At 63.5% G+C, this 56,260-nt stretch carries 53 protein-coding genes (1 of these 53 cut by a window edge); 26 read left to right on the forward strand and 27 right to left on the reverse strand.

Annotated features, from left to right (window positions below):
- Positions 1 to 955: 955 nt before the first annotated feature.
- From HY852_RS25530 to HY852_RS25550, 5 genes are all read right to left on the reverse strand, one after another.
- Positions 956 to 1,999 carry a patatin-like phospholipase family protein gene (locus HY852_RS25530; protein ID WP_291607694.1) on the reverse strand — a complete coding sequence of 348 codons (1,044 nt, stop codon included), beginning with the start codon at positions 1,997 to 1,999 and terminating at the stop codon, positions 956 to 958.
- Positions 2,000 to 2,070: 71 nt separating this feature from the next.
- Positions 2,071 to 2,670 carry a hypothetical protein gene (locus tag HY852_RS25535; protein ID WP_291607695.1) on the reverse strand — a complete coding sequence of 200 codons (600 nt, stop codon included), beginning with the start codon at positions 2,668 to 2,670 and terminating at the stop codon, positions 2,071 to 2,073.
- 333 nt (positions 2,671 to 3,003) lie between these two features.
- Complete coding sequence (locus HY852_RS25540; RefSeq protein WP_291607696.1) at positions 3,004 to 4,602, reverse strand: FAD-binding oxidoreductase; 1,599 nt, start codon at positions 4,600 to 4,602, stop codon at positions 3,004 to 3,006.
- Positions 4,603 to 4,763: 161 nt separating this feature from the next.
- Positions 4,764 to 6,671, reverse strand: coding sequence for an acyl-CoA synthetase (locus HY852_RS25545; RefSeq protein WP_291607697.1), 1,908 nt, complete (start codon positions 6,669 to 6,671; stop codon positions 4,764 to 4,766).
- A 209-nt stretch (positions 6,672 to 6,880) separates the two neighbouring features.
- Positions 6,881 to 8,674, reverse strand: a complete 1,794-nt coding sequence (locus HY852_RS25550; RefSeq protein WP_291607699.1) for a potassium/proton antiporter — start codon at positions 8,672 to 8,674, stop codon at positions 6,881 to 6,883.
- Between the two features lie 209 nt (positions 8,675 to 8,883).
- Between HY852_RS25550 and HY852_RS25555 the strand changes: the two genes are divergently transcribed.
- Positions 8,884 to 10,200 carry a mechanosensitive ion channel domain-containing protein gene (locus HY852_RS25555; protein WP_291607700.1) on the forward strand — a complete coding sequence of 439 codons (1,317 nt, stop codon included), beginning with the start codon at positions 8,884 to 8,886 and terminating at the stop codon, positions 10,198 to 10,200.
- Between the two features lie 155 nt (positions 10,201 to 10,355).
- A complete protein-coding gene (gene map, locus HY852_RS25560; RefSeq protein ID WP_291607701.1) occupies positions 10,356 to 11,183 on the forward strand; it encodes a type I methionyl aminopeptidase in 828 nt (275 codons plus the stop codon).
- A 1-nt stretch (position 11,184) separates the two neighbouring features.
- Here map and HY852_RS25565 read toward each other — a convergent pair whose 3' ends face one another.
- Both HY852_RS25565 and HY852_RS25570 read right to left on the reverse strand, forming a co-directional pair.
- Complete coding sequence (locus tag HY852_RS25565; protein WP_291607702.1) at positions 11,185 to 11,904, reverse strand: DNA-3-methyladenine glycosylase I; 720 nt, start codon at positions 11,902 to 11,904, stop codon at positions 11,185 to 11,187.
- A 136-nt stretch (positions 11,905 to 12,040) separates the two neighbouring features.
- The gene (locus HY852_RS25570) at positions 12,041 to 13,288 is read right to left on the reverse strand and encodes a glycosyltransferase family 87 protein (protein ID WP_291607703.1); all 1,248 of its coding nucleotides are present in this window, start codon (positions 13,286 to 13,288) and stop codon (positions 12,041 to 12,043) included.
- Between the two features lie 177 nt (positions 13,289 to 13,465).
- On the opposite strand from HY852_RS25570, the gene HY852_RS25575 reads away from it, so the two are divergent.
- The 6 genes from HY852_RS25575 (at position 13,466) to HY852_RS25600 (ending at position 19,340) form a co-directional block, all read left to right on the forward strand.
- Positions 13,466 to 14,899, forward strand: coding sequence for a UbiA family prenyltransferase (locus HY852_RS25575; RefSeq protein ID WP_291607704.1), 1,434 nt, complete (start codon positions 13,466 to 13,468; stop codon positions 14,897 to 14,899).
- A gap of 49 nt (positions 14,900 to 14,948) precedes the next feature.
- Positions 14,949 to 16,277 carry an FAD-binding oxidoreductase gene (locus tag HY852_RS25580; protein ID WP_291607706.1) on the forward strand — a complete coding sequence of 443 codons (1,329 nt, stop codon included), beginning with the start codon at positions 14,949 to 14,951 and terminating at the stop codon, positions 16,275 to 16,277.
- A gap of 9 nt (positions 16,278 to 16,286) precedes the next feature.
- Entirely contained in the window at positions 16,287 to 17,033 is a 747-nt protein-coding gene (locus HY852_RS25585; protein WP_291607707.1) for an SDR family oxidoreductase, read from the forward strand.
- 34 nt (positions 17,034 to 17,067) lie between these two features.
- Positions 17,068 to 18,180, forward strand: coding sequence for a glycoside hydrolase family 172 protein (locus tag HY852_RS25590; RefSeq protein ID WP_291607708.1), 1,113 nt, complete (start codon positions 17,068 to 17,070; stop codon positions 18,178 to 18,180).
- Between the two features lie 145 nt (positions 18,181 to 18,325).
- Positions 18,326 to 19,045, forward strand: coding sequence for a DNA repair protein RadC (radC, locus tag HY852_RS25595; RefSeq protein WP_291607750.1), 720 nt, complete (start codon positions 18,326 to 18,328; stop codon positions 19,043 to 19,045).
- Positions 19,046 to 19,166: 121 nt separating this feature from the next.
- Positions 19,167 to 19,340: a hypothetical protein gene (locus HY852_RS25600; RefSeq protein WP_291607709.1), complete on the forward strand. Its 174-nt coding sequence runs from the start codon at positions 19,167 to 19,169 to the stop codon at positions 19,338 to 19,340.
- Between the two features lie 221 nt (positions 19,341 to 19,561).
- Here HY852_RS25600 and HY852_RS25605 read toward each other — a convergent pair whose 3' ends face one another.
- Positions 19,562 to 20,425, reverse strand: coding sequence for a hypothetical protein (locus tag HY852_RS25605; RefSeq protein ID WP_291607710.1), 864 nt, complete (start codon positions 20,423 to 20,425; stop codon positions 19,562 to 19,564).
- A 102-nt stretch (positions 20,426 to 20,527) separates the two neighbouring features.
- On the opposite strand from HY852_RS25605, the gene HY852_RS25610 reads away from it, so the two are divergent.
- Positions 20,528 to 21,154 carry a TetR/AcrR family transcriptional regulator gene (locus HY852_RS25610; protein ID WP_291607711.1) on the forward strand — a complete coding sequence of 209 codons (627 nt, stop codon included), beginning with the start codon at positions 20,528 to 20,530 and terminating at the stop codon, positions 21,152 to 21,154.
- 111 nt (positions 21,155 to 21,265) lie between these two features.
- On the opposite strand, the gene HY852_RS25615 is transcribed toward HY852_RS25610, so the two are convergent.
- The 6 genes from HY852_RS25615 to HY852_RS25640 form a co-directional block, all read right to left on the reverse strand.
- On the reverse strand, positions 21,266 to 21,571 hold the full coding sequence (locus tag HY852_RS25615) for a glycine zipper domain-containing protein (protein ID WP_291607712.1): 306 nt from the start codon (positions 21,569 to 21,571) through the stop codon (positions 21,266 to 21,268).
- Positions 21,572 to 21,851: 280 nt separating this feature from the next.
- Positions 21,852 to 22,541 (reverse strand): protease inhibitor Inh/omp19 family protein, encoded by a 690-nt coding sequence (locus HY852_RS25620; protein ID WP_291607713.1) that lies wholly within the window; start codon positions 22,539 to 22,541, stop codon positions 21,852 to 21,854.
- The gene (locus HY852_RS25625; protein WP_291607714.1) at positions 22,538 to 23,530 is read right to left on the reverse strand and encodes a 2-hydroxyacid dehydrogenase; all 993 of its coding nucleotides are present in this window, start codon (positions 23,528 to 23,530) and stop codon (positions 22,538 to 22,540) included. The genes HY852_RS25620 and HY852_RS25625 overlap by 4 nt, the downstream gene beginning before the upstream one ends.
- Entirely contained in the window at positions 23,530 to 24,366 is an 837-nt protein-coding gene (locus HY852_RS25630; RefSeq protein ID WP_291607715.1) for an ABC transporter permease, read from the reverse strand. The genes HY852_RS25625 and HY852_RS25630 overlap by 1 nt, the downstream gene beginning before the upstream one ends.
- Positions 24,363 to 25,169: an ABC transporter ATP-binding protein gene (locus HY852_RS25635; RefSeq protein ID WP_291607716.1), complete on the reverse strand. Its 807-nt coding sequence runs from the start codon at positions 25,167 to 25,169 to the stop codon at positions 24,363 to 24,365. The genes HY852_RS25630 and HY852_RS25635 overlap by 4 nt, the downstream gene beginning before the upstream one ends.
- Positions 25,169 to 26,188 carry an ABC transporter substrate-binding protein gene (locus tag HY852_RS25640; protein ID WP_291607717.1) on the reverse strand — a complete coding sequence of 340 codons (1,020 nt, stop codon included), beginning with the start codon at positions 26,186 to 26,188 and terminating at the stop codon, positions 25,169 to 25,171. The genes HY852_RS25635 and HY852_RS25640 overlap by 1 nt, the downstream gene beginning before the upstream one ends.
- 130 nt (positions 26,189 to 26,318) lie before the next feature.
- Here HY852_RS25640 and HY852_RS25645 point away from each other — a divergent pair, with 130 nt between their 5' ends.
- The 5 genes from HY852_RS25645 (at position 26,319) to HY852_RS25665 (ending at position 31,905) form a co-directional block, all read left to right on the forward strand.
- Positions 26,319 to 27,131, forward strand: coding sequence for a creatininase family protein (locus tag HY852_RS25645; RefSeq protein WP_291607718.1), 813 nt, complete (start codon positions 26,319 to 26,321; stop codon positions 27,129 to 27,131).
- A 143-nt stretch (positions 27,132 to 27,274) separates the two neighbouring features.
- Complete coding sequence (locus HY852_RS25650; protein WP_291607720.1) at positions 27,275 to 27,553, forward strand: hypothetical protein; 279 nt, start codon at positions 27,275 to 27,277, stop codon at positions 27,551 to 27,553.
- 370 nt (positions 27,554 to 27,923) lie between these two features.
- Complete coding sequence (locus HY852_RS25655) at positions 27,924 to 29,912, forward strand: carbohydrate porin (protein WP_291607721.1); 1,989 nt, start codon at positions 27,924 to 27,926, stop codon at positions 29,910 to 29,912.
- Positions 29,913 to 30,095: 183 nt separating this feature from the next.
- Entirely contained in the window at positions 30,096 to 31,394 is a 1,299-nt protein-coding gene (locus HY852_RS25660; protein WP_291607722.1) for a hemolysin family protein, read from the forward strand.
- A gap of 160 nt (positions 31,395 to 31,554) precedes the next feature.
- Positions 31,555 to 31,905, forward strand: coding sequence for a DUF3147 family protein (locus HY852_RS25665; protein ID WP_291607723.1), 351 nt, complete (start codon positions 31,555 to 31,557; stop codon positions 31,903 to 31,905).
- 18 nt (positions 31,906 to 31,923) lie between these two features.
- Here the strand turns inward: HY852_RS25665 and HY852_RS25670 are convergent, their stop codons facing one another.
- The 3 genes from HY852_RS25670 to HY852_RS25680 all read right to left on the reverse strand — a co-directional run bounded on the left by HY852_RS25670 (position 31,924) and on the right by HY852_RS25680 (position 35,017).
- A complete protein-coding gene (locus HY852_RS25670; protein WP_291607724.1) occupies positions 31,924 to 32,160 on the reverse strand; it encodes a PilZ domain-containing protein in 237 nt (78 codons plus the stop codon).
- 113 nt (positions 32,161 to 32,273) lie between these two features.
- The gene (locus tag HY852_RS25675; protein ID WP_291607725.1) at positions 32,274 to 33,899 is read right to left on the reverse strand and encodes an FMN-binding glutamate synthase family protein; all 1,626 of its coding nucleotides are present in this window, start codon (positions 33,897 to 33,899) and stop codon (positions 32,274 to 32,276) included.
- 344 nt (positions 33,900 to 34,243) lie between these two features.
- On the reverse strand, positions 34,244 to 35,017 hold the full coding sequence (locus tag HY852_RS25680; RefSeq protein WP_291607726.1) for a ferredoxin--NADP reductase: 774 nt from the start codon (positions 35,015 to 35,017) through the stop codon (positions 34,244 to 34,246).
- A gap of 331 nt (positions 35,018 to 35,348) precedes the next feature.
- Between HY852_RS25680 and HY852_RS25685 the strand changes: the two genes are divergently transcribed.
- The 5 genes from HY852_RS25685 (at position 35,349) to HY852_RS25705 (ending at position 41,159) form a co-directional block, all read left to right on the forward strand.
- A complete protein-coding gene (locus HY852_RS25685) occupies positions 35,349 to 36,305 on the forward strand; it encodes a RimK-like protein (protein ID WP_291607728.1) in 957 nt (318 codons plus the stop codon).
- A 151-nt stretch (positions 36,306 to 36,456) separates the two neighbouring features.
- Positions 36,457 to 37,458: an NADP-dependent oxidoreductase gene (locus HY852_RS25690; protein ID WP_291607729.1), complete on the forward strand. Its 1,002-nt coding sequence runs from the start codon at positions 36,457 to 36,459 to the stop codon at positions 37,456 to 37,458.
- 97 nt (positions 37,459 to 37,555) lie between these two features.
- Positions 37,556 to 38,260: a cysteine rich repeat-containing protein gene (locus HY852_RS25695; RefSeq protein WP_291607730.1), complete on the forward strand. Its 705-nt coding sequence runs from the start codon at positions 37,556 to 37,558 to the stop codon at positions 38,258 to 38,260.
- A 149-nt stretch (positions 38,261 to 38,409) separates the two neighbouring features.
- Entirely contained in the window at positions 38,410 to 39,549 is a 1,140-nt protein-coding gene (locus HY852_RS25700) for an FAD-dependent monooxygenase (RefSeq protein ID WP_291607751.1), read from the forward strand.
- Positions 39,546 to 41,159 (forward strand): benzoate-CoA ligase family protein, encoded by a 1,614-nt coding sequence (locus HY852_RS25705; protein ID WP_291607731.1) that lies wholly within the window; start codon positions 39,546 to 39,548, stop codon positions 41,157 to 41,159. Before HY852_RS25700 ends, HY852_RS25705 begins: the two co-directional genes overlap by 4 nt.
- Before the next feature lie 121 nt (positions 41,160 to 41,280).
- On the opposite strand, the gene HY852_RS25710 is transcribed toward HY852_RS25705, so the two are convergent.
- Both HY852_RS25710 and maiA read right to left on the reverse strand, forming a co-directional pair.
- Complete coding sequence (locus HY852_RS25710) at positions 41,281 to 41,805, reverse strand: MarR family winged helix-turn-helix transcriptional regulator (RefSeq protein WP_291607732.1); 525 nt, start codon at positions 41,803 to 41,805, stop codon at positions 41,281 to 41,283.
- Entirely contained in the window at positions 41,795 to 42,427 is a 633-nt protein-coding gene (gene maiA, locus HY852_RS25715; RefSeq protein ID WP_291607734.1) for a maleylacetoacetate isomerase, read from the reverse strand. The genes HY852_RS25710 and maiA overlap by 11 nt, the downstream gene beginning before the upstream one ends.
- 109 nt (positions 42,428 to 42,536) lie before the next feature.
- On the opposite strand from maiA, the gene gtdA reads away from it, so the two are divergent.
- Positions 42,537 to 43,577, forward strand: coding sequence for a gentisate 1,2-dioxygenase (gene gtdA / locus HY852_RS25720; RefSeq protein WP_291607735.1), 1,041 nt, complete (start codon positions 42,537 to 42,539; stop codon positions 43,575 to 43,577).
- A gap of 103 nt (positions 43,578 to 43,680) precedes the next feature.
- On the opposite strand, the gene HY852_RS25725 is transcribed toward gtdA, so the two are convergent.
- The gene (locus HY852_RS25725; protein WP_291607736.1) at positions 43,681 to 44,484 is read right to left on the reverse strand and encodes an enoyl-CoA hydratase-related protein; all 804 of its coding nucleotides are present in this window, start codon (positions 44,482 to 44,484) and stop codon (positions 43,681 to 43,683) included.
- A gap of 86 nt (positions 44,485 to 44,570) precedes the next feature.
- Positions 44,571 to 45,221 carry an alpha/beta family hydrolase gene (locus tag HY852_RS25730; RefSeq protein WP_291607737.1) on the reverse strand — a complete coding sequence of 217 codons (651 nt, stop codon included), beginning with the start codon at positions 45,219 to 45,221 and terminating at the stop codon, positions 44,571 to 44,573.
- Positions 45,222 to 45,456: 235 nt separating this feature from the next.
- Between HY852_RS25730 and HY852_RS25735 the strand changes: the two genes are divergently transcribed.
- From HY852_RS25735 to HY852_RS25750, 4 genes are read left to right on the forward strand one after another with little or no spacing between them, the layout of a single operon-like run.
- Positions 45,457 to 46,635 carry an acyltransferase gene (locus HY852_RS25735; RefSeq protein ID WP_291607738.1) on the forward strand — a complete coding sequence of 393 codons (1,179 nt, stop codon included), beginning with the start codon at positions 45,457 to 45,459 and terminating at the stop codon, positions 46,633 to 46,635.
- Between the two features lie 12 nt (positions 46,636 to 46,647).
- Entirely contained in the window at positions 46,648 to 47,781 is a 1,134-nt protein-coding gene (locus tag HY852_RS25740; RefSeq protein ID WP_291607739.1) for an ABC transporter permease, read from the forward strand.
- Positions 47,778 to 48,506, forward strand: coding sequence for an ABC transporter ATP-binding protein (locus HY852_RS25745; RefSeq protein WP_291607740.1), 729 nt, complete (start codon positions 47,778 to 47,780; stop codon positions 48,504 to 48,506). The genes HY852_RS25740 and HY852_RS25745 overlap by 4 nt, the downstream gene beginning before the upstream one ends.
- A 16-nt stretch (positions 48,507 to 48,522) precedes the next feature.
- Positions 48,523 to 49,419 carry an alpha/beta hydrolase gene (locus HY852_RS25750; RefSeq protein ID WP_291607741.1) on the forward strand — a complete coding sequence of 299 codons (897 nt, stop codon included), beginning with the start codon at positions 48,523 to 48,525 and terminating at the stop codon, positions 49,417 to 49,419.
- 15 nt (positions 49,420 to 49,434) lie between these two features.
- Here the strand turns inward: HY852_RS25750 and HY852_RS25755 are convergent, their stop codons facing one another.
- The 3 genes from HY852_RS25755 to HY852_RS25765 all read right to left on the reverse strand — a co-directional run bounded on the left by HY852_RS25755 (position 49,435) and on the right by HY852_RS25765 (position 52,470).
- On the reverse strand, positions 49,435 to 50,223 hold the full coding sequence (locus HY852_RS25755) for an SDR family NAD(P)-dependent oxidoreductase (RefSeq protein ID WP_291607742.1): 789 nt from the start codon (positions 50,221 to 50,223) through the stop codon (positions 49,435 to 49,437).
- Between the two features lie 121 nt (positions 50,224 to 50,344).
- Positions 50,345 to 51,910, reverse strand: coding sequence for an AMP-binding protein (locus tag HY852_RS25760; RefSeq protein WP_291607743.1), 1,566 nt, complete (start codon positions 51,908 to 51,910; stop codon positions 50,345 to 50,347).
- Positions 51,911 to 52,071: 161 nt separating this feature from the next.
- Positions 52,072 to 52,470 (reverse strand): hypothetical protein, encoded by a 399-nt coding sequence (locus tag HY852_RS25765; RefSeq protein WP_291607744.1) that lies wholly within the window; start codon positions 52,468 to 52,470, stop codon positions 52,072 to 52,074.
- Between the two features lie 291 nt (positions 52,471 to 52,761).
- Here HY852_RS25765 and HY852_RS25770 point away from each other — a divergent pair, with 291 nt between their 5' ends.
- Both HY852_RS25770 and HY852_RS25775 read left to right on the forward strand, forming a co-directional pair.
- Positions 52,762 to 53,187 (forward strand): YeeE/YedE thiosulfate transporter family protein, encoded by a 426-nt coding sequence (locus HY852_RS25770; RefSeq protein WP_291607745.1) that lies wholly within the window; start codon positions 52,762 to 52,764, stop codon positions 53,185 to 53,187.
- Positions 53,188 to 53,196: 9 nt separating this feature from the next.
- A complete protein-coding gene (locus HY852_RS25775; RefSeq protein ID WP_291607746.1) occupies positions 53,197 to 53,655 on the forward strand; it encodes a YeeE/YedE family protein in 459 nt (152 codons plus the stop codon).
- A 36-nt stretch (positions 53,656 to 53,691) separates the two neighbouring features.
- Here the strand turns inward: HY852_RS25775 and HY852_RS25780 are convergent, their stop codons facing one another.
- The 3 genes from HY852_RS25780 to HY852_RS25790 form a co-directional block, all read right to left on the reverse strand.
- Positions 53,692 to 55,002, reverse strand: coding sequence for a methyl-accepting chemotaxis protein (locus HY852_RS25780; RefSeq protein WP_291607747.1), 1,311 nt, complete (start codon positions 55,000 to 55,002; stop codon positions 53,692 to 53,694).
- A complete protein-coding gene (locus HY852_RS25785) occupies positions 54,977 to 55,498 on the reverse strand; it encodes a PAS domain-containing protein (protein ID WP_291607752.1) in 522 nt (173 codons plus the stop codon). The genes HY852_RS25780 and HY852_RS25785 overlap by 26 nt, the downstream gene beginning before the upstream one ends.
- A gap of 325 nt (positions 55,499 to 55,823) precedes the next feature.
- Positions 55,824 to 56,260: the 3' portion of a class III extradiol dioxygenase family protein gene (locus tag HY852_RS25790; protein WP_291607748.1), read on the reverse strand. Its footprint extends 403 nt past the window's final position; the window shows 437 of its 840 coding nt (coding positions 404-840); the start codon falls outside the window, past its right edge; its stop codon occupies positions 55,824 to 55,826.

Genomic DNA, 56,260 nt, shown 5'->3' on the forward strand with positions numbered 1-56,260 from the left:
AGGTTGCGACGTTCCAACCCTCATGGTGAGGAGCGCCGAAGGCGCGTCTCGAACCATGAGGCCCGGACCCGGGCCTTCATCCTTCGAGACGCTTGCTTCGCAAGCTCCTCAGGATGAGGAGATACGGCTCGCGCCTCAAGGAGCGGCGCTTGCGCCGCGTCTCGAAGGATGAGGCCGATCTGCAGCAGCAGGGCCTCATGGTTCGAGACGGCGCTGCGCGCCTCCTCACCATGAGGGTAACAGCAGACGCGATTGCACCTTCCCGCGGCGCATTGCGCCCGAGGTTTGCTGTCCTCTTCACCCTCTTGAGAAACAGAGGGCGCAGGGAAGACCCGGTGCCCGCTGCACCCGCGGTCTCGTGTGCAAGTTGCGCAAAGAAGCCGCACACGAGCATACAGGTACAGCCGACGACACCCGGCCTTCCCTGCGCAGTGGCTTTACGGCTTATGCCGTGCTCTCCCCGGCGACGAATTCCTGTTTGTCACCGTCGCTCCGCGAATTGACGACGAAGGCTGAACCCGGTCGGGCAGCTTCGCCCCCGCGGAGCTTGACTGCAGCAACGGCAGCCAGGACCACACGGTTTTGCCGTACGCAGCCGCCTCCGCTGAAGCTTCGGAGCCACAAGGCCCCGTCAAGCTCCAGCAAAGACGTCACCAGCGCCGTTCGTCCTGCGCGCCGTTTGTCGCTCACGGGTTTCGGCTCAATCCTCCGCCCGCCCTGCAATCAGCTGTTCGCGCCGACGCTGCTGCGTCCACCGCATCCCAGCCCACGTTTCGTGACGACGCGTACGCCCCTCGTGTCGGGCGGGACGGGCGATCTATACGCCAAATCAGAATTCTGGAAAAGCGAAATATTTTCGCCGACAGGGCTTGACAGGTTTTGAAGTGATTTGCCCGTCGAGCCGGCCTGTCCCTATGGGAGACGTGCAACAGCCAACCGCTTTTGGCGCCAAAGCTCAGAGAAACATGTCCGCGAGGTCGAGCGTCGAGCTGCAGCCGACCTGTTCGAAATTCTTCTCCAGCCATGTCATCGCCGTCTGGCGCCCCGCGTCGCGCAGTTTGCACAACAGGCTCCACTCCGGGTGGAACTGGGTCGCTGTACCGAGCTGCGCCATGAGATGGTCGTCGCCTATCCAATGCATGTATATGCGGCTGTGCTTGCCGGCATCCAGTTCGCCGCCGTCGATCAGCCTTGTTGCAAACGCGACGGCGCGCATTTCCCTCATCAAGGACGAATTGAAACTGATCTCGTTGATCCGGTGCAGCACGTCCGCCGCACTCGCCGGCAGCGCCTCCCGCCTGATCGCGGTGACCTGCACGACGATGATGTCCCTGGCGCCCTTGCGATAGATCAGCGGAAAGAGCGCGGGATTTCCCAGATACCCGCCGTCCCAATAATGCTCCCCGTCGACTTCAACCGCCTGGAAATAGGGCGGCAGGCAAGCAGAGGCGAGCACGGACTCGACCTTGATCGACGGCGTCTGGAAGACCTTGATCTTGCCGGTGCGGACATTGGTGGCGTTGAGGAACAGTTGCGGCGCCTGCCCTGGTGCGTTGAGCCGCTCGAAATCGACCACCTTGAGCAGCAACGGCCTGAGCGGATTGTAATTGAACGGATTGAGCAGATTGGGCGGCAGGGTGTGGGTGAAGGCGTGAATGGCGGCGTGGAACGGATGATATTCCGGCGACAGTTTCAGCGCCTGGATCCATTGATTGAACGGCGAATAGAAGTCGTAGATCAGATCCGCGCGCGACACCTCGCGCCAGAAGTCGTGGAGGCTGTTGCGGGCGGCTTCCCGCCCGCCAATGGCCATGCCGGAGGCAAGAACCACGGCGTTCATGGCGCCGGCGCTTGTGGCGCTGATCGCCTCGATTTCGAGCCTGCCATCCTCCAGCAGGCAGTCGAGAACGCCCCAGACAAAGGCGCCATGCGCGCCGCCGCCCTGCAGGGCGAGATTGACGTTCTTGACCGGACCGGACGTCACCTGCGTATCGACCATTGATGTGGCGTTTGCGTTCTCGAGGTGCGGTGCGCCCGCGGGACTTGGGTAAACAACAGTGAGACGTCAGTTCATCGCGAGCCGCTACATGGCGTATGCGCGGCGAGAATGTCTCTCAGGACCTGTTTGTGAACGGCGGGATAGGTCGTGATCGATATGTGGCCCACGTCGGCGTTGCTCTTGAGGTCGACGTTCTTGATCTGCCCGCGAAAGCGTTCGCCCTGGTCGACCGGTCGCCCGGCGCCGTTCGAGAGATAGAAGTTCTGCAAGTGACGGACATTGGCCGGAACGGCGCTCTTGATCACCGGATCGAAGGTGACGATCAAGGCGACCCGCACTCGCTCCTGCTGCAGCTTTTCGGCAATGGCGATCGCGGCGCTCGCCCCGAAGGAATGCCCGACCAGGACGATCGAGCTCACTCGCCCGCTCTTGCAGTCATCGAGCGCCTCCTGCGCCACGGCCGGATATAAGGCGTGATTGGTGATGGTGTTGGGGACATTCTGCCGGCGCAGTTCTTCGGCAAGCTGATCGATCCCCGGCGACAGGACGTTGGTGAACCCGCGCAGCAGATAGACCTTCTGGCGCGGCGAAATCCGCTCCAGGGGAGCGGCGAAGCTTGACGAAGCGACGAGCAGGCAAGCCAGGACAGCAAACAGACGCAGGACGATCATCGCTTTCCCCAAAACGATCACGGATATTACCCCAAAGCGTGATGAGATTACGTTGGATTGTGCCGAGTCAAAAGTCCACCTCTCCCATTGGGAGAGGTCGGCGCGGAACGCCGGGTGAGGGGCGCGGTCTCTCGTGGGACCTGCCCCCCTCACCCGATTTGCCTCGCAAATCGACCTCTCCCCGATGGGGAGAGGTATCCGGACTCGCGACAATACCGATTGGACCAACAATCACCACGCTTCAGCCGCAGAGCCTAACCCGCGCTCTCGATTGAGCAAAAGCTCAGCCGAGATATCCCCGTGACCGTGAGAGGCCGCTTCGCGCGCGAGCGCTTATGGATCGATCAGGACGCCCGGGTTGAGCATGCCTTGTGGATCCAGTTCGCGCTTGGCTGCCCGCAGCGCGGCGGCGAAGAGCTCCGGCCGCTGTCGGTCGTACCAGGGCCTGTGATCGCGACCGACCGCATGATGATGGGTGATGGTGCCGCCCGCCGCGATCAGCGCGTCGCTTGCCGCATTCTTGATGGCCTGCCACTGCTCGAGAAGCGCGCCGTGTCGGCCGAGGGCGTGGAATGTGAAATAGGGCGCGGGGCCGTCGGGGTAGACGTGGGTGAAGCGGCAGGTGACCTCGCCCGCAACGCCGGTCGCTTCGACGATCGCACGCTCGGTCGCCGCCTTGACCTTGTCGTGAAACTCCTCGAACCGGTCCCAGGTGATCGCGGTCTCGAACGTATCGTTGATGAGCCCCGCCGGCGTCAGAAACTCGCGCGCATAGGGCATGCGAATGAACGCATTGCGCCAGATGCCCGCCGCGCCCTGCAGATGCGCCTCGCCGGCGTTGGCGGACTCCGGCGTTCCGCCATGGTCGGCGCAGCATTCCAGCGCGCGCGCCATCCAGGCCTCGACCGGATGATCGCCGGACTCGAACGCCAGCACCATGATGGCAACGCCGCCTTCGGCCGCGCCGGTATTGAACGCCTCCTGCGGGTCGAGGACGCGGCAGTTCGACGGATAGAGGCCGGCTTGCGCGACGGCACGCACGGCGCGTGCGGCGGCGAAAAGCGAGGGGAAGCGAACCGACGCGCCGGCCCGGTATGTCGGACGTGACTGCAATCGCATCCAGGCCCGCGAGATCACGCCCAGAATTCCTTCCGAACCGATGAACATGCGGTCGGGACTGGGGCCGGCACCCGAGCCGGGCAACCGGCGCGTTTCCAGGACGCCAGCCGGCGTCACCACGCGCAGGTTTTCGACGAAATCGTCGATGTGGGTGTAAAGCGTGGCGAAATGGCCGCCCGATCGCGTCGCGATCCAGCCGCCGAGGGTCGAATACTCGAAACTCTGCGGGAAATGCCGCAAGGTGAAGCCGTGCGGCTTGAGCTGGCTTTCCAGGGACGGACCGTAGATGCCGGCCTCGATCAAGGCGGCGCGCGAGGTCGGATCGACCTCGACAACCCTGGAGAGGTTGCGCAGGTCGAGGGTGACGGCGGCCTTGTGCCTGATGCCGTCAATGCGCGGCTCGACGCCGCCGCAGACGCTCGAACCCCCGCCGAACGGCGTCAGCGAAGCGCCAACAGCGCCGGCCCAATCCATGACGGCTGAAATCTCCGCCTCGCTGCGCGGATAGGCCACGACGTCGGGCGCACAATCATAATCGCCGAGCATGGCCCTGACGTAGTCGGGATAGGACTTGCCGTAGGTGTGCGCAGCGCGGTCGTAGCGCTCTGTCGTGCAGAAGGCGGCGAGCGAGGCGGGCGGCGTCACGCGCGGCTGCCGCAGGGCGACATCTTCAAGAGGCGGGACAGGGATCGTGTCGAATTCGTCAGCTGCAAATTTCGCGCGGTAACGACCGAGGACGAACGTCCGTTCCTCTGCGCTCATCCCCTCGCCTTCGCGCCCCCAGCCGTAATGCTTCAGCCTTGCGTCGGTCATGAGCGTTCCCCTTGTTCTTGGTTAGAGCTTTTCTCAGAAGATATTCCGAACGAGCCTTTCAGAAATTGTTGCGCCCGATCTGCCCGGGCGCATCGCGATTGTGCTGCTGGTTGCTTATCCTCTGACGGGATCACCTGGTTTCCTGCAGAGAGCGGGCGTCATCACACATAGACGATCTCGTGGCGCATCACGTACGGCGCGAGCAACGCCTGCACCTCACCCGCGATCGCCTCGCGCTGGTGCTCCGGCACGTGAGCGAGCGTGACGGTGGCAATGCTGCCGTGGCTGCCATGGGCCCCGACCCTGACCTTGCAGTCGATGCCTTTTTCCACGATTGGGGCGAGAACGTTGGTGAAGACGCGCGTCGCCGCATCCCAGCGCAGCTGGGGCTTGAAGACCTTGCCGACGCCGGTGAGCGGCATCGGATCGACCGGGATGATCTGCACCGGAACGGCCGCGCGCTCCGGCGTGCGTTCGCGGACGAAGGACTCCAATTCGCCCGGGGCGACGTGCGCACCCGGCTTCAATTGCACGTAGCCTACCGGCAACTCGCCGGCATAGGCGTCGGGCTGGCCGACCACGGCGGCAAAGCCGACGGCGGGATGCTGGAACATGATCTCCTCGACGGGCGCGGGATCGATGTTGTGGCCGCCGCGGATCACGAGGTCCTTGGCGCGGCCGGTGATCCAGAGGAAGCCGTCCTTGTCGAGCCGGCCGAGATCCCCCGAGTTGACCCAATGCCCGTCGACGAACGCGCCCTTGTTGTGCATCTCGTTGAGATAGCCACGGAACACACCGGGCCCGGCCATGATCACGACGCCGATCTCGTCGACGTCGCAGTCACGCTCGACACGACCGTTGGAGTCGAGCTTGACGATGCGAACGCGGGCATAGGGCACGGGCAGACCGACCGAGCCGAGACGGATGGGACGATCCGGAAACGCCATGGTGTGGACGCTCGAGGTCTCGGTCATGCCGTAGACTTCGAGAACCGGCAGCTTGTACTTTTCCTGGATCGCCTTGCCCACGGCCACGGGAATCGCCGATCCGCCGCCAGCGGCAAATTTCAGGCTCGACAGATCCGCGTTGCCGGGCGGCACCGCAAGCGCTGCGGCCAGAACGGTCGGCACGCTCGTCAGCCCCTCGGGCTTGAAGCGTTCGACCAGGCCCCAGATGTTCTTGACCGAAGCGGGGTTGCGCCAGCCGGCCGGCGACAGCACGATCAGGCAGCTGCCGGCCGACAGCGCCGCCAGAGCCTGGGTCAGCGAGCCGCCGACGTGGAATAACGGCATGCCGAACAGCAGATTGCCTCCGGCTTTGGATTTGAGCAGCAGGTTGACGGCCCAGGCCTGGTAGACCTGGTTTTCGTGGGTGTGGCAGACCAGCTTCGGGGTGCCGGTGGTGCCTCCGGTGTGAAAGTACGCCGCAACGTCCTGCGCGGCAATTTTCCGGCCGCTGACCAGCCTGTCGGACGGCTGGTCCTTGATGAGGTCGCTGAACGAATGGATTCCGTTTCCGGGATCGCCGCGGCCGTGGACCTGCACGATGGCTTTCAGGTTCTTCAGCCTGGGACGTATCTGCTCGATCTTCTGCCAGATGTCCGTGCCCGGCAGGGGCCCGAGGACGACAAGAATGCTGGTGTTGGCGGCTTCGAGAATTTCCGCGATCTGATGCGGCTCCAGAAGCGGGTTGACCGGATTGGCGATGCAGGCGGCTTCCGCTCCGAACAGCGTGATGAAGGCCTCCGGCAGAAGCGGCAGGAGGAAACTCACAACGTCGTTGCTGCCCGCGCCCAGGGCATGAAACATGTTGGCGGCCTGGGTGACGCGCGCAACGAAGTCACGGTAGGAGACGACGACGGGCGTATCCGCCGGGTCGGCATTGGGAAGGAACTGGATGGCGCGAGCATCGGGATTGTTGGCCGCGCCGAGCCTGATGGCATCATACGTGCTCTGGGCGGCGATGCGGTCCCTGTAGGGGACCTGTTCGAGGGCCCGAACCTCAGTGTCCGTGGCCAGACTCGGATATTCGCTGCCGATGATACGATCGAGCAGATGGATGCCCGTCATTCCCTGTTTCCTCCTTGTATGCTCCGCGCCCGGCGGGGTTTTTTGTTTCTCGAAAGCCGAGGCCGCGATCCCGCAACCTGCCTCTTTTCTGGCGCAGGGTGAAGGGGCGCTGACGGACAGAATTGTCGATTATTCTCTTTGCGTCCATACCGAACCGATTGCAGCAGGATGAGGCGGGGCGGGCGCGCGCGAGCTGACGGCGACGACGCTCAGATCCCCGCCACCGAGGTCCAGAGTTCGGATAGTTTGCGCTTGAAGGCCTGCATCCGCGTCAGCGGCTCGGGCTCCTCCGCTTCCTCGGGCAGGCGGAGCCCGACCAGGTTGACGCGGCCGCCGGAGATGCTGCGGGCAACCAGCACGATGCTGTCGAGCGCGAGTTCGGCCCCTTCGTTCGGCGCGCGATCGAGATGGATGTCGAAAAAATCGGCAAGCGTCAGTTGCGACTCGTCCTCATTGACCTTGACCCCGTAGATCTCGGCCAGTTCGGACAGTGTGTGCTCGCCGGAAACCATGAAGTCGCCCAGCAGATGCGGATCGGGCGCGGTGCTCGGCTGCATGTCGAGGAAAAAGCGGTCCAGCGCCTCGGCCTTTTCCGGCGGGGCCAGGAGATAGATGTAGTCGCCGGGCGCGATCGGATCGGCTTCCGGCGGCGAGAGAATGCGCTCGTCACGGATGACCAGCGTCGGCTTCGACCAGGACGGGATCAGGCCGCGGCGGAAATAGAGGCTCTTCGGACGGACCGCATAGCCGACGAGCTGCTTTTCGAGCTGGCCGGGCAGGTCGAGCTCGACCCGGCGCGGGCCGCGCTCGGCGCGCGGCAAGGCCACGTGCAGCCGGCGCGCCGCCGCGGACAGCGTCCAGCCCTGCAACAAAAGCGAAATGATCACCACGACAAAGGCGACGTCGAAATACAGATAGGCCTTCGACAGCCCTACCAGCATGGGAATGGAAGCAAGGAAGATCGCCACCGCGCCGCGCAGGCCGGTCCAGGCGATGAACACCTTCTCCCGCCAGTTGAAGCGAAACGGCGCAAGGCACAGGAACACCGCCACCGGCCGCGCGACCAGCATCAGGACCAGCGCCACCGCGATCGCCGGCATGATGCTGCTGCCCAGGCGATGCGGCGAGACCAGAAGGCCGAGCAGCACGAACATCACGATCTGCGCCAGCCAGGTCGCGGCGTCCAGGAAGGTCACCACCGAATTATGCGCGCGCGTCGGCCGGTTGCCGATGATGATGCCGGCGAGATAGACGGCGAGAAAGCCGGAACCGTGCGCGATCTGGGAGCCGCCGAAGATGACGAGCGCAGCCGTCGTCACGAACGGCGCGTGCAGGCCCTGGGGCAGCGCGACGTAGTTGAGCGCCAGCACCACCAGCCTGCCGCCGAGCACGCCGATGACGGCGCCGAGCACGGCTTCCCGGACGAATTCCATGACCACATGCCCGGGGGAGCTCTGGCCCAGCGAGATGAACTCGACCAGCATCAGGGTGAGGAAGATCGCGAACGGGTCGTTGGTGCCGGATTCGGCCTCCAGCGTCGCGCCGACGCGCGGACGCAGGCGCAGGCCCTGCGTATTTACCAGCAGGAATACCGCCGCGGCATCGGTGGATGCCACGACCGCGCCGACCAGCAGCGCCTCGGTCCAGTTGAGGTCGAGGACGTATTTGGCAAAGGGCGCGGTGATGACCGCGGTCAGCAGCACGCCGGCGGTGGCGAGCACCACCGACGGCGCGAGCACGGTACGGATGCTCTGGAAGCGCGTGCGCAATCCGCCGTCGAACAGGATCAGCGCCAGCGCCACCGAGCCGACCAGATAGGTCGTCCTTACGTCGTCGAATTGCAGCTGGCCAGGACCTGAGTCGCCGGCGAGCATGCCGATGATCAGGAAGACGAGCAGCAGCGGCGCGCCGAAGCGCAGCGCCAGCAGGCTCGACAGGATGCCAGCCATCACCAGAACGGCGCCGAGCAATATGGCTATGCTGACTGAATCGAGGGAAGCCATCCGTTTTCAGGGACAAGTGTTTGCAATGGCATCCTTATCGTCGCCACAGTTGGACGCCAACCCATTTCTTCCTTTTGCGGCGATGTGCCCCGTTTTGCCGCCTGAACCTGCCTCGGCAGTGGATCTAGCGATGGTCCGCCCGCCCGGTTTGTGGGATTCTGCCGCACGTTCGAATCAATTTGGCCTTTCCGGGCTTTTGAGATTTCCCGATGGATATGGACTTCAACGGCGTCATCGAATTTCTGCAGACGACCGCGCGGTCGGTCGGCGCGGAAGTCGCCTCGCCGTGGTTCTACCTGCAATTCGGCCTGATCCTGATCGCCGCAGGGCTTGCCTATGCCGCCCAGGCGGCGGTTCGCGCGCGCGTCGACATGACCTCGCTGGCGATGAGCTGGCCGCTGCCGCTCAGGCACTTCGTGCGCGTCATGGTCGGCAGCACGTCCACCGCGACGTTCACGGTGCTGGTGATCGCGGCGCGCATCATCATGATCAATGCGACCTGGCCGAGCCGGAGCTATCTGCTCATGGTCGCCGCAAAGCTTGGGTTCGCCTGGCTGGTCATTCGCCTCGTCACCTCGGTGCTGCGCAACGCCTTCATCGTCCGCGTGGTGTCGGTGTCCGCGTGGTTCATCGCCGCTCTCAGCATCATCGGCCAGCTCGATGCCACGGTCGACATGCTCGACTCCTTCGCGATCGTGCTCGGCGGACTGCGGCTGACGCCGCTTCTTGCGATCAAGGCGGGCGCGCTCCTGATCGTGGCGCTATGGCTCACCAACATCGCGTCCAATTTCATCGAGAGCCGAATCACCAGCGCGACCGACCTGACACCATCGATCCAGGTCCTGCTGGTCAAGATGATCCGCATGGGCCTTCTGGTCGTCGCAATCGTGATCGCCCTGAGCACGGTGGGCATCAACCTGTCGGCGCTCGCCGTGTTCTCCGGCGCCGTCGGCGTCGGTATCGGTATCGGCCTGCAGAAGATCGTCGCCAATTTCATCTCGGGCATCATCCTGCTCGCCGACAAGTCGGTGAAGCCCGGCGACCTCGTCACCATCGGCGACAGCTCGGGACGGATCAGCGCGATGAAGACGCGCTACATCTCGGTCGCCGCCGGCGACGGGCGCGAATTCCTGATCCCGAACGAAGATCTGGTGACGCAGAAGGTCGTCAACTGGACCTACACCGACAAGAACACGCTGGTGAAGATCCCCTTCGCCACCAACTACGATGCCGACCCGCGCGTGGTCTGCAAGCTGGCCGCCGAGATCGCCGCGGCGGCGCCGCGCGCGCTCAAGGGCAAGCCGCCGAACTGCATCCTGACCGAATTCGGCGAGGTCGCGATGAAGTTCTCGCTGACCTTCTGGATCGCCGATCCTGACGGCATGGACCACGTGAAGAGCGAGGTGATGCTGGCGCTGTGGGAGGCGTTCAAGCGCGAAGGGATCCGGGTTCCCTATCCGGTGCGAGAAATCCGTATCCGGGGCGGGGCGCTGCCGGTCGAAACCACGGTGGAGGTACCGAATTGAGCGCTTTTTTGCCAACCGGGCGGCCCGCCGTCGCTTGCGCGGCACGCCCCGATCATTAAATTAGGTCGATCACCAAGCGCGCCGCCGACATCGAGGTCTCGCCCGAAGGCTTGCCTGGAAGAAGCGCACCCCGGAAAGATCATCAAGAAACGCCCATGAGCTACGTCGAAGCCACCGATACCTCATCCTTGCGCAAGACCGGACAGATCAAGCTTCACGGCGCGGCCGGCTTTGCCGGCATGCGCAAGGCGGGCGCGTTGGTGGCCAAGTGCCTCGACGAGCTCACCGATATCGTCAAGCCCGGCGTGCCGACCTCGCGAATCGACGAGTTCGTCCGCGAATTCGCCTTCAGCCATGGCGCCTTTCCGGCGACGCTGATGTATCGCGGCTATCGCTATTCGACCTGCACCTCGATCAATCACGTGGTCTGCCACGGCATGCCGAGCGATCGCGCGCTGAAGGAAGGCGACATCGTCAATATCGACGTCACCTTCATCGTCGACGGCTGGTACGGCGATTCGAGCCGCATGTATGCGATCGGCCAGATCTCCCGCAAGTCCGAGCGGCTGATCGAGGTGACGTATGAGGCCATGATGCGCGGCATCGCCGCGGTGAAGCCGGGCGCCACCACCGGCGACATCGGCCACGCCATCCAGAGCTTCGTCGAGCCGCAGGGCATGAGCGTGGTGCGCGATTTCTGCGGACACGGCCTCGGGCGCATGTTCCACGACGAGCCGAACATCATCCACATCGGCCGGCCCGGCGAAGGCGTGATGCTCAAGCCCGGCATGTTCTTCACCATCGAGCCGATGATCAATCTCGGCAAGCCGCATGTGAAAATCCTGTCCGACGGCTGGACCGCCGTGACGCGCGACCGCTCGCTCTCGGCGCAGTTCGAGCATTCGGTCGGCGTCACCGCCACCGGCGTCGAGATCTTCACGCTGTCCGAGCGCAACCACGAGAAGCCGCCGGTCGCGACCTGATTCAATCGTCGCCGCGCAGGCGGGCGGCGATTTCGCTCGGGGCGTAGTTCTCGCCGATCGACATGGCGCAGATTCGCGAGAGGTGGGTGTAGGGCAGGCCGGTGTCCTCGTGCCAGGCGTTGAACTGCGCTTGGACCTTGGCGAGATCGCCTTTCGACTTCACCTCTTCGGCAATGTCGAGCCCGGCGTCGCGCAGGCAGGCGACGACATCCTTCGAGGTGACAAAACCGTCCCAGCCGAGGAAGCGCAGCAGCATCTGCCCGGTGTTGCCGCCCAGCCGGTTGCCGCGCTTCACCAGGAGGTTCAGAAGGCCGATCTCGTCGGATGACGGCCAGCCGGCGAGGAATTTGCCGAAGCTGCCGTGCTCCTTGGCGATCTCCTGCACGAAGCGGGCGTTGTGGCGTACCGACATGATCTTGGCACCGTTGCGCACGATGCGCGAATCGCTCGCCAGCTTTTCCCAGAACTCGTCGGGCTCGAAGGCCAGCTTTTTCGGTTGAAACCCGTGGAATGCCTGCTCGAATCCTGGCCATTTATTGTCGATCACGCTCCAGGCAAAGCCGGCGCAGAACACGCGCCTCGTCATCTCGGCGAGCACGCGGTCGTCCGTCAGCTTGATCAAGGCTTTCGCGCTTCCGACCGGCGGCAGCAGCTTTTCGAGCGCCTTGGCGCCGCCCTTGCGCTTTTCGGCCCGGCCCAGGATGGTCTTGAACGGTGTCACGCGGCGCCCCCTTCCCCGGCAGCGGTCGAGATCCAGCAACGAAGGTCGTGACGTTCACCTTCGGTGAAATCACACAAGACCCATTCTGAATAGCGCGGGCGCCAGGGCTGCGGCAAGATCAGCCCTGAGGCCGATCTCAAGCCTGCTCGGCCTTCATTGACAAGTGCGGCACTGTTTCGGACTTCGATTCGCGCAACATGGCCATGAAGATCAGCGCGATCAATGGAACGAGCGCAAATCCTCCGATCGAAAGCACATCCGTGCGTTCAAGCTCGGTGAGTGACGTTCCCACCTGAGTGGATCGTAGATTACCATAGGCACCGATGATCATCGGCGCGGCGTAGATAACGGCTCGCTCACCCTCGCGCGCGAATTTCTGCAACTCGGGCAGTAGCAGCGCCAGACCCATACCAAAGATCAGGAAGTCATAGTCGTAAGCGTAGGGACTGATCGAGACCGACACCATCGCAGTCAAGCCGAGGCACCAACGCGCGGGAAATCCCCGGTACAGTGCGATGGCGATGATCCCAAGCGCCGAGACGGCGACAGCGACCTGTGCCAGCAAGGCCACCGCGGCAGGTAGCTCCAGGCTTCGCAGGCCGGCATAGATCGAGATCATCCGGAACAGCGGATAGTATGCCCGCTGCAGGAATATCGAGGAATCGTGCACGCTCTGAAGAAATCCGGCCCAGATCTTGACGCCGAACACAGCCGTACAGAGCAGCGAACTGGCCAGGACGACCGCTGCAGCGGTCATGACCACAACCCAACGACGTGTCAGGAGTGAGTAGACAGCGAACGCGATAGCAAGGTGCGGTTTGACGACCATGAGGCCGAGCGCGAAGCCAGCCACTGTCGGCCGCTTATCGATGAACAGGCAGACCAATCCTAGCAGTCCAGCCGTGAGGAAGCCGTTTTGGCCGCAAGCCAGCGTGATCTCTATCGCCGGGAACAGAATGACCAGGGCGAGCGCAAAGTGGCTGAAGGCAATCGACCTCAGAACAACGATATAAAATCCAAGCGTTGCTCCTGTGAACAGGAAGTACGCCACGCTGGCCGGAACAAGCGCGAAGGGGGCGAGCAACAGGTCGAACTGCGGCGGATAGGTCCAGGGCATAAAGCTGTCGCCCCCACCTGCCTCTCTTTGCATGTCGAACAGTTTCAGGAACTGATAGACTTGGTCAACGTCACCCAGCCATACCCGCTGTGCAACGATGTAAAAGGCATCGAAATCCACCAGGCCCCGGTCGTGCCCCATGCCCCATCGGGCAAACCAGATGGTCCTTAACACAAGGCCAATTGCCAGCGCCGCGAGGATTACACGGGCATAAAGCGCACGCTTCGGCGCCGAGGACTCGATCGTTTCAAGGGTTTTTGCGAACATCACAGCGAGCTTCTTTGCGAAAACTTAAGATAGAGCCAATAGGTTAAGCGGTTGAAAAAGCCCTGAGCGGATCGCTGAGAATTGACGGTTTCGATGCTGATGGGATCGGCCAACACTTCCCACGTCCAGGATTCCGAAGGCCAGCGGAATCCGGGGACAGCAGGGACAAAAGCAGCAATGGATCCCGTGCTGCAGTGGTCGGCTACTCCTCTGGTGGTCGATCTCGAAGGTGCCCTCATACGGTCGAATCTTTGGCTGGAATTCATCTTTGCGCATCTGGCTCAGAATGGTTTCCCATTCGACCAGATTGCAAAGGCTCTCCGGGGCGGCAAGGCGACTCTCAAATCCCACATCGCAGCCACGACAACCGTCGACGTCGCCGAACTCCCCTACGATGAAGAAGTGTTAAGCCTGGTACGTGATTCCGTCGTACGCGGAATTCCGGTCTACCTCGTCTCCAGACACCATGAACGCCACGTTCGCGCCGTGGCCCAGCATCTCGGGCTATTCACCGGATGGCTGGCCTCGACCGGCGAGGCGGATCTCTCGCAAGCCGCCAAGGCGCGGCTTCTGACCGATACCTTCGGACAGCACGGCTTCGACTATGTTGGAACGAGCGGCGAGGACTATCCGATCTGGGTCGTCGCGCGCAAACGTTTCGCCACGCGGGAATCGCCTGCAACTCGCGCCAAGCTCGCTCAGCTCGATCGCGAAACGGTCTTCCTCAAATCAGGCACGAACGGTGCACGCGCCTGGGCAAAATTGCTCAGGGTGCATCAATGGGCGAAGAATGCACTGGTCTTCGTCCCATTGGTGACAGCTCACCGTTTCGACCTTCCGGCGCTCGGCAGCGCAATCGCGGCCTTTGTCGCCTTTTCGCTCGCCGCTTCCGCCATCTACATTCTGAACGATCTGGTCGATATCGAGGCCGATCGCAAGCATCCGACCAAGAAGAACCGTCCGCTGGCGGCTGGGACAGTGCCGATGGCAGCCGCGCTGTCTACGGCGGGTGTTCTCGTCGTAGCCTCGACCACGCTCGCCTTCTTTGTCACAGCCCAGTTGGCTGGCGTTCTGGTCTTTTACCTCTTGCTGACGACGGCATACTCCTTCTACCTGAAGCGCAAGATGTTGGTCGACGTGATTGCGCTGGCAGTCCTGTACACGGCTCGCGTCGTGGCTGGAGCGGCGGCCGTCGCAGTACCCTTGTCCGAGTGGCTGCTTGTCTTCTCCATTCTCATCTTCACGGGGCTGGCGCTGATGAAACGCTATATCGAGCTGGCCGCACGGCTCGACGCCGATCTGCCCGATCCATCAAACCGCGATTATCGCAAGTCGGATCTGAGCGTCGTCGCGGCGTTGGCCGCCGGAGCGGCCTTCAACGCGGTGACTGTATTTGCGCTTTATATTTCCTCGGACACGGTCCACCATCTCTATCGTCGTCCGGATGCGCTGTGGCTGATCTGCCCGATCCTGATGTATTGGCTGAGCAGGATACTGATGTTGGCTCACCGGCGTGCGATGGACGATGATCCGATCCTTTTTGCGCTCAAGGATCTCAACAGCCTGGTCGCGTTCGGCCTGATTGCCGAGATCCTTTACATCGCGACGTGAGCGTCGGGATATCTTTGCTCGTACATTGCTCGCTGAGGACTTGAGGACCGTGACGGCGATTTTGGGTTGGGGCCGCTATCCCATCGTTGACACCGAAATGATCCGGCCCCGCACGATGGATGCCGCCCAACGGGCGACAGTGCGGGGCGATCAAACAGTCGCCCGTGGCAATGGCCGGGCCTACGGAGATGCAGCCATTGGAGGTCGGCAGACGATCTCGATGACGCACCTCAACCGGCTGCGGTCGTTCGATGCCGAGAAAGGCGTGGTGACCGTCGAATCCGGGCTGCTTCTTTCCGACATCATCGACACGTTCCTGCCGCGCGGGCTCTTCCCGTATGTCGTTCCCGGCACCAGCTTGATCACCGTTGGTGGCGCCATTGCTGCCGACGTCCACGGCAAGAACCACCACCAGGAGGGCGGCTTCGGCGAATATGTCGAAAGCATCGTGTTGGCGGTGCCCACGGGCGAGACGATTCGTGCATCACGTGACGAACACCCGGATCTGTTTCACGCGACGATTGGCGGAATGGGATTGACCGGCACAATCCTGGAAGCGGCGATCAGGTTGCGTCCCGTCGAGACCGGCTGGATCCGCCAACGGACAATCGTGGCCAAAGATCTCGCTGCGGCCTTCTCCGCATTCGAGAGTAGCGACAGCGTCACCTACTCCGTTGCCTGGATCGACTGCCTGGCAAGAGGCGCTCAGCTTGGCCGCTCGCTGATATTCCTTGGCGAGCACGCCCGCTCTGCCGAACTGCACGGAAACGCACTCGCGAACCGTTTCCCGGTTGGCCGAACTCCACTGTCGGTGCCAATCAATGCGCCCGCCTTCGCGCTCAACCATTGGACGGTCGCGGCATTCAACGAACTCTACTTCCGGGCCGGCGCGCGCAAGGCGGCTTCTCCTGTCCTGGTCCCCGCTCATCCATACTTCTTTCCACTTGATGCCGTCGGCAACTGGAATCGAATTTACGGTCGGCGCGGCTTCATTCAGCACCAAAGCGTGATTCCCACGCAGAATGCGCAAGGCACCCTGGCCGAAATGCTGGGTCGCATCGCCAAGCGGGGCGGCTCGTCGTTTCTCGCCGTCCTGAAGAAGCTCGGCGCGGGAAGCGGCATCATATCCTTCCCGGTGCCCGGCTACACGCTGGCGCTCGACTTTCCGATGCGAGGCGATCTGTTTTCCTTCCTCGACGAATTGGATGAACTCGTCATCGCCGCTGGGGGCAGGCTTTACCTCGCCAAGGACGCGCGCCAGTCACGAACCACGTTCGAGGCAGGCTACCCCGACCTGTCTCGCTTTCGCGAAATCCGGCGATCGACCGACCCCGCGGGGAAAATCAAATCGCGCCTTTCCGAGCGCATTGGAATTTGAGGAAGACCGATGGCTGTTGCCCAACAAACCGTTCTGATCCTGGGAGGCACGTCGGACATCGCCAGGGCGACCGCACTCGTCTTCGCGCGGCATGATTGGGTTGTTCGTCTCGCCGGTCGCACGCTTTCCGAGCTTCAGCGCGAGGCTGACGATATTTCGGCGCGCACCAGCCGGAAGGTGACTGTTCACGCATTCGACGTGCTCAACACCAGTTCATTTGTCGAATTCGCCGATACCCTTCCCGAGCTCCCCGATCTCGTCATTTCAGTTGTCGGCCTTTTGGGCGAACAGTCTCGCTCCGAAGTTGATACCGAGCACGCCAAGGAAATCATTCGCTCGAATTATGAGGGCCCGGCGCTGATCCTCAGTCTGTTCGCGGAGCGGTTCGTCGCGCGCGGACACGGGGCGATCATCGGCATCTCTTCGGTTGCGGGCGACCGGGGGCGCGGCTCAAACTATTTCTACGGTTCCGCAAAGGCAGGCTTCAGCGCCTTTCTCTCGGGCTTACGCAATCGCCTGGCAATCAGCAGCAACATTCATGTGATGACGGTCAAGCCGGGTTTCGTAAGAACGAAGATGACGGAAGACATGAAGCTGCCGCCGCTCCTCACCGCCGCCCCTGCGGAGGTGGGCGAGGCGGTCTTCAAGGCTCTTGGTCGACGCAAGGACGTGATTTACGTGCGATCCATTTGGTGGCTGGTGATGCTGATCATCCGCCTGATGCCGGAACGGATCTTCAAGCGATTGAAATTGTAGAGAGCCGGGCAATATGACGTTTTCGGGATTGGGCATGCATCTGGGAAACCTGTCGCGTCTGTCGAACGCATTGTCGCGCTCGATCAGCCCCGAGAACTTCACCGGAGAAAAGGGCAAGGGCGGGATGTCGGTGGACGGCCCGGCGGCTGCCCAGGCGCGCGACCTGGGACAAGGTTGGAAGATATCGCCTTACGTGACGATCGCGCCGGGGACGACATTCACGCTGGCCGACATCGAGGGTCAGGGCGCTATACAACAGATCTGGATGACCATCGCGGCGCGCGGCCGTCTTCGCCACTGCATCCTCCGCGCCTATTGGGACGATCAGGTCCAGCCGAGCGTCGAATGTCCGGTGGGCGACTTCTTTGCCTGCGGATGGGAGGAGTTTGCCCAGGTCTCCTCCCTTGCGGTGTGCGTCAATCCGGGCCGCGGTTTCAATTGCTATTGGGAAATGCCCTTCCGCAAGCGCGCGCGTTTCACGCTCGAAAACCGCGGCGACGAGACGCAGACCGTCTACTATCAGATCAACTACACGCTCACGGACGTGCCGGAGGACTGCGCCTATTTCCATGCGCAGTTTCGGCGCACCAACCCGGTCCCTTACAAGCAGGTCCACACCATCCTGGATGGCGTTTCCGGGACGGGCCACTACGTCGGGACGTACATGGCCTGGGGTGTCAACAACAACGGTTGGTGGGGCGAAGGAGAGATCAAGTTCTACCTCGACGGCGATGGCGAATTCCCCACGATCTGCGGCACCGGAACCGAGGATTATTTCTGCGGCGCCTACAATTTCGATCCGCACGTACCCTGGCTTCTCGGACATCCAGGACAGACTGGCGGGCCGCAGCCTCGTTTTCTTGAATACAACACGCCCTATGCCGGGCTGCCGCAGGTCATACGGCCCGACGGCGTCTACCGATCGCAGCAGCGCTTCGGCATGTACCGCTGGCACATCCCCGATCCGGTGCGCTTCCAAAAAGACTTGCGCGTGACCATGCAGGCGCTTGGCTGGCGCTCTGGCCCAAGCGAGCCGAAATACCTGCCACTGCGGGACGACGTGGCCTCGGTCGCGTTCTGGTACCAGACGCTGCCCGCGGCTCCTTTTCCCGAGCTTCCTCCTTCCCACTACCTCGAGGTCGATTAGGTTTGGCCTGGAGCGCGTACGGATCTGGCCGTCAGCAGTCCCGCCTTCCATCGAACCGTCCAGCCGCGGCCGGAGCCCGCGGGCGTTGCCGTCGCCTCGATATTGGAGGTTGCAAACGCGCGCGGGCATGGCAATGCTGGCGGCGATGGCCGCCCGATCCGACGACAAGTCCAGCAAATCGGAAGCAGCAGATGCGCCGCATTACCACGGCCATCGCGAGCGGCTGCGCGAGCGCTTCTACGCGGCCGGCCCCGACGCGCTGAGCGACTACGAGCTGCTGGAGATGGCGCTGTTTCCGGCGCTCCCGCGACGCGACACCAAGCCACTGGCCAAGACCCTGATCAAGTCCTTCGGCTCGTTCGCCGAAGTCATTCACGCCCCCGTCGCGCGCCTGCGCGAGATCGACGGCATCGGCGAAGCCTCCATCAACCAGCTCAAGCTGATCGCCGCCGCCGCCAGCCGCGTGGCGAGGGGCGAAGTGCAGCAGCGCAGCGCGTTGTCGTCCTGGAACGAGGTCATCGACTACTGCCGCACCAGCATGGCCTTCGCCGACAAGGAGCAGTTTCGCCTGCTCTTCCTCGACAAGCGCAACCAGCTCATCGCGGACGAGGTGCAGCAGACCGGCACGGTCGACCACACTCCGGTCTATCCGCGCGAAGTGATCAAGCGCGCACTGGAATTGTCGGCGACCGCGCTGATCCTGGTGCACAACCACCCCTCCGGCGACCCCTCGCCGTCGCAGGCCGACATCCAGATGACGAAAGCGATCATCGAGATCGCGAAGCCGCTCGGCATCGCCGTGCACGACCACATCATTGTCGGCAAGAGCGGACACGCGAGTCTGAAGGGGATGCGGCTCATCTGACATCAGGCAGGCTTGCTGACCTTTCGTCGAGCTTCGCATTTACCATCTGTTAACTCTCCGCTTCGCGTTTCACGCGTTCCGTGAGACAAAAACTCATCATCGAAACGGAGGGGATCGATCGATGATCAATCAGATGGCAGTGCGCGTGTGGGACGGGTTCTTGTCGATGCTGAGCCCGGGTTTTCTGATCGACAGTCTCCTGGATTGGATCGAGAAACTGAGTGGGCCAATCGAGCCGGCGCAAGCCGACGGGATGGTTCGCAATGAGGTCCATTTCAAAGGGCTCCTCGATTGATTTGAGCGGGCGACGCAATCAACAGCGACCGAGACCAAAGCGCGATGAGATCAGAATAGGTCATCATCGCGCTTTGCTTTTGATCAAGCACGAGGCGATCATGCTACGGGCTTCGCCAAGGCGGGCATCGGAGAAGAGCTGAGCATACCCACCGTTCGATCGAGCTTGGCGCTCAGCTGCTACATAACGGCACGTCAAAGATCGCACGAAAGTGCGCCCGCTCACGGCGCCGCGGCCGACCAGCTTCCCACGATCGCGTGGCGCGGATCGCCGGCGAGCGAAAGACCGAAGTGCATGTTGTCGGGCTCTTGCACGGCCGACAGGATCACATCGGTATCGTAGAAGATCGGTCCCTTGATCCAGAGCGCGAGCGCTCCCGCCTCGCGCTCGGGAATCTCGAGATGGGCAAGACACAATCCGACCGCGCGCTGGGGATGCATGAAGGCGGATTTGAAACCGAAACCCCTGGCGTAAGGCGACCACAGGTGGATGCCGTTATAGTCGCCGGTCAGCCCGCCGAAGGCCAGTCCGCCCGATTTCGGCGTGCGAAACGCCGCAACCGTGGACGCTGCCGAAAGGTCGGGAGAGGCGGGCGGAGTCACAGGCGCCGACGGCTGGTCGAAACGTCCCCGGTAAAAATAGGTGACGACGCTTTCCCAATCGCAATCACCGCCGGGGGACAAGCGGGTGTGAAGATCGACCTCCAAACCCTTTTCAACGACCCGACGCCCGCCGATAGAGGTCTCGAAGGCGTACTCGGCATTGCGGTCGAGCGGAAGGTGGCGAACGAGACGATTGCGAATCTGCAGCGCATTCCATAGCGGCAGGGGAAAGGCGGGATGAGTGAGCACCGCCAGTTGCAGGCGGAAGCCCAGCACATGCGGGTAGAGCACGCATCCGGCCTCTCGTCCCGTCGCCTCTCGGAAACGCGCCTCGTGCTCGCCGCCGATACGGACCCCTGTCCAGCGCTCGACCAGATCCGGCAATTCGGGCTGCTTCGGCAGGCGGGGCGAACGCAGGAAGGCGCGCGCCATGAAGGCAAAAGCGGACGGCGGGCGCCGGTGTTCGACAATCACGCGGGTCATCGTCCACCGCCCGGGCGGTTTGCCACGCACTTCCCGGCCACATTACGCATGCGCACAGCTACCGAATAATATAGAATACAATTATATAATATCGTTCTATATATGCCAGTCAAGAACAGCAAATCGCCCCGTCCCGCCCGCGCCGCCCATGGCCAGCGCCGGCATGACCTGATGAAGGCGGGCCGGGCGTGCTTTGCCGAATCCGGTGTCGAAGGCACGACCGTCGAGGATCTGCTGTCGCGCAGCGGCGCCAGCATCGGCAGCCTGTACCAGCACTTCAAGGGCAAGGACGGCCTTGCCGCCGCGCTCTATCTCGAGGGGATGGAGATGTTCTTTGCCAAGGCACGGGCGCGGCTGCGCGGCGCGGAAACGACTGCCGACGGCGCCAAGGCGCTGGTCCGCGCCTATTTCGACTGCGCGGAAGAAGATCCTGGAGCCACCTCGTTCCTGATCAAGGCGCGCGAATATCTCGACAAGACGCGCTATGCCGCCGAGATCGAACGCAAGAATGCGGAGTTCATGCCGGAAGTCGGCGCCTGGTTTCGGCAGAAGATCAAGGCGCGCGAACTGCGCGAGATCGCCCCGGACTACATCATGGCGATCATCGAGGGGCCGGCGCGACAGTATGTGAAACGCTGGCTGGCTGCACCGGGCGCGCCGTTGAAAGAGGCTCGCGAAGTGCTGGCGCAGGCGGCGTGGGACGCCCTGCGCCGTTCAGGTAAAGAGTGAGGCGTCACCTGGCGCAATAGCCCGGCGAGCAGGAGCCCTGCTCGCATTGCCACGAGAATCCGGCCCTCATTACGAGCGGGCGATCAGTCGGATGAAATGGCCCGGGCCGTCTCAGTAGCAGTAACGGGGATCGACGCGAACATAGTGACCGTCGGGACGCTGCATGTAACAGCCCCGCTGGTAGTAGTAATAGCCCGCGCGCCGCCGCTCGCCCTCGGAAGCAATCGCTGCCCCCGTTCCCGCCCCGACGATCGCTCCCACAGCGGCGCCGCGGCCGCCGCCAATGGCGCCACCGACGATGGCTCCGCCGACGCCGCCCAATATTGCACCGCCGATGGCATCCTGAGCCGACGCCTCATGGACCGGCATCGCCATGGCCGTGGTCAAGCACGCCACAATTCCGAGAGTTCGAAGCATTTCTTGTTCTCCGTTTCGCCCCTGCTATTACGTTGTTCGCAGCAGATTGACAAAGGTCAACCGTCCGCGGTTACCCGCGAAAAAAGGCCGGTTCGCGACGCTGGACCCGAGGGGCGCTGGTGAATAGTCGCAGCGAATTCCGCAGCGGTTCGAATCGCCCTCGCGCCGAATGGGACGGGCGTTCAGGACGCCGATTCGGCGTGGCTGCCGTGCGATCGCGATTCGATGCAGTTCCGGTCGAGCCGAGCGACTGCCCTCGGCGGCGGCTGCCGTCAGCCGGCTACTGCCTCAGCATGATCAGCGGGTCGGCGGTATCGGGCACGCGCCGCCATTGCGCATTGTCGTCGGCCTCGAACTGCCAGGCCTCGCCGCCATTGGACATCAGGATGATCTGGCCGCGCTCCAGTCGCCATTGCGACGGGTTGAATTGCGCGATCGACGGATCGCACTTCGGCTTGACGAAGACCTGGAAATTATCCTGGCCGGCATCGTTGTTGGTCAGCGTGAGCCCACAGATCGGCTGGCCGTTGCGGCGCACCATGGCCCAGTCACCGATCATCTGGTCCATCGACTTCGCCATTGAGCGCGCGGCCGCGAGGTTCTGCAGGATGTAGACGCCCTCGCCCTGGCGCAGCCCTTCGAAGATTCCGGTCTCGACTTCCGTGAGGTCGATCACCGATTCGCCCGTGGCGTCCTGCAGGCGCACGATATCGAGGCCCCTGACGCTCCAGGCGGTGATTTCCCTGGTGAACGGCAGCGCCTTCGCGCAGCCAGGCTCAAGCTCAAGCTTCGAGCCCTGTCCCGCCGCATCACTCTTGAGCGTGACTACGCAGGTCTTGCTGCGTTCGGTCGTGGAAAGCTCCCACTGCCCGATCATGTCCTTCTTGAGGCTCGTCGTGTCCTGCGCGCGCGCCGGCAGGGCGGCGAGCGCGATCAACATCGCAGGCCCGACAACAAAACGAATAATCATCCACGGTCCTTCACCGGGGTCTCCGGGACCGGCGTCAACGGCGGCTTTCCGGCGAACCAGGTTTTCAGATTGTCGACCACGAGCTGGTCCATCGCGTTCCGCGTTACCACGGAAGCCGAACCGATGTGTGGCAGCAGTACGACATTCTGCATGGTCTTTAATTCATCCGGCACGTTCGGCTCGTTGGCGAACACGTCCAGCCCCGCCGCCAGGATGGTGCCCGATTTCAGCGCCTGCACCAAAGCGGGCTCGTCGACCACGGAGCCGCGCGCGACATTGATGAGCACGCCGCGCGGCCCCAAGGCCTTCAGCACCTCGGCATTGATCATCTTCGTCGTAGCGGCGCCGCCGGGCACGATGACGATCAGCGTATCCACCGCCTTGGCCATCTCGATCAGGTCGGGATAGTGCTTGTAGGCGACACCGCTCGCCGGATTGCGCGAATGATAGACGACCGGAACGCGCGAGGCATCGAGGCGCCGGGCAACGGCCTGTCCGATCCGGCCCATCCCGACAATGCCGACCTTGCGGTCGCGCAGCGAGCCCACGCTCAGGGGATAATTCTGGGTCAGCCACAGGCCGGAGCGCAGGTAGCGGTCGGCCTTGACGAATTCGCGCAACGTGGCGATCAGAAGCCCCATGGCGACGTCGGCGACCTCTTCCGTCAGCACGTCAGGCGTGTTGGTGACGACGATGTTGTGCTCGCGCGCATAGGCCGAATCGACATGGTCGTAGCCGACGCCAAAGCTCGCGATGATCTCGAGCCTGGGAAAGCGCGCCAGCGATTCCTTGTCGGCTGGTACCGTGTGATACGTCACGGCCATGCCGCGAACCTTTTCGAACACCGACGGCGGAAGCCGCTCGAGATCGGCCCGCGTTTCCGATTTGTGCAGCACGTAATGATCGGTGAAGCCGTTCTCGATGATCGGCCGGAGCGGCCCGTAGATCACAAGGTCGATCTTCTCGGAAGAAATCGGACCGCCCACCATCAGCTTTCCTTTCCAAGCGCGCTTTCATGCCAGCGCCGCAACACCAGATGCGAAGTTAGCGCCAGCAACCCATAGATGACAATCCCGGCCAGCGAGAGCAGGAGCAGCGCTGCGAACATGCGTGGTATGTTGAGTCGATAGCCGGATTCGGCGATGCGATAGGCAAGTCCGGAACCCGCGCCGGCCGTGCCAGCCGCAATCTCGGCGACGACGGCGCCGATCAGCGACAGCCCGCCGGCAATTCGCAAGCCACCCAGGATGTACGGCAGCGCCGACGGCAGCTTGAGGAATCGCAGTGTCTGCAGGCGCGAGGCGCCGTAGAGCTGGAACAGGCCCAGGAGGTTGCGATCGACCGAGCTCAGCCCGAGCGTGGTGTTGGACAGGATCGGGAAGAACGCCACGATGAACGCGCACACCACCACCGCGGTCTGCTGCGGCAGGTAGATCAGAAGCAGCGGCGCGATCGCGATGACCGGCGTCACCTGCAGGATCACGGCGTAGGGGAACAGCGAATATTCCAGCCATCGCGACTGGCTGAACAACAGCGCCAGCGCGATGCCGCCGACCGCGGCGGCAACGAATCCTTCGAGCGTGGTGAGCAGCGTCGTCAATAACGATTGCGACAGCACCGCCCAGTCGGCCAGAAGCGTGTGAAACACCGCCATCGGCGACGGCAGCACGTAGGGAGGGATGTTGTTGAGGCGGACCACGAGCTCCCAGACGGCGAGGCCGGCGGCGAGCACGAGCAGCGGAAGCAGGATGCGCACGACGCGCAGGGCGGCGCTGCCGGTCGCGGCGGTCGTCGGCGCAACGGTCTGCGGCGGCAGCGAACTCATAGCGCCGCCCTCCCGGAATAGGACGGCGCGAGCGCGTCCGACACCCTGCGGCAATAGCTGAAGTAGGCCTGTGAGGCGCGGAAATTCTCGCCGCGCTCGCCCGGAGTCTCGATGGCGATCTCGGCACCGATGCGGCCGGGCCGCGCGGTCATGACCACCACCCGCTGGGACAGGTAGACCGACTCGAGCACCGAATGGGTGACGAAGATGACGGTCTTGCGCAGGTCGCGCCACAGCGCGAGCAGGTCATTGTTGAGGCGAAAGCGCGTGATCTCGTCGAGCGCGGCGAACGGCTCGTCCATCAGCAGGATCTCGGGATCGGTGACGAGAGCGCGCGCCAGCGACACCCGCATCTTCATCCCGCCGGACAGCTCGTGTGGGTACGCCTCGGCAAAGTCGGCAAGCCCGACGCGCTCCAGGGCTTCCACGACATGCGCATCGGCCTTCGCCGCCGGCACGCCGGCGAGCTTCAGCGGCAGGCGCACGTTCTCGCCGACGCTGGTCCATGGCATCAAGGTCGGCTCCTGAAACACGAAGCCGATGGCGTGTCCCGGCCGCAGCTCGCCCTGGTGATGCGAGACCTGGACCGATCCCGACGTCGGCGCGCTCAGGCCGGCGATCAGGCGAAGCGCCGTCGACTTGCCGCAGCCGGAAGGCCCGAGCAGCGAGACGAATTCGCCCTTGCGCACGGCAAGGTCCAACGGGCCCAGCGCAATGACGCGGCTGTCATAGGCTTTGGTGACGCCGCGCAGGCTGACGGCAAGGCCGGCACCGGGTTCGAACGCGGCAGCAGAGTCCTGCATTACTTCTTGGGCCGCAGTTCGAGGCCCACGCCCTTGTTGATGAAGCGCAGCGTATAGGCGTTGCGATAGTCGAGGTCGGATCGTACCACGCCTGCCCGCACCATCTTGTCGAAGAAGCTGGTGAAGCGATCGTCGCTCATGGCGCCGATGCCCTTGCGCAAGGCGTCGCCGGAGTCGACGATGCCGTACTCCTTCATCTTGCTGACGGAATAGGCGAGCAACTCGTCCGTCATTTCCGGGTTGAGCTTCTTGATCAGGGCGTTGGCGGCGGCGTTATCTCCGTACAGATAGTTGTACCAGCCGATAATGGATGCATCGACAAAGCGCTGCACGAGGTCGGGCTTCTTCTCGATCAGCTCCCGCCGCGTTTCGATCAGGGTGGAATAGGCGTCAAAGCCGTAATCGGCGAGCAGCAGCACGCCCGGCTTGAAGCCGGCGGCCTTCTCCACCGCGAAGGGCTCCGAAGTGACGTAGCCCTGCATCGCGCTCCGCGCGCTGGCGATGAAGGGCTGCGGGTTGAAATTGTAGGGCCGTACGTTCTTCTCGCTGAATCCAAATTCCGTTTTCAGCCACTGGAAGTAGCTCGTCATGCCCTCCTTGGAGACGAACAGCATCAGCGGCTTCAAGTCCTGGATCTTTGCGACCTTCGATTCCGGATGCGTCAGCATGACCTGCGGATCCTTCTGGAACATCGCGGCGACCGCCACCACGGGAACGTTATTGGCGACCGCGTCGAACGACATCAGTGTGTTAGCCGCCATGAAGAAATCGATCCTGCCGGCTGTCAGCAGGATGCGGTTGTTGACGTTCGGTCCGCCCGGAACGACGGTGACATCGAGGCCGTATTGCTTGTAGGTGCCGTCGGCCACCGCCTGGAAGAACCCGCCATGCTCGGCCTCGGCGACCCAGTTGGTGCCGAAGGAAACCTTGTCGAGCGTCTGGCCGCGCGCCGGCGCAGTCGCGAGGAGGGCGGCGGCGAAGCCAGCCGTTAACGCTCGCAGCAGATGGACCGGGTTCATGATTGGACTCCGTCGATCGTTCTGGCCCATGATAGATGGATTATTGTGCGGGACGCGGCCGGCTGAACGGCGTCCCAACCCAGCAGGCAGTGCAACAAGTTACCGTGCAAATCCGCGCAAAGAAACATCGATGAGTTCGCCCCCACCCCGCGACTGGACCGAGGTCCGCTGGCCCGAAATCGGACCGGGGCAGCCGGCGCGCTGGATCGCGATCCTGCCGCTCGCCGCCACTGAGCAGCACGGGCCACATCTACCGCTCGGAACCGACGTCATGATTGCAGGGGCTTATCTGGCGCGGGTGCGCGAGCTCCTGCCGGCGAGCCTGCCCGCGACGTTCCTCCCCCTTCAACCGATCGGCATCTCCACCGAGCATGTCGACTATCCGGGCACGCTGACGCTGCCGACCGAGGTCGCGCTGCGAAGCTGGATTGCGATCGGCGCCGGCGTGGCGCGCACGGGGGTGAAGAAGTTCGTGATTGTCACCAGCCATGGCGGCAACAGCGCGGCCATGACACTCGCGGCGCAGGACTTGCGCGCGCAGCACGGGCTGTTCGTGGTGACGACCTCGTGGTCACGCCTTTCTGCGGCGGAAAGTCTGTTTATGGCGGACGAAGTCCGCCATGGCATCCACGGCGGCGCCGTGGAGACGTCGATCATGATGTCGCGGTATCGCCAGCAGGTGCGAAGTGATGCGATTGCGGATTTCCCCTCGCGCGGGGCGGCGATGGAGCAGGAATACCGCTGGCTTTCCGCGCAACGGCCCGCGCCATTCGCCTGGCAGGCGCAGGACCTGCACCCGGGCGGCGCCGTCGGCAATGCTGCCCTCGCTACCGCCGAAAAGGGCGATCAGCTGATCGAGAACGGCGCGCGGGCGTTTTGCGAACTGTTGGGCGAGATCGATAACTTCGATGTGAACACGCTCGGACAAGCGCCCCAAAACTAGCTTGCTCCAGCCTTATCCTGTTGTGATTCCTGGATAAACGTCTTGAATCGAGGGCTTGCGCGGCCGCTCGAACCGGAATCGAGAAGCCTCCGTCCAAGTAGCACATCGGCCGCAATGGCGGCCTCAACCGGATGGAGACCAACGTGTCGATCAAGTCCAAGCTTGCCGCTCTCGCGGTTGCTGCGCTCACCGTCACCGCCAGCGTGGTGTCCGCCCAGGCCGGGCCGAAGCACCACCACCACCATCGCCACGGCCACGTGGGCTGGGGCGTCGGAGCCGGCCTCCTCGGCGCCGCCGTTATCGGCGGTGCCATCGCTGCGAGCGAGCCCTCTCCCTACTACTACCGCCAGCCCCGCTGCCGCTGGGCACCCCAGTACGACATCTACGGCAACTACATCGGCCGGGTGCAGACCTGCTACTGACCCATCGTCCAACACCGCCTTGATTTGTTTGATCTAGCGTCCGGCACGGGCGCCTCATCCACCCCGTGTCGTGCCCCAGACCCGCCCGGTCGTCCCCCCGGGCGGGTCACCTTTTTTGGCCCCCAAGCATGCGATGGTTGCCGGCCTGCCGGCGCCCCTGCGACGAACGACCGCAAGTTCCAGATGCTTGTAATTGCGAATTAGTTGCAATTAAAGTTGTGCCCGCCGACTACACAGGCGGGCTTTTGGAAATTCTTGAACGTTTCCAATCTCGAGCAATTCCACAGCGTCCCGCTACATGGCCGCTTGCTGCGCTGCATAACAGTTTGCAGTGATAACAAGTGTCATTCTCGCAGTGGAAAATCCGTCGATGCACGCCCGCGGCCGATCAATAGTACGAATCTTCGTGAGCCTCGGATTCGGCCTGCTGCCGGCCGCCGCACCCGGCCATGCGGCCAACCTGCCGCTGAAGGCGCCGGCGTTGAAGGCCGTCTACGACTGGACCGGTTTCTATGTCGGCGCCCATGCCGGCTATTACCAGGGCTCGTCGCGTGCGGTGCTGATTGATCCCACCATCGGCACCAACAGCAACGTATTCAGCGGCATGACCGGCGGCGTGCAGGCGGGCTACAATTATCGCCTGAGTTCCGGACTGTTGCTCGGCGCGGAAGGCGATATTTCCTTTCCGAACTATATGCCCTCGAGCCACGTCACCTCCTCCATCATAACCGCCCGCTCGTACGCGCAGGAGCAGTTCGATTATGTCGCCAGCGTTCGCGGCCGCATCGGTTATGCGGCGGGCTCCTGGCTGTTCTACACGACCGGAGGCATCGCGTTTTCCGGCGAGCGCTTTCTCAACGAGCAAGCAAGCGGCAACAATGAAAAGGCGCTGAACACACGCCTCGGCTGGATCACCGGCGCGGGCGTCGAATATGCCTTCGCGCCGCACTGGAGCGCGCGACTGGAATATCTCTACCGGTCGTTCGAAAACGCCAACATCACTTTCCTGTCCGGCACACACTACTCATCGACCCTGGATCTGCACATGATCCGGCTCGGCCTCAACCGCAAGATCGAATGGCCGGGAATGCCGGCCTACGATCCGAAGGTCTCACCAACCGATACCGAGTCGGACCGCTGGGAAATCCACGGGCAAGGGACTTTCCTGGCGCAGGGCTACCCGCCGTTCCGGGCGCCCTACACGGGACCGAACAGCCTGTCGCCTTCGGCGGAGCTGCAGCAAACCTGGAGCAACAGCCTTTATCTGAATGCGAGGCTGTGGGACGGCGGGGAGATCTATTACAATCCCGAGCTGCTGCAAGGCTTCGGCTTCAACAACACCACCGGCGCCGCCGGCTATCCCAATGGCGAGGCGCAAAAGTCGGGCTTCCCCCACCCGCACTACAACACCTCGCGATTGTTCGTTCGCCAGACCTTCGGCTTCGGCGGCGAGCAGGAACTGCTCGCCAGCAGCCAGTTTCAGCTGGCCGAGAAGGTCGACGTCTCGCGCCTGACGCTGCAGGCAGGCAAGTTCTCGGTCGTGGACGTATTCGACGGCAATTCCTATGCGCATGATCCGCGCAAGGATTTCATGAACTGGTCGATCTGGGCAGCCGGCGCTTTCGACTATGCTGCCGACCGGCTCGGGCTTGGCTACGGCATCACCGCCGAACTCAACCAGAAGCACTGGGCGCTGCGCGGCGGCTACTTCCTGATCGGCGGCCGGTCCAATTCCAACCACTTCGACCCAAGGGTCCTCGAGCGCGGTGGATATGTGGTCGAGCTGGAGACGCGCTATGCGCTGTTCGGCCAGCCGGGCAAGCTGCGAACGCTTGCCTTCCTCAACAGCGCGCATTCCGGAAGCTATCGCGAGACGCTGGACGATCCGGCGCTCAACCTCGACATCAGCCAGACCCGGAGGGGACGCATCAAATACGGCTATGCCCTCAATCTGGAACAGGCGCTGACCGACGACATCGGGTTGTTCGGCCGCTGGAGCTGGAACAATGGCAAGACCGAGATCATGTCGTTCACCGACATCGACGCGAGCCTTTCGCTCGGCGCATCCATCAAGGGCGCGCGGTGGGGCCGTCCCGACGACGTGATCGGCATCGCCGGCGCGATCAACGCGCTGTCGCGCGACCATCGCGACTTCATCGCCGCCGGCGGGCTCGGCCCCCTGATCGGCGACGGCCGGCTCAACTACCGGCGCGAGCGGGTGCTCGAAACCTATTACGCGCTGGCGCTCAACAAGGCCCTCACCTTCACCGCCGACTACCAGCTCATCACCAACCCCGCCTACAATGCCGATCGCGGCCCGGTTTCGGTGTTCTCGGGACGGCTGCACGGGGAATTCTAGCGCCCTCGCAGGTAAGCGCCGACCTCCCTTCCTGGTCAAACAGGCAAGATTCCGCGGTTCATCAGTGCCTGACCGGAAGGTGCGGCAATTTGGACGGACCCCGGAGAAATGGACAAACATGCCCTATATTGAGGCCATCGGGCGCCGGCCGCCGGGCCGAAGTTCGCCCGGTCATGGGCCGCAATGTTGTCGTTCGAGCTTGCAATCATCGTCGTCCTGATCGTCGTCAATGGCCTGCTTTCGATGTCCGAGCTGGCCATCGTCTCGTCCCGTCCGGCACGGCTTGCACTCCTCGCCAGCAAGGGCGTGCGTGGCGCCCAACGCGCACTGGCGCTCGCCTCCGACCCGGGAAAGTTTCTCTCGACCGTTCAGATCGGGATCACGCTGGTCGGAATCCTCTCGGGGGCGTTTTCGGGTGCCACGCTCGGGCAGCGGCTGACGCAGTGGTTGATCGAACTCGGGCTCTCGCATGCGGTCGCCGAAGTCGTAGGCGTCGCCAGCATCGTGACGATCATCACCTATGCGACACTCATTGTCGGCGAGTTGGTCCCGAAACAGGTAGCCCTGCGGGACCCCGAGATCATTGCCATCAAGGTCGCTCCCGCGATGGACATGCTGGCAAGAATTTCTCTGCCTCTCGTGGTACTGCTCGATCTCTCCGGCAAACTCATTCTCGCCCTGCTTGGACGGAACGCGGCAGTCGAGGAAAGGATTTCAGAGGACGAGATTCGTCATCTCGTAAGCGAAGCCGAAAGCGCCGGAGTCCTGGAGCCCGGGGAAAAGGAGATGATTGCCGGCGTCATGCGGCTCGGCGACCGACCGGTCGGCGCGGTGATGACGCCGCGAACAGAGGTCGATGAGGTAGACCTGAATGATCATCCCGCCGCAATTCGCGAGATACTTTCCAAGAGCCTGCATACCCGCTGGCCGGTCTCGGATGGCAATCGGGACCGCCCCATCGGCATCATTCAGTCGAAGGACCTCCTCGTCGCCTATATGCAAGACAGCTCGCCCGACTTGAGAAGTCTCGTGCGTGAGGCGCCGGTCATCCCGGCTTCGGCCGATGCGCGCGACGTGCTGGCCATCCTGAAAGCGGCACCCGTGCATATCGGCCTAGTGCACGACGAGTACGGCATGTTCGAAGGCGTGGTCACCGCCACCGACATTCTCGAATCCATCGTTGGCGCTTTCCATTCGGAAGCAGGCCCGCCTGAGCCGGCATTCGTGCGCCGGGCTGACCGTTCACTCCTGATTGCGGGCTGGATGCCGGTCGACGAGTTCGGCGACCTGCTGTCGATCCCGCTTCCGCCGCACCGGCACTACCACACCGTGGCAGGGTTGGTGCTCCAGCACTTCGGTGAGCTGCCGAACGTCGGTGACGCCTTCGATTTCGAAGGATGGCACATCGAGGTGGTGGACCTCGACGGACGCAGAATCGACAAGATACTGGCACGTCGCGTCAGCGAACCGATGTCCACTTGATTTGCCAGAGGCCTGCGGCCCTGCGTAGCACCCCCACTCTGGCGGCATTGCACATGCAACCGCATGCCGGGGTAGCGTCACAAGGCCGTGCGTAGTATCGGCAGGAACTTCGAGCTGGTGCGTTCAAAGCACACACCGAAATCGATTGAGGGGCTCGCAGATGCTCTACTTTGCCGTCAAAGCCGCACTGTCCGGCCTGATCACGGCGCTGGTCTCGGAAGTCGCAAGACGCAGTCCGGCCTTCGGCGCGCTGGTCGCCTCCCTGCCGCTGATCTCGATCTTCGCCGTGATCTGGCTGTGGCGGGACACCGGTGACAGCGCCCGCATTGCCTCGCAACTCGAAGCGACGTTCTGGTACGTGCTGCCGTCACTCCCGATGTTCCTGGTCGTACCGGCGATGCTGCGGAATGGCACGGGTTTCTGGCCGGCCCTCACCGCCGGATGTGTTCTCACCTTCGTGCTTTATCTGATCACCGCGTGGATCCTGGCGCGCTACGGCATCCAGCTGTGATGCCAAGGCCCGCCGGCATTACTCGAACTTCACGCCGATGCGCTTTTCCTTGCGCCACATGACGCGGCAAGCCCGTTGGGTCCCATCCGAGACCACCAGCATAAATCGCTCCGGTATGCCGATCGGACTTGTGACGTCGAGCGCGGCCCCGCCGTCGGAGACGTTGCGAACGGTGCAATCGATGGCACCGCCGCCGAACTCGATCGTTCCGGCCTTCAAAACCCGTTGCCTCGGTTTGCCGCGCTTGTCGCTCATCTTCGGCCGTCTACACTTGGGCTCCCATTTGGGTCTGAAGAATACACCCGATTTTCACAAAGAAACGGTAACTCGCAGGCCCTCGTTATTCGCTATTGCCTCTTAGAAGCGTGTTAGCTGGCCGGGTGGAACGATTCGGCGCGCGCCATGGTCCAGGCATCCTGGAACCGCGGATCGCTGGCTCCCTCAAGCAGTTCTCCGGGACGAAGTGCCGGATAAAGCTTCGCAAACGACCGCACTTCGGTCGTTGAGGTCCGCTGGGAGAAGTGAATGGGTCTCAGCTCGCGCGGATGCTCCAGCCCGGCGGCGGCCAGCAGCTCGGCGAGCGAATGCAGCGTCGCGTGGTGGTAGTTGTAGACGCGGTCGATCTTGAGCGGCACATAAAGCGCGCGGTTGCGGATCGGATCCTGGGTGGCCACACCGGTCGGACAGCGGTCAGTGTGACAGCTGAGTGACTGGATGCAACCGAGCGCAAACATGAAGCCGCGCGCCGAATTGCACCAGTCGGCGCCGATCGCCATGGCGCGCGCCATGTCGAAGGCAGTCGCGATCTTGCCGGAAGTGCCGATCTTGACGCGGTCGCGCGCATTGATGCCGACCAGCGCATTGTGCACGAAGTTGACGCCTTCGCGCATGGGCATGCCGAGGTGATCCATGAATTCGAGCGGCGCCGCGCCCGTGCCGCCCTCGTTGCCGTCGACGACGATGAAGTCCGGGTAGATGCCGCTCCGGAGCATCGCCTTGCAGATGGCGAGAAACTCCCAGGGGTGCCCGATGCACATCTTGAAACCGACAGGCTTGCCGCCGGACAGCCGGCGCATCTCGGCAATGAATGACATCATTTCCAGCGGCGTCGAAAAGGCGCGGTGGTGGGCGGGCGAGATGCAGTCCTCGTTCATCGCCACCCCGCGGATCTTGGCGATCTCTTCCGAAACCTTGGCTGCCGGGAGCACGCCGCCATGGCCGGGCTTGGCACCCTGGCTGATCTTGAGCTCGACCATCTTGATCTGGTCGTCGGAAGCGACGCGGGCGAATTCGTCCGGGTTGAAGCTGCCATCGCGGTTGCGGCAACCAAAATAGCCGGAGCCGATTTCCCAGATCAGGTCGCCGCCCATCTCGCGGTGGTAGGGGCTGACGCCGCCCTCGCCGGTGTCATGGGCGAAGCCGCCCTTGTTCGCTCCCGCGTTCAGCGCCCGCACCGCATTGGGGCTGAGCGCGCCGAAGCTCATCGCCGAGATGTTGAACACCGACGCCGAATACGGCCTGGTGCAGTCCGGCCCGCCGATGGTGACGCGGAATTTCTCCTGCGCACGCGGCTTCGGCGCGACCGAATGATGCATCCATGCATAACCCCCGCCGTAGACATCCTCCTGCGTGCCGAACGGACGCTTGTCGAGCTCCATCTTCGCGCGCTGATAGACGAGCGCCCTCGTGTCGCGGGAAAACGGCTTGCCGTCCTTCTCGCTCTCGAAGAAGTACTGACGCATCTCGGGCCGGATCTCCTCGAGCAGGAACCGCAAGTGCGCGGAGATCGGATAGTTGCGCAGCACCGCGTGTTTCTTTTGCAGGAGATCGCGAACGCCGAGCAGCGTCAGTCCGCCGAAGACCACCATCGGCACCAGCACGATCTCGAACACCTTGCTGTCGACGAGTCCGATGCCGAACAGCAACGCCGTGACCACCGCGCACATCGTCAGGACGATGAAACGCGGCGAGAATGGAAGCAGAAGCGTTTCCATGAGATCCTCGGGGCAAATTGTGTGGCTTATTTTCGTTGACGGCGGCCTGGTCCCGATCGTCCTGGAAGCATGACCCGAAACGCCACCGCAAATCAATCGTCTGCCGGCGTGCTTCCGCACCGAATGTGCGCGGCCGGCCCCCTCGGGAATCCGGCTCTGCCGCAGCCCCTCCCGCGCCAGCGATGCACCCGTGCTGTCGATGGCGCGTGATCATCTGTCTGCTCGCAGCGCGAGCCGGTCAGGCGGCAGAGCGGCGGCACCATGAACTACGAGATCGCGGCCGGGCCCTTCAATCTCCCTGACCAGTCCCGGGACGAGAGAAATTCGCCGGGATGGCCGATAGGTCAACGCTCGACGAAGGCCTTTTCGATCACGAAGTGGCCGGGCTCGCCACTGTTGCCCTCCACGAAGCCTTGTCCCTCGAACATGACGCGCAGCTCCTCTAGCATCGCCGGGCTGCCGCACATCATGATGCGGTCGCCTGCGATATCGAGCGGCGTCTGGCCGATGTCGTTGAACAGCTGCCTGGAGGTGATCAGATCAGTGATGCGGCCGCGATTGCGGAACGGCTCGCGGGTGACGGTCGGATAATAGACCAGCTTCTCGGAAAGCAGCGCGCCAAACAGTTCGTCGTCACGCAGCCTTTCGACCAGCTGCTCGCCATAGGCAAGCTCCGATACCTGGCGGCAGCCGTGCACCAGCACGATGCTCTCGAACCGCTCGTAGACGTCGGGGTCCTTGATCAGGCTCGCGAACGGCGCAAGACCGGTACCGGTCGAGAGCAGAAGCAGCCGGTCGCCGGGAAGAAGATTGTCGGCCACGAGCGTACCCGTCGCCTTGCGGCCGACCAGGATGACGTCGCCCTCCCTGATCTTCTGCAGGCGCGAGGTCAGTGGTCCGTCCTGGACCTTGATCGAGAAGAATTCGAGCTCTTCCTCGTGATTGGCGCTGGCCATACTGTAGGCGCGCATCAAGGGCCGGCCGTCGACTTCGAGGCCGATCATGGCAAACTGACCGTTCTGGAATCGGAAACCGGAATCGCGGGTGGCGCGGAAGCTGAAAAGCGTATCGGTCCAGTGACGAACGGAAAGAACTTTCTCTCGATAGAACGCGCTCATGTGTCTTCGATGTTCCCGTAGCTGCCGTATGGCACAAGAGTTGAGAGGCTCCCGCAGGAGCGACAAACCAGTGCTGATCTGCCGAATGATTTTGCGTGAGTGATCTACGCAATTGACGGAGATAATCAACCTCGGTTGACGGCAATTGATGCCGATCAAAATAGCAGTCGCTTCAAGCCCGTCTCCGGTTCGATGAATTTTCTTCGGTTCGACGGGCATGAGGTAATTTCTTTTCGCAAAGTAGCGTCGTCGCAGTATTTAATTTCCGCGGCCCGCGGGTAACGATTACGTTAAGAATAGACCCCGATTCCACCATACCCACGCTCCGCAAATGGCGCATGACGATCGTTTGTTCTTGAAGGCCATCCGGCAGCACTGCGAACGCAACGGCATCGCCGTGGAGCTCCTGGCGGAGGGCTGGCTCGTCATGATGCGGCAGGGACGGCAGCAGCACCTCGCGTTCGGCTACGATCTCGGCATCAACAGCGCCGTCGCCCACCGGATCGCGAACGACAAGTCGGCCACCGCGGAGATGCTCGCGCTTGCCGGTGTTCCCGCCATTCCTCACCGGCTCTTTCTGAACCCGAAATCGAAGGAGCACGTCCCCTCCCCGGAGTCGTGGGACACGATGCTCCGCCTTCTCGACCAAAATCCCGCCGGCCTGGTCGTCAAGCCCAACGAGGGCACTGCCGGCAGGTCCGTGTTCAGGGTATTGAGCCGTCCCCAGCTGGAGGCGGCCGTTGCCGAGATTTCCTCGCTTGGCATGGCCATCGCCATCGCGCCGTACGTGGAGATCGAGGAAGAAGTCAGGGTGATCCTTCTCGACGATGCTCCGCTGGTTGTTTACGCCAAGCGCCGGCCATCGGTGGTCGGCGACGGCAAGCACTCGCTTCTGGAACTCGCCACGGCGGCCGTGCCGGAGCAACGATCGGCCTTGCTGGCGGGCAGCTTCGAGGATCTCGACAGGACCGAGTTTGACGCGATCGTCCCTGCCGGCGAGCAACGCCTGTTGAACTGGCGCCACAATCTCGACGCCGGTGCCCGGCCGGTTCTCCTCGATCACGGCGAAACCCGCGAGATCTGCGTCCGGACGGCCGTGGACGCCGCCCGCGCCATCAATATCCATTTCGCATCGATCGATCTCGTCCGCACCGGCGGCGATTGGAAAGTTCTCGAAATCAACTCGGGCGTGATGATGGAGGAGCTCGGCAAACTGTATCCGGACGTCGTGTGCGCGGCCTATGGCGCTGCCCTCGATCGGATATTCAACACGGAACTGCCGCGCTGACTGAGTCGGGCAGAGCGCGCGCGACAAGGGTTTGCCCATATGTTCCCGTTGTGGGCGCGATGATGTCCGTCTAGCCTCCATCAGGGATGCGGCTGCCTTTCCCGTGCGGCAAGCGCGCCGAAATCATTACGTACTCTCGAGGGGAAATGCCATGAGCGGAAACGTCAACCGTCAGATCCTGCTGGTGGAGAAGCCGAGCGGCAAGCTCGGGGCTCAACATTTCAGGATGGTCGAGGGTGCGATCCCGGAGCCGAAGGACGGCGAGGCGTTGCTGCGTGTGCGCTACATTTCGCTCGACGCGGCCAACCGGGCATGGATGCACGGCGCGACCTATCGCTCGGCCGTCGAGACCAACACGGTGATGGCTGGCGGCGCCATCGCCGAAGTCATTTCGTCCAGGGCGCCGGAGCTCGCACCCGGCGACATCGTGTTCGGCGACACCGGCTGGCAGGACTACGCCGCGGTGCCTGCCAAGCAGCTCACCAAGATGCCGAAGATGGAGCCGCTGACCCATCTGCTCAGCGTGTTCGGCATCGCCGGGTTGACCGCCTATTTCGGCCTCCTGGAAATCGGCAAGCCCAAGGCCGGCGAGACTGTGGTCGTCTCCGCCGCGGCCGGCTCGGTCGGATCCATCGTCGGCCAGATTGCCAGGATCAAGGGATGCCGCGTGGTCGGCATCGCCGGCGGCAAGGACAAATGCAACTGGCTGACCTCCGATCTCGGCTTCGATGCCGCGGTCGACTACAAGGACGGCGCGGTGTTCAAGGCGCTCAGGGCGGCGGCGCCGAACGGCATCGACGTCTATTTCGACAATGTCGGCGGCGACATCCTGGAAGCCTGCCTGCCGCAAATGAACAACTACGGCCGCATCGCCTGTTGCGGCGCCATCTCGCAATATGACGGGGTGCCCTCGGCGCACGGGCCGCGCGGCGTGCCCGGCCTGATCGTGGTGAAGCGGCTGATCATGCAAGGCTTCATCGTGATGGATTTCATGGAAAGCCGCGATCGCGCGCTGTCCGATCTTCAGGCGTGGGTGAGTTCCGGAAAGCTGAAGGTGCAGGAAGACGTCATCGCAGGGCTGGAGAATACACCGAAAGCACTGATCGGGCTGCTCGCGGGAGAAAACCGCGGCAAGCGGATGATCAAGCTGTGAGCACGTCGTCGCTCGCACTATCCGGATCACGACACTTCTGAGAACCTTCGAAGATCTGCACCGGCCGCTTGACGGCAATAATCAGGGGATGGATGACATGAGCAGGGCATTGAAGGCTGCAGCAGTGACGTGGGTAGTCACTGTCGTATTGGCAGCAGCCAGTCCCGCCTTCTCGCAGGTGACGGATGCGCAGCGCAGCGCGATCCGCTCATCCTGCCGGTCCGACTATCAGGCGCACTGCTCGAGCGTGACGCCGGGCGGAGCCGAAGCCTTGCAATGCCTGCAGAAGAACACGGCGAGCCTCTCACCCGCCTGTCGGACCGCGGTACGCGCCGTGGAACCGCCCGCCCCGCCAAAGGCGGAAGCTGCCCCGCCTGCACCGAAGGCCGAACAGGCGCCGCCGGCAGCCAAGGCGGACACAGCTCCCGCTGCACCGAAGGCCGATGATGCCGCGTCCACCGCCAAGACCGATGCGCCCGCGACGCCAAGGGCGGCGGCTGCTCCGGCCACGACGACAAAACCTGCCGCAGCGCCGAAGGCGGTGAGCAAGCCCGCAGCACCGGTTGCCGCGGCGAGTCCTCCCACAGCTCCGGCTGCGGCACCGCCCAAACCCCTGGTGCTGCGGCCGATGTTGCCGCGCGAAGAGCTGTTCGTGTTGCGCTCGGCATGCAGCGTTGACGTCCGCACGCTCTGCAATGGTGTGGCACCCGGCGGCGGTCGCATCATGCAGTGCCTGGCAACGCAAGCCGCTTCGCTATCGCCGGACTGCAGGGGCGTTCTCGCCCGGTTCGCAGCGCAATAGCGGCTTCGGGCCAGCGACCGCGCGTCGCCGCGGCGCGGCAACGAACCCGCGCCGGCCACGACCGCCCGAATAATTCCACTGGCGCGAGCGCCCGGACCGGATTAGTCTCGGCCCCAATCAACAGTATACTGTCAATTGGGAGGGGAATGTTGCGTATTGCCGTGATCGGCGGAGGGCCCGGCGGGCTGTACTTCGGCTATCTCTGGAAGAAGCGCCATCCGGAAGCGCAGATCGATGTATTCGAGCAGAGCTCCGCCGATGTCACCTGGGGCTTCGGCGTGGTGTTCTCCGACGAAGCGCTCGAGTTCCTGCGCGCCGACGATCCCGAAACGGTCGACGCCATCGCCCCGCACATGGAAAGCTGGGAAAATATCACGCTCAATTTGCGCGGCGAAAGCGTGGCCATTGACGGGGTCGGCTTCTCCTCGATCGGACGACTGGAACTGCTGAAGCTCCTGCAGCAGCGCGCCCGCGAGGTCGGCGTCACGCCGCAGTTCGACACCCAGATCACATCTCTCGACCAGCTCACCGGCTACGATTTGATCGTCGCATCCGACGGGCTGAATTCGCTGGTACGCCGCACATTCGAAGGCGATTTCGGCATGTCGCTGTCCTATTCGACGAACAAGTTCGCCTGGTACGGCACCACCAAGCGCTTCGATACGCTGTCGCAGACGTTCATCAAGACCGACCGCGGCGCCTTCAACGCACATCACTACCGTTACTCGCCGACCATGAGCACGTTCCTGGTCGAATGCGATCATGCCACCTGGCAGGCCTACGGCTTTGCCAACAAGGACATCGAGCAGTCCAAGGCCATCTGCGAAGACATCTTCGTCGATACGCTCGGGGGCCGGTCGCTGATCTCCAACAGGTCGGTGTGGCGCAACTTTCCATGGATCTGGAACGAGCACTGGTCGTTCAAGAACATGGTGCTGATCGGCGATGCCCTGCACACCGCGCACTTCTCCATCGGCTCGGGCACGCGCCTTGCGATCGAGGACGCGATCGCGCTGGTCAAGGCGCTGGAGTCGGAAGCGCATGTTGCGACCGCGCTCGCCCGCTATCAGGCCGAGCGCAAGCCGATCGTGAAGAAGCTGGTCGCCGCCGCGCGGACCAGCGCCGACTGGTACGAGCATTTCGGCGAGCACATGAAGCTCGACCTGATGGACTTCGCCTACAGCTACATCACCCGGTCCGGGCGTATCGACGATGCCCGGCTGCGGGCGATGTCGCCCGCCTTCATGGCGCGCTATGAGGCCGCCAGAGCCGGAAGGTCCTCGTCATGAGCAGGGAGATTGCGGATCAGGTGCCGGCTGACAGCCCCGGAGCGCGCGAGATCGGGTTTGCGATTCCGGAGCGCTACAACGCCAGCCGCGTCCTGTTCGACAATCTCGCCAAGGGCCGCGGCGACAAGATCGCGCTCACGGGACCTGCGGGAACGCGCAGCTATGCCGAGCTCTGCAGCGAAGCTTGCCGCTGGGGCAACGGCCTTGCCTCGCTGGGCCTGAAGCGCGGCGACCGCATCCTGCTCTTCCTTGACGACACGCCGGCCTATCCGGCTGCGTTCTTCGGTGCGGTGCGCGCCGGCTTCGTGCCGCTCCTCATCAACACCCTGACGCCCCCGGATTTGCTGCAATTCTATCTCGCGGATTCCGGCGCCAGCGTTGCGGTGGCGGATGCCGAATTCGGCGCCCGCTTCGATGCGGAAGCCTGCAAGGACACGGCGCTCCGTACCCTGATCATCGTGAGCGGCGAAGCGCGCGAGCATGCCGCGCCCGAGGCAATGGCCGCGGCGGACTGGCTGCCGCGCTTCCCGGCCGAATTGGCCGAGGCCGATACCCACCGCAACGAGATGGCGTTCTGGATGTATTCGTCCGGCTCGACCGGCCGGCCGAAGGGCATCGTTCACCTCCAGCACGACATGGCCTACAGCGAGGTCGCCTTTGCGCAGAACGTGTTGAAGCTCGAGCCGGACGATATCTGCTTCTCGGTGCCGAAGATCTTCTTTGCCTATGGCTTCGGCAATTCCATCACCTTCCCGTTCTCTGCCGGCGCCGCCACGCTGCTGCTGCCTGGCCAGCCCAGGCCTGCGGCCATTTTCGAGGCGATCGAACGATATCGCCCGAGCGTCTTTTTCGGACTGCCGACGCTCTACACCTCGCTGACCAAGGCCGACGGCGCGGAGCAGGTCGATTTCTCCTCGCTGCGCATGGCGGTCTCCGCGGCGGAAGTGTTGTCGGCCGAGGTCTTCAACGGCTGGAAAAGGCTTACCGGGCTCGAGATCGTCGAGGGTCTCGGCTCGACCGAAGTGCTGCATATCTATCTGTGCAACCGGCCCGAGAAGAAGAAGCTCGGCGCCGCCGGCCTACGCGTGCCCGGCTACGAAATCGCGCTGAGGGACAAGGACGGCAACGAGGTCGCCGACAACGAGGAAGGCATCTTGTGGGTGCGAGGCGATTCCAACACCCCGCTGTACTGGAACCGGCCGGACAAATCCGCCGAGACCATCCGCGACGGCGGCTGGATCTATACCGGCGACCGCTTCGTGCGCGATACCGAGGGCTTTCACTACTTCCGGGGCCGGGCCGATGATCTCGTCAAGATCTCCGGGCAATGGGTCTATCCGCTCGAGGTCGAACTGTGCCTGGCCGAGCATCCCGACATCCGCGAATGCGCGGTGTTCGCCGCGGAGCTGCCCGACCGCCGCATGACGCTGAAGGCGGTCGTCGTGATGAACGGCAAGAGCTTTGACGAGAGCGAGGCGAGGAAGAAGCTGCAGGATTTCGTCAAGGCACGGCTCCTGCCCTACAAATATCCGCGCCAGGTCATCTTCATAAACGAGTTGCCGAAAACCGGCACCGGCAAGATCGACCGCCAGGCGTTGCTGCGGATGTGAGGGGCATATTTAGGTCGCCAACCATTCAACTGTCGTCCCGGCGAAGGCCGGGACGACTGCGGTGTATGAGGCCCGCCCTGCCCACAAACTCAGTCCGGCCAGTTCTTCAGCGCGTCTGCTATCAGGTCGATTTGCCGAGATGTTCGAGCGCGTCTTCCGCGCGCAACGGCACGCGCGAGGCCTCGTTGTTGAGGTCAACGAGTTGGGACAACAGCGCCAGCAGGGTTTTGCGGTCGGCCGGCTTGAGCGGCTCCAGCATCCGCGCCTGCGCCCGGTCGACCGACGGCATGATGGCGCGCAGCAGCGCCGCGCCCGCTCTGGTGAGGTAAAGCAGCTTGACCCGCTTGTCTTCCGGCGCCGGCGTGCGCTCGATGTAGCCCTTGGTCTCGAGCCGTTCGATCACGCTGCCAAGCGTCGAGCGGTCGAAGGCAATGACGGCCGACAGCCGGGTCGCATCGATGCCGGGATGGTTTTCGATCGCGACCAGCGCGGCGTATTGCACCGGCGTCAGGTCGAAGGCCTTGCATTCTTCCACGAAGATCGAGACAGCGATCTGCTGCATCCGCCGGAACAGATAGCCCGGCTTGGTGTAGACCGCGTCCATGGTGAGGGCGGACGGCTTACTCGCGGACGGCTTACTCGGCATCTGCCTGCCGTTCCGGTGCGGCATCCGCGAAGGCCGGCAGCGCTCTCGCGACTGCTTCTGCCTTCAGCAGGCGCGGATAGGCGGACACGTCGACGCCGAAACGCCTCGCATTGCCGAGCTGCGGGACCAGGCACAGGTCGGCCATACCGGGCACATCGCCGAAACAGAACGGGCCGGCCTCGTCCTTGATCAACACCTCGCAGGCAGCGAGCCCCTCGCGGTTCGCCCACGCCGCCCATTCCGTGACCTGGTCCTCGGCAAGCCCGAGCTGGCGCAGCCGCTGCAGCACCTTGGTGTTCTGCACCGGGTGGGTATCGCAGGCGATCGCCATCGCGAAGGCGCGAACCCTGGCGCGTCGCAACGGATCCTCCGGCAGCAGCGCCGGTTGCGGGTGGGTTTCCTCCAGCCATTCGATAATCGCCAGCGACTGGGTCAAGATGGCGCCGGCATCGTTCTCCAGCGTCGGTACCAATCCCTGCGGGTTGATGGCGAGATAAGCGGGCGCGCGTTGCTCGCCCTTGCGCAGGTGATGCGGCAGGTGCTCGGCGGCAAGCCCCTTCAGGTTGAGCGCAATCCGTACCCGATAAGCCGCGCTGCTGCGGAAGTAACCGTGCAACCTCATCAGAATCTCCCAGCAAGTTGATGGTTCCATCCCACCGATGCGATTGACGGTACCCAGACCGTCAGTATGCTGTCAATCGACAGAATACGAACACCGACGGGAGCCGCCCATGGAAGCCGTGCCGACGACGCCCGAACGCGAGGCATTCTACCGGAAGATCGACGGCGACAACCTGACCGCGCTGTGGACGGTGATGAGCGACCTCATCACGCCGGAGCCGAGGAGCGGCTGCCGGCCGCATTTGTGGAAGTTCGATCTCATCCGCGACTACATGATGGAGGTGGGCAAGCTGATCACCGCCCGGGAAGCCGAGCGGCGGGTGCTGATCCTGGAAAACCCGGGACTGCGCGGCCAGTCGAAGATCACCACGTCCCTTTATGCCGGGGTGCAGATGGTGGTGCCGGGCGACGTCGCACCGGCGCACCGGCACAGCCAGTCGGCGCTGCGCTTCGTGCTCGAAGGCAAGGGTGCGCATACCGCGGTGAACGGGGAGCGCACCGCGATGGAGCCGGGCGACTTCATCATCACGCCGTCGATGACCTGGCACGATCACTCCAACGAGACCGACGAGCCGATGTTCTGGCTCGACGGGCTCGACATTCCGGTGGTGCAGTTCTTCGATGCTTCGTTTGTCGAACGCCTGGAGGAAGACCAGCAGCCGGTCACACGGCCCGAAGGCGACAGCTTTGCCCGCTACGGCCATAACCTTCTGCCGGTGGATTCCAAGCCGCGTTCGAAAACCTCGCCGATCTTCAATTACCCCTACAGCCATACGCGCGAGGCGCTGGAGAAAGCCAAGTCGAGCAACGAATGGGATGCCTGTCACGGGCTGAAGCTGAAGTTCACCAACCCCGAGACCGGCGATTTCGCCATGCCGACCATCGGCACCTTCATCCAGCTCCTGCCCAAGGGATTTTCCACCGCGCGCTACCGCTCGACGGACGCGACGGTGTTCGCCGCGATCGAAGGCAAGGGCCGCAGCCGCATCGGCGATAGCACCTTCGAATGGGGCCCGCGCGACCTGTTCGTGGTGCCGAGCTGGCACTGGGTGACGCACGAGGCTGACGCCGATTCGGTGCTGTTCAGCTTCTCCGATCGCCCGGTGCAGCAGAAGCTCGACCTGTTCCGCGAAGATCGCGGCAACGCCTAGCTATTGCCACGCTATTTCGTCATTGCAAGCGACTTGTCCGCCGAAGCTCAACGAGCGAAGGCGGAAGCGAAGCACGCGGCGGCAGACTGATCCTCGTAATGAATCACGTCTTGCGAACGGCCCAATTGCCCGCGCGCTTTTCGGCGAAGGAGGCCAATCCCTCGGCGGCCTCCGCGGTCCGCCGCCGCGCTGCATGCATGCGGACGAGACGGGCATAGGACGCATCGTCGACGCTCATGCCGCCAAACGAACTTTCCAGCGCCAGCGCCTTGGTTTCAGCCAGCGCCTCGAGACCGTTGGCCAGCAGCTGTTCGACCACCTTGGCGCCTGCGGCCTCCAGTTCGGCCAGCGGCACCACCTCGTGCACGAGGCCGATGCGGCGCGCCTCCTCGGCCCCGAAACGCTCGGCCGTCAGCGCATAACGGCGAACCTGGCGCACGCCCATCGCATCGCACAGTTGCGGGATGATGATGGCGGCGGTCAGCCCCCATCGAACCTCGGTGATCGAGAACACGGCGTTGTCGGCCGCGATCACCACGTCGCACGCCGAAATGACGCCGGTACCGCCGCCGAAGCAGCCGCCCTGCACCAGCGCCACGGTCGGGATGGGCAAGGTGTTGAGCCGCTGCACCGCCTCGAAGGTCGCGCGTGACGCCGCCTCGTTCGCCTCAGCCGATTGCGGCCGCACGCCGTTGATCCATTTCAGGTCGGCGCCTGCCTGGAAATGCCTGCCGTTGCCCTTGAGGACGACAACTCGCAAATGGGGCTGCTTGCCCAGATCGTCCATCGCCGACAGCACGCCGCCAATCAGCCCTCCATCATAAGCATTGTTCACTTCGGGCCTGTTGAACGTGACCATCGCAACCCCGCGTTCATCGAGATTCCACAGGACGGGATGAGCAGTCATGGACGATCCTCTTGTTCAGGTCCTTGCAACGATCCGGCAAAATGCCGGCTGCGGCGTCCGCTGTGTATTACTTTCTGCGGCGCGCGTCACTGCCCCGAGATTTGGCCAAGCTCGCCGAGCCAGTCCGCAAACACATCCAGCATTTCCGCCATCACCTCGCTGTCCTTGCGGCCGGACTTTGCCGGCACATGGAAGGAATGATCGGCATTCTGGACCAGGTGCACCCGCGCCAACGAACCGAGCCGCTTCACGACCGGCGTCAGCAATTCCAGCTCCGCCAGCTTGTCGCGTGTGCCCTGCAGGAACAGCATCGGGATGCGGACGTCGGCGAGATGCGCGGCGCGCTCACTGGAAGGTTTGCCGGCCGAATGCAGGGGGAAGCCGAAGAACGCCAGGCCGCGCACACCCTCGAGCGGCGTTTTCGCCTGGGCCTGCGAGGTCATGCGGGCGCCAAACGATTTCCCGCCGGCAATCAGCGGCAGCCCGGGAAATTGCCGGCGGGCCTCGGCGACGGCGGCCCGAACGGCGGCATGCGCGATCGCGGGCGGATCCGGCCGCTTGCTGCCTTTCTCCATATAAGGAAACTGATAGCGCAGCGTCACGATGTCGCGTTCGGCAAGTCCGACGGCAACCTCTTTCATGAACGGATGAGTCATTCCCGCGCCAGCCCCATGGGCGAACACGAAACAGGCGCGCGCCGCGGAGTTGCCGGACGGGTTCGCAATCAAGACATCCAACTGATGTTGCCTCTCGCCAGTGCTCTCTTACCGATCCCTACGGTATAGAAATACATCGCGGGCAAAATCATCAAGCGCGTTCATCAAGCTGCCTCAGCGCCGCCATCCGGGACTGCTTCGCTGAGGAACCAGATGGGCCCTGCCCCGTTGTTCGGCAGGGTTCCGTATCAATCGATGGTGGCGCCATGTGACTTCTCGCGTCCACGTTCATTCAGGCAGTTTGCCGCTAAGTAATTTGCGCGCCGTCGTTATCGTCATTGTCGTGGCGTTTCACTCGGTGCTGCCTTACCTCGCCTCGCAACCTGCCCAGCCCTATCCCTTTGATGCGGCGCCGTACCGCTGGATCGCGTTTCCGATTTTGGATCGTGACCGCTGGTTCGGCTTCGACCTGTTCTGCGCCTGGCAGGACGTCAGCCTGATGTCGCTGATGTTCTTCCTTGCAGGGCTATTCACGCCCGCGAGCCTGGCCCGCAAGGGGACGCTGCCTTACCTCCTGGAACGGGCGCGACGCATCGGACTGCCGTTTCTGCTGGCGGTCGGCATCTTGAGTCCCTTGGCCTATTTCGCCTCGTTCCGGACCACCGCAGCTGATCCGTCGCTCGAAGCATTCTGGCAGCATTGGCAAGCACTGCCGATGTGGCCGTCGGGACCTGCCTGGTTCTTGTGGCAGATCCTGCTGCTTGGCGCGGTGGCCGCCGCGCTTGTCTTCTTCTTTCCCGGCTCAAGAAGCCGGTTGGGAAACATCACGCACGCCTTGCACGACCGCCCGCTCGCGTTCTGTCTCGTGCTGACGGCGCTATCCCTGCTCGCCTACGCGCCGCTGGCTATGATTTTCGGCCCGTGGGACTGGACCTTTCTCGGCCCGTTCTCATTCCAGCTCAGCCGGCCGCTGCATTACTCCCTGTATTTCCTTGCGGGCTTTGCACTCGGCTGCACCCCTGCCGAAAAAGGCCTGCTGCATCCGGAGGGTCCCCTGGCGCGAAAATGGCTGCTGTGGCTTGCCGCGGCGATTGCAACGTTCATGCTGTGGGGCGGCTTCACCTCGCTGACCATGCCGAACTGGAACGACAGTCCCTATGCGGCTCGCTTCGCCGCCGCGCTCGCTTTCCCGATCGCCTGCGCCACCGGGCTTTTCGGCTTTCTCGCGGTCTGCCTGCGGCTGTTCACCATGCGTCATCCTGCGCTGGATGCGCTTTCGGAGAATGCCTACAGCATCTATCTCGTGCACTACGTTCCCGTGGTGTGGCTGCAATACGCCCTGCTCGGCAGCGAGCTTCCCGTGCTGGCGAAAGCCGCGACCGTCCTTGCCTGCGGGCTCGCTGCGAGCTGGGCCGCGGCTGCGGCATCGTTGAGGCTGCTTCGTCATGGCTTCGAGCTCACCGCGCGGCGCGCGGTGCCAAATCACTTGCGATAGGGACCGACGACCATGCGCCTGGCCCTGACGCTCGCATCGCGCAACCTGTTCCATGATCGCCTGCGCTTCATCGCGACGCTCGTCGGAATCGTGTTCTCGGTCGTGCTCGTCATGATCCAGATGGGGCTGTTCCTCGGCTTCGGGCAGATGGTCACGACCATGATCGACCACGCCACGGCGGACCTCTGGGTCGTGCCGAAAGGCGCCAAATGCTTCGAGGATCCCTCCCTGCTCGATGCGAGGCTCGCCAATCGCGTGCGGAATGTCGATGGCGTCGCCGGTGTCGTTCCTCTCGTGATCGGCTTTTCGGATTGGCGTCAGGAGTCCGGCGAGATGACGCCGGTCTTCATGGTGGGGGTCGATCTGCGCGAGCCCGGACTGCAGCCGTGGAACATCGTCGACGGCACGGTCGAAGCCCTGTCGGAGCGCGGCGCGCTCGCGGTGGACCGCTCCTATTTCGACCGGCTCGGCGTCAACGGCGTCGGTTCGACCGCAGAGATCCGCGGCAAGCGGGTCAAGGTCGCCGCTGTCACCGACCGCATCCGCTCATTCACCACTACGCCTTACGTCTTCGTCGATCTGAAGAACGCAAGAATGTACACCGGCGCGCCGCCGGACCGCGCCAGCAACCTTTTAGTGCGGCTCAAGCAAGGCACCGACCCCGAGAAGGTCGCGCAGTCCATCCGCGCCGAGGTCGGCGATGCGGAAGTCCTCACCAACGGTGAATTCCAGAGCCGCAGCCGCTCGTTCTGGCTGTTCGGCACGGGCGCCGGGGCCGCCCTTTTTGCCGGCGCGCTGCTGGGCGTGATCGTAGGGACCATCATCGTGGCACAAACCCTTTACTCCAGCACCAAGGATCACCTCGGCGAATTCGCGACCCTGCGCGCGATGGGCTCGTCCAATTCATACATCTACAACGTCATCATCTATCAGGGAGTGCTCAATGCGGTGATCGGGTTCTGCGTCGCTGCGGCCATCGGCCTTGTCGTGGTCGAGGCGACCGCGCGCAGCGCGCTGCCGATTGTCATCACCCCTTCCCTGATGGCCGGACTGTCCGCACTGACCCTGATCATGTGCGTGATCTCGGCGATCGGGGCGATATTCCGGGTCGTGCGTACCGATCCGGCAACGGTGTTCATGCGATGAACGATGCCATCATCGAGGCCGCATCCGTTCACAAGACCCTCGGCGCCGGCGCCGGGCAAGTGGAGGCGTTGCGCGGCATCGACCTGTCCTTGCAGCGCGGCGAGCTGGCGCTGCTGATGGGTCCATCCGGCAGCGGCAAGACCACCCTCCTGCTCGTTCTCGGATGCATGCTGACGCCGACCTCCGGAAGCGTGACCATCTGCGGTCAACCCACCAAGGACGTCGACAAGGAGGGCCTGGCAAAGCTGCGGCGCGAGCACATCGGATTCGTGTTCCAGTCCTATCACCTGTTTCCGACCTTGACGGCAGCCCAGAACGTACAGCTTGCGCTCGACATCCGCGGCGAGCGTGGGCGCGCCGCCGTCAAGAAGTCACGCGAGGCGCTCGCCATGGTCGGGCTGCAGAACAAGGTCCATTCGCTGCCGCAGCAGCTGAGTGGCGGCGAGCAGCAGCGCGTGGCGATCGCGCGCGCGATCGTCGCAAACCCGTCCGCCGTGCTGGCGGACGAGCCCACGGCCGCGCTCGACGGCGAAAACGGCCAGGCGATCATGAAGATCCTGAAATCGATCGCGCAGGAGCGGTCGCGCGCGATCATGGTCGTGACGCACGATCCGCGCGTCGTTCCGTTCGCGGACCGCATCATTCACATCGAGGATGGCCGGCTCGTCGACGCGAACGAATCCGAATACAAGCACTTGCCGAAGGTGACCGCGCTCAAGATGTGAGCGAAAGGACGGTGACATGAGCCTGCAGGCGGAGCTGCTGCGCTTCGGGATCAGGATCTTCCTCAGGCGGCGCGCCCATCAGCAGTTCGACCTCGGCAAGTTGCGAAGCGCCATGCGGCGCATGGAAAAGCTGGTGCCGGCGCCGCCCCGACGCTGCCAGACGGTCACGTTGAATGTCGGCGACCTCGTTGTTCATCGCGTTACGACGCCGGAGTCGCGGAATGATCGTCATGTCCTCTACCTCCACGGTGGCGCGTATGTTTCGGGATCGCCGCGGCACTACCGGCACTTCACCTGGCGCCTGGCGGATGCGTTCAAGGCCCATATCTGGCTCCTCGGCTACCGGCTGGCACCGGAGCACCCGTATCCGGCCGCGCTTGACGATGCGGAAGCCGTCTATGACTGGCTGATCGGAACGACGCCGGAGGACCGGCAGCTGCTCATGATGGGAGACTCGGCGGGAGGCGGCTTGACCCTCGGCCTGTTGTTGAAACTGCGCGACGACAACAAGCCGCTTCCCAAGGCCGCCATGGCGTTGTCGCCGTGGACCGATCTGGCGTTGACCGGGGCCTCGCTGCGATCGAACGCTTCCACCGATCCGATGCTGAATGCCGATGATCTGCCCGAACTGGCTCAATATTACCTGGCCGGGGCCGATCCGCGCACGCCCTATGCTTCCCCGCTTTACGGCGATACGAGCGGACTTCCGCCGGTCCTGATCCACGTCGGCGGTGACGAAATCCTATTGGACGACGCGGTGCGGATGGCGCAGAAGCTGCGCCGTCACAATTCGCAAAGCAAGGTCGAGGTGTGGCCGCGCATGCCTCACGTCTGGCATCTGTTCGCGCCGGTCCTGCCCGAGGCACGGCAGGCCATTGCAGCCATCGCGGAGTTCGTTGCCGAGGCAGCTTGAGCTGCCCGGGTTCCGTCAGAGATCATCAAGCGCCGGCGGATCGAACCAGTTCGTCAACGACAGACCGCCGTCAACGACGATCGCGGCGCCGGTGACGTAGGCCGAGATCCGGTTCGACAGCACTGCAAGCGCCATCGGCGCGAGATCTTCGCTGCGGCCGAGACGGCCGAGCGGAATATGGCGCGCCAGCGAAGGATCGGCGACGAAGCCGCCCGCGGCGACCGCGCCGGGCACCAGCGCATTGACCCTTATTCCGAACCGTCCGAAGGTCTTGGCGAACTCCTTCACCAGCATCGCGAGCGCCGCCTTTGCCGTGCTGTAATGCGGCAGGTTGCGCGGCGTACCGGCGTGCAGCGAGGTGAGAAACAGGAACGAGCCGGGCTCATGCGCGGCGATGAGCTGACGCGCCAGCTCGCGCGCGAGGTGAAAGCCGGCATCGACATTGACCGCGCGCATTTGCGCCCAGGTGTCGTCGCTGACCGAAAGGACATGATCGGCTTCGCGCCTGGGCGGCGAAGCGCTGTGCACGAAATGCGTCACCCGGCCGAGTGCCGCCTTCGCATGTGCCAGCAAGTCATCGCAGGCGGCACGATCGGCGAGATCGCCGACCCAGGGCACCGCAAGCTCGGGACGCGGTGAAGCCGCCACCGCCGCCGCGAGCGTATCCGGGCGCACATCGGCAAAAACCGTTCGCACCCCTTCGCCGACCAGGGCCTGCGCAATCGCGCGTCCAATGCCGTTCCCCGCGCCGGTAACCAGCGCGGCCTCGCGCGTGGGATCGAATGGAGTGTCGATCAGACCCATGGTAAGCTCCTATTGCCGAGCGCGATGACTTTGATCCGGTGTGGCGACAAATTTGGTCACCTCTCCCCGACGGGGAGAGGTGAACCTTCAATGCGGCAACACTTCAACCCAGCGTCACGCTCTACGCCACGCCGCGGCTGCGGCCCTCCCAGTAGGGCGCGCGCAGCACCTTGCGATCGATCTTGCCGAGACCCGTTACCGGAATCTCGGCGACGAATTCGATCGACTTCGGCGACCACGGCGCGCCGCGCTTTTCCTTCACATGCACCTGCAACTCGGCGGGATCCGCCTTGGCGCCGGCCTTGAGCACGACGAAGGCCTTGACCGCCTCGCCCCACTTCGCGTCGGGCACTCCGATCACCCCGGCGGAGGCCACCGCCGCATGCGACATCAGGGCGTCCTCGACTTCGCGCGGATAGATGTTGAAGCCGCCGGAGATGATCATGTCCTTGGTGCGGTCGACGATATAGAGATAACCCTCCTCGTCCCTCACCGCGACGTCGCCGGTGTGCAACCAGCCGCCGCGCAACGCTTCTTCGGTCGCGTCCGGCCGCTTCCAGTAGCCTTGCATCACCAGCGTGCCGCGCACGCAGATTTCGCCGGGTTCACCGACGCCGACCTCGCGCATCTCCGAATCGAACAGGCGCACGTCGACCAGCGGATTGGGTCGCCCGCACGAGCCAAGCCGCTCGGGCCTTGCCAGGTCGTGCTCGATCTTGCGCAGGCAACTGACGCATTGCGGCGCTTCGGTCTGCCCGTACAATTGCAGGAAGATCTTGCCGAAGATGCCCATCGCCTCCTTGAGGCGGTCGGGCGACATCGGCGCGGCGCCGTAGACGATCAGGTCGAGCGACGACAGATCGTAGCGCGCGCGGACCGTGGCGTTGTCGATCAGGCCGTAGATCAGGGTCGGCACCAGGAACGTCGAGGTGATCTTCTCCTCGGCAACGATACGGCAAAAAATTTCGGCATCGAAGCCTTGCGTCAGGCGCGTATAGCCGCCGCGCAGCATCACCGGATAGATGGTCACGCCGGCAGCATGGCTGATCGGGGTGGCCGCCAGATAGCGGATCTCCGACGGCCAGTCCCAGTCGGCGCAGATGACCGTCGCCATGGTGGTGATCGCGCGGTGCGGGATCATCACGCCTTTGGAGCGGCCGGTGGTACCCCCGGTATAGGCAAGCCAGGCAATCGCTTCCGCCTCGCTCTCGTCGACCAGCGGCGCCGGCGAGCAAGCCTTCGCCGCGGCGAGCACGTCCTTCGCACCCGCGACCTCTCCGAACGACAACAAGTGCTTCAGACTTGCCACGCGGCGCTTGATCGCGAGCCCGCGCTCGGCGAATTTCGAACCCTCGACGATCAGCGCGTCGATCTCCGCATCCTCGACGATAAAGGCATGATCGTCCTCGGCCGCGAGGGGATGCAGCGGCGTGTAGCGCATCCCCATGATCAGGGCGGCGCACATCGCCGCCCAGCTCTCGGCACGGTTGGATGAAAGAACGGAAAGGGCATTGCCCTTGGTGAGGCCGAGGCCGCGATAGACGGTGATGAAGCGGCCGATCGCATCGCCGAGATCGCGATAGGTCCAGCTGACGTTGCCGTCGGCGAGTGCGGGCCGGCTGGCATGACGGATGATGGCGCTCACAATAAGCGAGCCGGCCGTGCCCCCGCTGTGGAGATGGCTCATATGTTTCCCCCGATGTTTGGTCGCGGCGAAACTAGCAGCGCGTCTTCTGCTGTCAAAGGCCCGATGCGGACACGCGAATTAGTTCGCAAGACCTGACGATCGGCAGGTGTCATGGCGCTGTGGTGAAACCAGCGTGGTCGTGGCCTTCGGCCGCCCAGGCGTCAGTCGAAGCCCTGGACGGGCGGGGCTGTGCTCCTGGCTGGCGCGAGTGGAATTGCTGGCGCGGGAGGAGCAACGCTTACCTGCGAATTGGCTACGCGGCCGCCGCCATTTGCCGCGGTGGGCGCCGCGGTGGGTGCAGCGGGGCTTGCCGGCGGCCTGCCGTTCGCGGCCGAATACGGCCGCGTCTTGGCCGGCCTCGACTGGCGCAGGCCCCAGGATCTCGCGATCGACGGTCCTGCCGTATAGCCGATCAATGCTCCGGCGACGGCTCCGACCGGCCCCAACACGATCGCGCCCGACACCGCGCCCAGGGCGGCGTCGCCGGCCCGCTCCTGGGCGAGCGCGCTTGTCGGCAAGAGGGCGGCGATCACGGCCGCGGCGAACAGCGTTTTCTTCATGAGTAGACATCCCCTTGCGCAATCAGTGCTGGGCGAATGTGGCGGCACGAGGATTTGTCGGGTTCCATTTGGCCCGGCCGACAGCAATCGGTCTGTCATCGAAGAGGCGCGGTTAGTCCGGTCCTTTCGGCACAATGCGGGTTGCACAATTTAAAGTAGTAGATTGATATAATACTATCTTTCATTGCATTATTTGCAGTTGCACGAACCGGGAGAAGTTGCAAAAGATAATCATTAGCGTGTCAGGTTCCGCGTGAGCGGCTGGCGAACTGCAGAGAAAGCAAGGACAGCATGGCGGGTTTTGCGCCTGTTTCGGGCCTGATCGGCGGCGCCCTGATCGGCCTCGCAGCGACGATCCTGATGCTCACGATCGGCCGCATTGCCGGCGTGTGCGGCATCGCGGTGAACGCAATGACCGACTATGACGGCTCCGGCAGGCTGTGGCGTGTCGCATTTCTGCTGGGACTCCCCTTGGGCGCAATGCTGGTGGGCGCGGCGGGCCTTAAGGATTGGAGCCATCTTCAATTCCAGGCGAGCCTGCCTGTGACGGTTGTCGCTGGTTTTGTCGTCGGCGTCGGGGCGACCTTCGGATCGGGATGCACGAGCGGCCATGGCATTTGCGGTCTGGCCCGCTTTTCGACCCGCTCCATCGTCGCGACGGCCACCTTCATCGCTGCGGCTGTGGCAACCGTTTTCGTCATCCGCCACGTACTGTAGGGATTTGCGATGCCCGTGATCTGGTCGCTTCTGGCTGGGGTTATCTTCGGCGCGGGGCTCATGATTTCCGACATGGTCAACCCGGCGCGCGTTCTCGCCTTTCTCGATGTTGCCGGCAGCTGGGATGCGACGTTGATGTTCGTGATGGCCGGCGGTCTTGCCGTGACGATCGTCGGCTACGGGCTGGTTCTTCGTCGCGCCGCCCCCCTCGCATGCGAGAGGTTCGATCTGCCGACAAAGCGACGGATCGATCTTCCCCTTGTCGGCGGCTCAGCCCTTTTTGGCATCGGATGGGGTCTTGCGGGCATCTGCCCCGGCCCGGCGTTCACAGCCCTTCCGACGCTGGAGCCGAAAGTGCTGCTGTTCGTTGGCGCAATGCTGATCGGAATGATCTTCGCGAACCTGTGGCGGAGCGGGCCAGCCAAGCAAGAGCAGCCGCCCGTCAAGACAAGCCCGGAACTGGCATAAAACCAGCCGAGCTCGCCTTGAAAACGTCCTGCCGCCTTATGCCGCGATCAACCGCTGCAGGAAATCCGACACCTCGTGCCGCAACTTCTGGACCTCGCCGTGGACGCGTTCGGAGGCGCTGTTAACTCTCGTTGCCACGCGCCCGGTATCGGCAGCCGCCTCGCTGATCCCGGTGACATTGGCCGCAACTTCCGAGGTGCCGGCGGACGCCTGCTGCACATTGCGCGCGATTTCGGTCGTAGCCGCACCCTGGTGATCGATGGCGGCCGAAATCAACGTCGTGATCTCGTTGAGTTCGGTGATCGTACGGGAGATGGTCTCGACCGCGCCGACCGAGATAGTCGTAGAGTGCTGCATCTCGCTCACCTTGGAGGTGATTTCCTCGGTGGCCTTCGCAGTCTGCGAGGCAAGATTCTTGACCTCCGCGGCCACCACCGCAAATCCGCGGCCCGCCTCGCCGGCTCGCGCGGCCTCGATGGTCGCATTCAGGGCGAGAAGATTGGTCTGTTCGGCGATTTCGTTGATCAGCCTGACCACGTCGCCGATGCGCATCGCCGCATCGGCAAGCGTGCGGATCTGAGCGTCAGCACGGCTCGCTTCGCTGACCGCGCGCCCGGTGCTTTCCTTCGAGCGGCTGACCTGGCGCGTGATCTCGCCGATGGACGTCGATAACTGCTCCGCGGCAGAAGCCACGATCTCGACATTGCTCGAGGCATGATCGGAGGCCGACCTCACACCGGAAGACTGCCGGCTGGTTTCTTCGGCTGCGGCCGCCATCTGCTCCGCATCGAGCTCGAGGTCCGAAGCCGCCGTAGCGAGGCCGGCCGCAATCGCGTCGAGGTGTTCGCCGAAGGTTTTCGACAGCTGCGCAATTTCGACGACGCGTTTGCCGAGGCTGTCGGTTCCATGGTTGATGGTGCTCGCGGCACGGCGGAAGGATCCAGGCAGGCCGCGCACCATGATCTTGCGGTAGCATTTGCCCTGGCTGACGGCATCCATCGAGGCCGCCGCCTCCCGGACGAAAGCATCGACGATGTCCAACATGTCGTTGATCGACTTCTGCATTGAGCCGAGCGTACCGGGCTGACGTTTGCTGAGGACGCGGAGTTCGAGATCACCCTCACGCGCGTGACGGCAAACCTCTGAGGCTTCTTCAAGCACAGAGGTGGCGGTGCGCAGATTCCACACCGTATATCCGAGCAGGCCCATCATGACCACAAGCAGCCCCGCCACGGGCAGACGCGGCAACGGGTCCAGCAGCATGGCGCCGGCAAACGCCGCAACACTGAGAATGGCGGCGACCGATGCGGCCAGCTTTGACTTAGAGAGAGAGCACAAATTGGTCATAGCCGACGCCTTGCTGCTTGAGAAAATCGACCATCATGTTGAAGCTCGCGTTCATGCCTTCCTTGGCGTTGGCGTGCTTGGCTTCTTCCTTCAACAACAGATCGTAGATCGGCTTGACCTTCTCGATTGGCCCGCGATCCGGTTTGCGGCGATTGGAGTGATAGCCGATGATGTTGCCTTGATTGTCAAATGTCGGCGTGACGTGGGCGTATACCCAATAGTGACAGCCGTCGCCGGCGAGATTGAGCACGTAGGCGAAGATCTCTTGCTTGGCCTCGATAGTGTCCCACAGCAGCTTGAAGACGCAGCGCGGCATGTCGGGGTGACGGACGATGCTGTGGGGCGCGCCGATCAGCTCGTCTGCCGAATACTTGGCCATGCGCATGAAGACGTCGTTGGCGTAGGTGATGCGGCCCTTCACGTCGGTCTTCGAGACGATCAGTTCCTCTTCACCAAGCGTCCGCTCAACGCCCGTTGGAGTTACCGTTTTCATGATGTGGTTGTCCTCGGAGGAGGGCGACGGCGCATTGGCGCGCGCGTCGGAATCAGTTCGAGGCTATTTAGAGTCAGAAAGCTTAAGCGATGATGAGCAGATCGGCAGAAACGTGCTCTGCATCAGGCGATTTGTTTCTTTTGGATCAAAGATTTGCGCTAGTGCAGATGAAAACGATTCTGCGCAAACGCGAACGCGTCCCAACTGCGCTGTTGTCGAGCGCAGCTGGTCAGCGGCGTTACGCACAAATGGAGATTGGGCCGCTTGGCAGGCGCAACCTCAGCGCGGACGATGAGGCATCATCCGCGCGAGAAGCAGCAGTAGTAACTTAGGCAGCAGGTTCCAGCACCATCAGCCCCGACGCCGTGTTGGAAATCGGGATGTGATAGTTGGCGTGCTGCTTGCGAACCTTCGCTGGCAGCGTGCCGCGCGCAACCAGCCAGTTGAGCAGTTCGACGCCTTGCGTGCCCGACAGTTCGACGAGTTCCACCGTCGAGTACTTGGTCGCCCAGGCCGGATCAGCGACCATGCTTTCCATGAAGTCCAGGTCGAACTTCTTGTTGATGAAGCCGGCGCGCTGACCGTCGAGCTGATGCGACAAGCCGCCCGTCCCCATCACCACGACGCGCTCGTCCCGCGGCCACGATTCGATGGCGCGACCGATCGCCTGGCCCAGTCGATAGCAGCGCGCGGCCGACGGCAGCGGCGCCTGGACCGTGTTCACGCATACCGGAACGGTGCGCACGGGCCAGTTCTGGTCCGGCC

Source organism: Bradyrhizobium sp. (assembly GCF_016213215.1).
GTDB lineage: Bacteria > Pseudomonadota > Alphaproteobacteria > Rhizobiales > Xanthobacteraceae > Bradyrhizobium.

What these genes read in the sequence shown, in the direction of transcription:
- HY852_RS25665 (WP_291607723.1), top strand. Translation starts at nt 31,555, where the DNA reads ATGCTCTACTTTGCCGTCAAAGCCGCACTGTCCGGCCTGATCACGGCG.
- HY852_RS25670 (WP_291607724.1), bottom strand. Translation starts at nt 32,160, where the DNA reads ATGAGCGACAAGCGCGGCAAACCGAGGCAACGGGTTTTGAAGGCCGGA.
- HY852_RS25685 (WP_291607728.1), top strand. Translation starts at nt 35,349, where the DNA reads ATGGCGCATGACGATCGTTTGTTCTTGAAGGCCATCCGGCAGCACTGC.
- HY852_RS25640 (WP_291607717.1), bottom strand. Translation starts at nt 26,188, where the DNA reads ATGAACCCGGTCCATCTGCTGCGAGCGTTAACGGCTGGCTTCGCCGCC.
- HY852_RS25660 (WP_291607722.1), top strand. Translation starts at nt 30,096, where the DNA reads ATGTTGTCGTTCGAGCTTGCAATCATCGTCGTCCTGATCGTCGTCAAT.
- HY852_RS25555 (WP_291607700.1), top strand. Translation starts at nt 8,884, where the DNA reads ATGGATATGGACTTCAACGGCGTCATCGAATTTCTGCAGACGACCGCG.
- radC (WP_291607750.1), top strand. Translation starts at nt 18,326, where the DNA reads ATGGCCGCCCGATCCGACGACAAGTCCAGCAAATCGGAAGCAGCAGAT.
- HY852_RS25545 (WP_291607697.1), bottom strand. Translation starts at nt 6,671, where the DNA reads ATGACGGGCATCCATCTGCTCGATCGTATCATCGGCAGCGAATATCCG.
- HY852_RS25615 (WP_291607712.1), bottom strand. Translation starts at nt 21,571, where the DNA reads ATGCTTCGAACTCTCGGAATTGTGGCGTGCTTGACCACGGCCATGGCG.
- HY852_RS25630 (WP_291607715.1), bottom strand. Translation starts at nt 24,366, where the DNA reads ATGAGTTCGCTGCCGCCGCAGACCGTTGCGCCGACGACCGCCGCGACC.
- HY852_RS25740 (WP_291607739.1), top strand. Translation starts at nt 46,648, where the DNA reads ATGCGCCTGGCCCTGACGCTCGCATCGCGCAACCTGTTCCATGATCGC.
- HY852_RS25600 (WP_291607709.1), top strand. Translation starts at nt 19,167, where the DNA reads ATGATCAATCAGATGGCAGTGCGCGTGTGGGACGGGTTCTTGTCGATG.
- HY852_RS25550 (WP_291607699.1), bottom strand. Translation starts at nt 8,674, where the DNA reads ATGGCTTCCCTCGATTCAGTCAGCATAGCCATATTGCTCGGCGCCGTT.
- HY852_RS25620 (WP_291607713.1), bottom strand. Translation starts at nt 22,541, where the DNA reads ATGATTATTCGTTTTGTTGTCGGGCCTGCGATGTTGATCGCGCTCGCC.
- HY852_RS25535 (WP_291607695.1), bottom strand. Translation starts at nt 2,670, where the DNA reads ATGATCGTCCTGCGTCTGTTTGCTGTCCTGGCTTGCCTGCTCGTCGCT.
- HY852_RS25745 (WP_291607740.1), top strand. Translation starts at nt 47,778, where the DNA reads ATGAACGATGCCATCATCGAGGCCGCATCCGTTCACAAGACCCTCGGC.
- HY852_RS25530 (WP_291607694.1), bottom strand. Translation starts at nt 1,999, where the DNA reads ATGGTCGATACGCAGGTGACGTCCGGTCCGGTCAAGAACGTCAATCTC.
- HY852_RS25675 (WP_291607725.1), bottom strand. Translation starts at nt 33,899, where the DNA reads ATGGAAACGCTTCTGCTTCCATTCTCGCCGCGTTTCATCGTCCTGACG.
- HY852_RS25690 (WP_291607729.1), top strand. Translation starts at nt 36,457, where the DNA reads ATGAGCGGAAACGTCAACCGTCAGATCCTGCTGGTGGAGAAGCCGAGC.
- HY852_RS25775 (WP_291607746.1), top strand. Translation starts at nt 53,197, where the DNA reads ATGCCCGTGATCTGGTCGCTTCTGGCTGGGGTTATCTTCGGCGCGGGG.
- HY852_RS25680 (WP_291607726.1), bottom strand. Translation starts at nt 35,017, where the DNA reads ATGAGCGCGTTCTATCGAGAGAAAGTTCTTTCCGTTCGTCACTGGACC.
- HY852_RS25585 (WP_291607707.1), top strand. Translation starts at nt 16,287, where the DNA reads ATGGCTGTTGCCCAACAAACCGTTCTGATCCTGGGAGGCACGTCGGAC.
- HY852_RS25635 (WP_291607716.1), bottom strand. Translation starts at nt 25,169, where the DNA reads ATGCAGGACTCTGCTGCCGCGTTCGAACCCGGTGCCGGCCTTGCCGTC.
- HY852_RS25710 (WP_291607732.1), bottom strand. Translation starts at nt 41,805, where the DNA reads ATGCCGAGTAAGCCGTCCGCGAGTAAGCCGTCCGCCCTCACCATGGAC.
- HY852_RS25765 (WP_291607744.1), bottom strand. Translation starts at nt 52,470, where the DNA reads ATGAAGAAAACGCTGTTCGCCGCGGCCGTGATCGCCGCCCTCTTGCCG.
- HY852_RS25695 (WP_291607730.1), top strand. Translation starts at nt 37,556, where the DNA reads ATGAGCAGGGCATTGAAGGCTGCAGCAGTGACGTGGGTAGTCACTGTC.
- map (WP_291607701.1), top strand. Translation starts at nt 10,356, where the DNA reads ATGAGCTACGTCGAAGCCACCGATACCTCATCCTTGCGCAAGACCGGA.
- HY852_RS25655 (WP_291607721.1), top strand. Translation starts at nt 27,924, where the DNA reads ATGCACGCCCGCGGCCGATCAATAGTACGAATCTTCGTGAGCCTCGGA.
- HY852_RS25770 (WP_291607745.1), top strand. Translation starts at nt 52,762, where the DNA reads ATGGCGGGTTTTGCGCCTGTTTCGGGCCTGATCGGCGGCGCCCTGATC.
- HY852_RS25725 (WP_291607736.1), bottom strand. Translation starts at nt 44,484, where the DNA reads ATGACTGCTCATCCCGTCCTGTGGAATCTCGATGAACGCGGGGTTGCG.
- HY852_RS25755 (WP_291607742.1), bottom strand. Translation starts at nt 50,223, where the DNA reads ATGGGTCTGATCGACACTCCATTCGATCCCACGCGCGAGGCCGCGCTG.
- HY852_RS25780 (WP_291607747.1), bottom strand. Translation starts at nt 55,002, where the DNA reads ATGACCAATTTGTGCTCTCTCTCTAAGTCAAAGCTGGCCGCATCGGTC.
- maiA (WP_291607734.1), bottom strand. Translation starts at nt 42,427, where the DNA reads ATGAGGTTGCACGGTTACTTCCGCAGCAGCGCGGCTTATCGGGTACGG.
- HY852_RS25645 (WP_291607718.1), top strand. Translation starts at nt 26,319, where the DNA reads ATGAGTTCGCCCCCACCCCGCGACTGGACCGAGGTCCGCTGGCCCGAA.
- HY852_RS25540 (WP_291607696.1), bottom strand. Translation starts at nt 4,602, where the DNA reads ATGACCGACGCAAGGCTGAAGCATTACGGCTGGGGGCGCGAAGGCGAG.
- HY852_RS25760 (WP_291607743.1), bottom strand. Translation starts at nt 51,910, where the DNA reads ATGAGCCATCTCCACAGCGGGGGCACGGCCGGCTCGCTTATTGTGAGC.
- HY852_RS25750 (WP_291607741.1), top strand. Translation starts at nt 48,523, where the DNA reads ATGAGCCTGCAGGCGGAGCTGCTGCGCTTCGGGATCAGGATCTTCCTC.
- HY852_RS25605 (WP_291607710.1), bottom strand. Translation starts at nt 20,425, where the DNA reads ATGACCCGCGTGATTGTCGAACACCGGCGCCCGCCGTCCGCTTTTGCC.
- HY852_RS25610 (WP_291607711.1), top strand. Translation starts at nt 20,528, where the DNA reads ATGCCAGTCAAGAACAGCAAATCGCCCCGTCCCGCCCGCGCCGCCCAT.
- HY852_RS25575 (WP_291607704.1), top strand. Translation starts at nt 13,466, where the DNA reads ATGGATCCCGTGCTGCAGTGGTCGGCTACTCCTCTGGTGGTCGATCTC.
- HY852_RS25705 (WP_291607731.1), top strand. Translation starts at nt 39,546, where the DNA reads ATGAGCAGGGAGATTGCGGATCAGGTGCCGGCTGACAGCCCCGGAGCG.
- HY852_RS25625 (WP_291607714.1), bottom strand. Translation starts at nt 23,530, where the DNA reads ATGGTGGGCGGTCCGATTTCTTCCGAGAAGATCGACCTTGTGATCTAC.
- HY852_RS25590 (WP_291607708.1), top strand. Translation starts at nt 17,068, where the DNA reads ATGCATCTGGGAAACCTGTCGCGTCTGTCGAACGCATTGTCGCGCTCG.
- gtdA (WP_291607735.1), top strand. Translation starts at nt 42,537, where the DNA reads ATGGAAGCCGTGCCGACGACGCCCGAACGCGAGGCATTCTACCGGAAG.
- HY852_RS25570 (WP_291607703.1), bottom strand. Translation starts at nt 13,288, where the DNA reads ATGTTCGCAAAAACCCTTGAAACGATCGAGTCCTCGGCGCCGAAGCGT.